The sequence below is a fragment of the Bacillus sp. CHD6a genome, from assembly GCF_001293645.1.
Taxonomy (GTDB): Bacteria; Bacillota; Bacilli; order Bacillales; family Bacillaceae_I; genus Sutcliffiella_A.
In genome coordinates this window covers 1-57671 of record NZ_LBMD01000010.1, presented here as the reverse complement: position 1 = coordinate 57671, position 57671 = coordinate 1, and the positions used below count along the sequence as shown (strand labels likewise).

Below are 57671 nucleotides of genomic sequence, written 5' to 3'. Positions count from 1 at the left end.
CGGTCAAATCGATCAAATTCTCTCCTTGGAACTTGCTTTACAGCAAAACCGAGTCAAGGAGGGAGACATTGTAGTGTTGGTGAGTGCGGGGATTGGCTATGCTTGGGGTGCAACGACTATTCAATGGGGAAAATCAAATAGGGAGGTAAAAAAATGATCGTTCAAAAACAAGTAAAACTGCCAAACGGGGAGACATATGGATATAGAGAACGAGTTGGTAGTGGTGAGACTATTCTGCTCATACATGGTAATATGACTTCTTCTAAGCATTGGGATTTACTAATGGAGAACATAGATGCTTCTTTTCATCTTGTAGCGGTTGATATGAGGGGGTTCGGTGAATCATCGTATCATGAAAAAATCTATTTTATTAAAGACCTAGCAGCTGACATGAAACTATTTGTAGACGAATTAAATCTGAACAACTTTACCATAGTTGGGTGGTCCACAGGCGGAGCGGTGGCCATGCAATTTGTAGCTGACAACCCTAACTTCGCAAAAAAGCTCATTCTACTTGCTTCTGCATCAACAAGAGGTTATCCAATGTTTGAAACGGATGTAAACGGTCAACCAGAGCTATCAAAAAGACTAACAAGTTATGAACAGGTTATGCAAGACAAGACCAGGACTATTACCATTTCCCATGCATATGAAAACCGAAACAAAGAGGTATTGAGAATGATATGGGATTATGCGATCTATCATGACAATCAACCGGATGCAAATCGGTATGAGGAGTATCTGGAAGATATGCTAACACAGCGCAATTATCCGGAAATTCTTCATGCGCTTAATATCTTCAATATTAGTAATCACCATAATGGACTGAAAGAAGGCACAGGGGAAGTGGAGAAAATCAACATACCAACTCTTGTGTTAGCTGGTGAAAAGGATCTTGTTATATCCGAACAGATGTCCAAAGAAGTGGTGGAGGACCTTGGAGATGTGGCGACCTTTCTTTCTCTTAAAGGGTGTGGTCATTCCGCACAAGTAGATGATTTACCACAATTATTGCAAGCGATTACAGCATTCGTAGCGAAACAGGAGGAACAATTCAAATGAGATTAGAAGGTAAAGTTGCCATCATAACCGGTGCAGCCAATGGTTTAGGGTTGGAGGCTGCACGTGTATTTTTAAAAGAGGGGGCAAAGGTTGCTCTCGTGGATTATGATGCAACACTAGGCGAACAAAGAACGGCAGAGCTTCAATCAGAAGGAGAAGCGGCATTCTACCAAGTGGATGTTTCTAATCAGGCCAAAGTAGTGGAAATGGTCTCCATGGTTAAAGAGAGATTTGGTAAGATTGATATTCTCATTAACAATGCTGGTATAACAAAAGATAATATGCTTCTAAAAATGAGTGGAGAAGACTTCCAAAAAGTAATGGATGTTAATGTTACTGGGGTCTTTAACTGTACGCAAGCAGTGGTGCCTCATATGCTGGAAAATGGTAAAGGGAAAATCATCAATACGTCATCTGTGAGCGGGGTTTATGGAAATGTTGGTCAGACTAATTATGCAGCTTCTAAAGCAGCCGTTGTTGGAATGACAAAATCATGGGCAAAGGAATTTGGCCGAAAGAATATTAATGTAAATGCTGTGGCACCTGGGTTTGTGGATACTAATATGGTAGCAACCGTCCCAGAGAAAGTAATTCAAAGTTTGTTGCAGGTAATTCCCCTCCAACGACTTGGCAAGCCGAGTGATATCGCAAGCGCCTATCTTTACCTTGCTTCAGACGAATCAGATTATGTGAATGGAACGGTTCTGCATGTAGATGGCGGTATTATGATGTAATAAATAAACAGTTTACTTTTAAACTAGGTGCTAATTAGCACCTAGTTTTTTTGTATACCATTCTGAAGTTTTGACGAAAAATAAAACAAAACACACCAAAGCATATTCATCCTTGCCAAGACTAATACCCACACCTTATGATGAATTCAGGATAAATAGTCAAATTTGAATAATTGAGTATAGGAGGACATTCAGGTGTTTAATGCGCTTATTAAAAAGCCAAAAGTAACTCTAATATTTTTACTATTATTGGTGGTCATTGGTTCCTTGACCTATTTTCAAATACCAAAACGAGAGATTCCCGAAATCTCATTAAATGTAGGAACCATCACCACCGTGTATCCAGGTGCTGCTCCAAACGTAGTAGAACGCGATATTACCACCCCGCTTGAAAAAGAACTATTAGATATTGACGGAATGGACAGTGTCTCATCTGTTTCAGGACTAGGCATCTCTAATATTGTGATGGAACTTACTGATGATGCGGACAGGGATAAAGTATTCTCCCAGGTTCAGCAAAAAGTTTCGGATGTAAGCCGTGAGTTTCCAGAAGACGCTTTTGAGCCGTCAATTAACACGGATATTCAAATGGGAGCCATTGCTTCGTACCACATCTTACATGAAGACCGTTCCCTGTTATTAGAGCAAAAGGACATCATTGAAGGTTGGGTCCCTCAACTGGAGGATATTGATGGTGTTCGAAAAATTACAATAAAAGGGTTAGAAGAATCGAGCTACACCCTTAACTTGAATTCAGAAACCATGCAAGAAGAGAGGGTACTACTTCCTGATGTAATAACGGCTATTCAAAATGAATTGCAAATCACCCCTCTTGGTAGTCAGCAGGAAGATAACCAGATTTCCCAGCTGACATTTGAACATATTGAAAACATTGAAGAAGTAGAAAATGTATTTCTGAAAAAGGATGAAGAAGGAAATGCGCTTTATGTCGGGGATGTTGCAAATTTAACGCAAATACCGACAGAACAAAAAGATTTAATAACGTATGATGGCTCACCTGCTATTTCATTGACGATCATGCAAGAAAAAGGAGTAGACATTCCATCGTTGAATGCCACTGTGGATGAAGAAATGGAACGTCTCGCTAAAGACCTTCCAGAAGAAGTGGAGATGGAACTTTATTATACGCAAAATGAGATTGTGTCTAAAATTTTCAAAGACTTGGGAATTTCCTTCCTGATCTCTATTTTAGCAGTAGTATTAATTACGTTTTTTGGATTAAATACAGTTTCAGCAATACTGGTGGCAATCTCTATTCCAATATCGATTGCGCTTGGATTAATCCCTTTACCATATGCAAATGTTGATCTAAACCAGATTTCCATTATCGGAATCATCATTGCCTTAGGAATACTGGTGGACGATGCCATCGTAGTAAATGATAACATCCAAAGACGTTACCAACTTGGTGATGGCCCGTTAAAAGGCGCAATTACCGGAACGAAAGAAGTTAGGGTATCCATCATTACCTCCACCTTGGCCATCGTCTTTACTTTCTTGCCATTGACTTTCCTAGGTGGGCCAAACGGTGCTTTTATTTCTGCACTTCCGACCGTTCTTATTGCTACAATCATCGGTTCCACGATTGTCGCTTTGACCATTGTGCCGATTTTCATGGCATGGCGTCAAAAGAAAAAGACAGGCAAACAAGGAAAAGATGGTTTGCTAGGGTCTCAATTTGATAAGGCGGGGAACTGGTACAGTACAAAAATTTTAACAAAGGTAGTGAAAAAACCTCTCCTCACAGGCCTTGCTGTTCTTATATTCTGTACTGCAAGTTACGCACTGGTTCCATTTATTCCGGTCGTATTCTTCCCTAGTGCTGATCGTGAAGAGGTGACCGTGTCCGTCACATATCCAGCTGGGACACCACTGGAAGAGACAGAATCAAGGCTTCAACAAATGGAAGAGAGCATCAAAACAGATAGTGCTGTTTACGAAACGACCATCTTTGCTGGAAGCGGTGAACCTGGGATATTTGGCAGCACACTATCCAATTCAGGTGAGAACACTGGGCAGATTGTCTTAAGAGTCGACCGGGAGCAGCAGTCTGCTGCAGACACGATTGCCAAATGGCAGCCTGAATTACGAGATGAAAATCCAGACGCCGTCGTAATGCTTTCTACCATTGAAGCAGGTCCGCCTGTAGGAGCTCCTATCGCATTGACGGTTGTTGGGGAAGACATAGAAAATCTCATGGATTCCGTTAACGGGATGAAAGAAGAGATTAAAAGCTTAGAAGGTAGCGGAGCGGTTATTGATGACGTAGGATCGGCACAACCTACTATTAATTATGTTCCAAACAGAGAAGCTATGGAAGAGCATGGAATTACCGCTCAAGAAATAAGTAATCAGATCAGGCTTGTGACAGAAGGAATCCCGGTTGGGTCTTATGAAGCAGGTCTAGAGAGAGAAACACTTACCATTGTTCAAGACCTTGTAGAAGATGGAGAAATGATAAACCTTGAAGCATTGGAGCTTCCGAGTAAAACAGAAACGTCGGAATTTGGGGCACCGGTTCTCATCCCGCTATCGGAGCTTGTGTCTGTTGAAGAAACAGAAGTATTGCCATTAATTCCTCATAAGGATGGGGACAGAACCATAACGGTACGTGTATATCCTGGAGAGGATGACAAACAGAAGTTAGAGGCAGAAGTGAAAGAAATCGCAGCATCCTATGAATCAGATAGTATTTCCGTTTCGGTTGGAGGAGAATCTTCTGCAAGAAGTGACTTCTTTATTGAAGTAGGAAAACTGTTCTTGATCGTCATTTTCTTGATATATATTTTAATGGTTGTTCAGTTCAATTCATTAAGATTGCCTTTGTTAATCATGAGTTCCGTTTACTTGGCTATTTCTGGGGCGATGATAGGCTTGTTCATCACTCAAACCGGCCTCGGTTTCATGGCGATGATGGGGATTGTATCGCTTGCGGGAATCGTGGTAAGGAATGCTACAGTATTCATTGAATTCATGGAATACCGTTTGCAAGAGGGGGCAACCCTGAGTGAAGCGGTGATCGATTCAGGTAAAGCAAGGTTGCGACCGGTGGTTCTGACAGCCTTTACGTCTATTGCCGCTTTACTTCCAATCGCGTTTAGTGGAGATGTATTATTTACGCCACTTGCCATTTCCATTATTTCAGGAATTTTCTTCTCCACATTCTTTACGTTGTTGTTTGTACCGGCATTTTATATTGTCATCAAACGAAAGAAAGTGAAAGAAGCTTAAGTAATGTGAAAAGGGTATCCATCATAATATGGATGCCCTTTTTTTGTTGTAACCCTTCTGTAACTCTCATCTCCTATAGTATGAGTATCTTGTATTGTGTAGGGGAGAGATGGAAGTGGAAATGAATGGTTCTTGGTTACAGAAGCGTTCACAACATTCTCCATATAAAATCGCAGTGATAGACGGCGAAACGGGAGAAAAATGGAATTATAAGCAAATGTACGATCGATCAAGAGATATGGCGGGGAGATTGTTATCTGCTGGTGTTGGAGCAGGAGATCGAGTGGCTCTGTTGTCACCCAATCATATAGTGTACTTTGATTTGCTTTTTGCTTGTAGAGAGATAGGGGCAATTTTTGTACCAATTAATTGGAGACTGGCGGAAAATGAATGGAACTATATAGTAAGAGATTGCAAAGCTAATTGTGTGATCGTGCATGATGATTATTTAGAGGAATCAAAACAGTTGGAATGTCAGGTGTTTTCACTTGATGAATTGGCGACAAAAGAAATGCAAAAGATTGGTTCACCCCCCACACGATTCCATGACGCGGCGGCCATTATCTATACAGGGGGCACAACCGGCCATCCAAAAGGAGTAATTCTTACTAATGAAAACATTACATGGAATGCCATCAATACTATTGTAAGCTGGGGACTTCATGGTGAAGATACCACCCTGACTTGCCTGCCTATGTTTCATACAGGGGGGCTTAATGCCTTGTCGACTCCACTGCTTATGGCAGGTGGGACCGTTGTCCTGATGAGGAGTTTTGATTCGGAAAAAGCCATCAAACTACTAAATTTGTATAAGTGTACCATTACCTTAATGGTCCCAACCATGTATAGCATGCTGATTGAGCATCCTCATTTTCATGGAACAGACTTTCCAACCATGAAAACATTTCTTTCGGGTGGTGCCCCTTGTCCATTAGAAATTTACGAAGCATTCTACCAGAAGGGGAAGTTGTTTAAAGAAGGATACGGACTAACAGAAGCAGGACCAAACAATTTCTACATTGATCCTTACGAGGCATACGGAAAAAAGGGATCAGTCGGCAAAGCAATGCTATTTAATGAAGTGAAATTGATGGTAAATGATAGCTTAGAAGCGACAGAGGAAGAGGTCGGAGAAATATATATTCGAGGTTCCCATGTCTTCTCTGAATATTGGGAGAAAGAAGAAGAAACCAAGAAAGTCAAACGTGATGGCTGGCTGAGAACAGGTGACTTGGGTCGAAGAGATGAGGAAGGTTATTTCTATATAGTTGGTAGGACGAAAGATATGATCATTTCAGGCGGCGAAAATGTTTATCCATTGGAAGTGGAGCAAATACTCTGTCAGCATGAAGCGGTCAAGGAGGCTTGTGTTATTGGTGTACCACACCCAGTTTGGGGAGAGGCGGTAATTGCCATTGTATCTAGTAAAAGGCAAACTTCTGAGAGAGAGTTGCTGACCTTCTGCAAATCCAGAATCGGAGTTTATAAAATACCGAAGAAAATAGTCTTTGTTCCGGAAATACCTAAAACCGCCGTAGGGAAATTGGATAAAAAGAATCTACAAAATTCTTTTAGGAATCTATATGCTCATAATCAAAATAAAGAAGAACATGTATAGTCGTAAATTAACAAAAAGATACACCTAGCATTTATTGCATACTAGGTGTATCTTTTTATTGTAGGGATATACTTTAAATGAAACATTATAGTTCATCAATCGTACAAGTAGTATCTACTATATTCAGTTAAAAAGGTGATTGCATATAATATGGAATTTTATCTTGATATTTTACTATACGCACCATATGTAACAGCCGCGGTACTTTGCCTGTTGACGTTCTGCTTTTTTGTGGATTCCAAGTATGTGGTTTATCAACACAGTGGTTATACGACATCCTTGGACCTTGAAACGAATAAATTGCAGTCTATTATTGGTAAGCGGAGAAGGCTTATTACATTCATATATAGAAAACGGCCGACAAAAGAAGCAACCTTAGATGAAGAAGATTCCTCTTTCTACTATACAAACATGAGTGAATAATTTTGTGAAAAGTAGGAGGAATTTATATGAGAAAGTTTTGGACAGTAAGTTTAGTTATATTTTTATTGGCATTTTTAACAGGTTGTAACATGAGTGAGCCCATCACGGCAGATAGTTCTGGAGTTTGGAATCATTATTATGTCTATCCGTTATCCCTAGCGCTGACAACCGTGGCAGAATGGACTAGTGGAAGCTATGGTATATCTATCATCATCGTTACAATTGCGATTCGTACACTTATCTTGCCATTGGCATTGAAGCAGCAGAAAAACATGCTTGCCATGCAAAAACTTAAGCCAGAAATGGAAGCATTGCAAAAAAAATATAAAGACAAAAAGAATGCAGACGATCAAAAGGAAATGCAAAAAGAATTAATGACGCTGTACCAGACGCACAAAGTGAACCCTGCCGCTGGTTGTTTTCCAATGTTGATTCAGATGCCTGTGATTATGGCTTTCTATTATGCAATTGGAAGAACGACAGAAATAGCCGAGCACTCTTTCTTTTGGGTAAGTCTCGGTCAGCCGGATCCATTTTATATTCTACCGGTTGTGGCAGCTATTACGACATTCATTCAAACAAGAGTCACGCTTACGAATGATGTACAGCCACAGATGAAAATGGTCATGAATATAATCCCCGTGTTTATATTAATTGCCGGATTGACGTTGCCTTCTGCATTAGCACTTTACTGGGTGATAGGAAATATCTTCGGTATTGGGCAAGGTCTCTATTTGAAAAAACGAATGAAAACATTGAAGCAGATGGAAGAAGCAACAGTCGTTCCTAGCACATAATAGGACAAAACCTCCAACCTCCTATTAGGGAAGTTGGAGGTTTTTTTGCATGAAAAATCTATAATACAGTTGATTTCCGTTCCAGGCGCTTCGCTTGCCTGCGGGCGGTCCGTGAGCCTCCTCAGGCTTCGCCTTCCTGGGTCTCACCTGTCCCTTCCATCCGCGGGCGAAACGGTAGGTTGAGACACCGTAACGAAGTGAGGGAGGCTCGAGCACCGTCCCGCGGAAAGCGAAGCCATTTGCAGAAAGGAACAGCGGAGTAATACGATGCAAATAAAAAGGACCGATTAGGTATTGCTCTGTTTTTCTTACGTATCTCTTCTGATTCTCAAAATTAAAATAGCATTCAGTAAAAACCATATTCCTAAAAAGCCCAAGACAGATAAAAACGAAAAGTTGTGGCTTATGATAGGGCTGACCGCCGTGCCAATTAACAATGTGAAAGAATACAAAGAGATGGCACTTCCTCTATGATTTCTGCCTAATACCCCAATATACGTAATGATTGCTGGTAGAAAAAAGGAGATGGCAGCTACATAAATGACAGAAAAAGCCCCAATCACAAATAGATTTTTATAAAAAAACATCATAATGAATAACGAAATAGAAACGCTTAACGAACAATAAATAAGTAATCGCTTAGTGCGCATGGTCCTCATTACTAAATCAGAAAACAGGCAAGAAACAGTACCAATAAGTCCAATAGAGCGGACCAACAAAAAAGATTGATTTGGAAAAACTGTAGTGAAGTATTGGAATAGGCTGTCGTAGAAAGTCACAAAGGAGAGCAGCAAAGAAAAAACAATCATATATAAAATTCTTAAATCACGGTCAGCCAAGAGAGTGGAAAAATGTTTCCAAGGTTTGTCCTTTGTAAGGATCAATGAATTGGATGGGCTTAATAAGAGGCGGGCAAACAAGAACAGCACAAAGTAAAAAAGGGAAAAGAAAATAAATACGCCTTCCCATTGAAAAGAAGCAGCTATTGTTTCGCTTATCATAGGTCCGAAGATGCCGGATAACAAAAAGCCTGCATTAATTAGAGAGATCGTAAAGTTACGAAGAGATGGTAAAAAATGGTCAAAGCAATAGGCAAAAGCAACTGGTGCAAAGCAACCGAGGGTAAATCCTTGAAAAGAGCGGGCGACATACAAGTGAGATATATCCGTAGATTGCGCAACGAGTATGGTAGCGATAGCCGAAAACAGAAAGCCATAGCTAATAATTGTTTTTCTTCCAAATTGATCGGATAATGGACCGAACATCAATAGTCCTATCGCATAGAAAATGCTGAAAAAACTGCTGGCTACGATTACGTTTTGTTTGGGAACATTCCACTCTAAGCTAATTGAATTGTAAAGTGGAATTAACGTATAAAGGCTACAGACCACAAAAAATCCCATGACAATGAATAAGGTTGCTGAAAAATAATGGTTTTTTCTTTGTTCCATTTCCGTTCACCTGCCCATGTTACCTTATGCGATGGGTGTTTGACCGGTTCCGCTCTTGAAAGTAACTCGTTGGCAATAATAATAGTTTTTCAGTACAATAGAATAAGAAGAACATAAGTACGTATTATTTTTTTGAAATGGGAAAATGGGGGATAGCTTGTGTCTATACGATTTTTAATAGGAAGAACAGGCAGCGGGAAAACAACCTGGTGCAATGATCAAATTCTTCAACTGCTTAAAGAAGATCCACAAGGTCCGCCTCTTGTTTACCTTGTGCCGGAACAGATGACTTTTCAATCAGAATATCGAATCGTGCAGTCACCTGATGTTAAGGGAATGATCCGGGCGCAAGTATTCAGTTTTACACGTCTTGCATGGAGAATTTTACAGGAAGTGGGGGGTATCAGCCGTTTTCATATTGATCAGACAGGTATCCATATGTTGCTTCGGAAGGTAATTGAAGAACATAAAAGTAAGTTCCATGTTTTTGGAAAGTCTGCCGAGCAATTCGGATTCATCGAACAAATGGAAAGCATGATTACAGAATTTAAACGTTACTGCGTCACACCAGAACTTTTACATGAGGAAATTGTACGAATTGGAGAAGATGTCTCCATTTCTGAGCATGAAAAAATGCTAGCTAAAAAACTCACAGACATACTTGTTGTCTATCGTCAGCTAGAAGAAACGCTAGATGGAAAATATCTAGATGGAGAAGATTACTTACAGCTCTTAGCTGAAAAGATTCCGGGTTCCACCTATATCCAAAAAGCAGATGTTTTCATAGATGGCTTTCATAGTTTTACCCCACAGGAATTAGAAGTTCTGAAGAAACTAATGAAACATGCAAACTCGGTCACGATTTCTTTGACAGCAGATAAACCATATGACGAAGAAGCACCGTATGATCTTCATCTTTTCAGGGAAACCGGAAAGACCTATCAAAAGCTTAAAGATATCGCATTGGAAGAAGGTTGCGAACTAGAAGAGCCCGTGCTGTTACAAGGCACAGCCCGCTTTCAACATGCTGATTCCTTGCGTCATATGGAACAGTATTTCGATGTTCGTCCAACTGTCGTCTATCCAAATATGGCTGACGTATCTATTTTACAAGCAGTCAATCGCAGAGCAGAAATAGAAGGCATTGCGAGAGAGATTGTCTCGCTTGTCAGAGATAAAGGTAATCGTTATAAAGATATAGCGGTTATTGTCAGAAATGCCGAATCTTACATTGATTTGGTCAATACCGTTTTTAAGGATTATGACATCCCGTTTTTCGTCGACCAAAAGCGAACAATGCTACATCATCCGTTGGTGGAATTACTGCGTTCTAGTCTTGAAGTAATTTCAAGAAACTGGCGTTATGAGTCTGTTTTTCGTTGTGTAAAGACAGATTTCTTTTACTCGCAGGATCAAGATATTAATGAGATGCGCGAAAAGACGGATAAACTGGAAAACTATTGCCTGTCCTATGGGATACAAGGGAATAGGTGGACTATGACTGAGCCGTGGAAATATCGACGCTTTTTTAGTGTGGATACAGAAGGTCCATACGTACAAACAGATGAAGAGATTGCCTATGAAAAGGAAATCAATGAATTAAGAGAGATGATCGTAGAGCCGCTTCATATGCTGGAAAAGCGCTGGAAAAAAGCGAATTCCATTGATGGTTATTGCAAGGCGCTCTATGAATATATGGAAGATTTGAAGATTCCGCAAAAGCTGGAAGCAAGAATGAAAAAGGCTGAGGAAGAAGGCAATCTATCTGCTGCAAAAGAAAATGAGCAAGTGTGGAAGGCAATAATTCAAATGCTTGATCAGATGGTCGAACTAATAGGAGACCATCCCATATCGTTAACCATGTTTATGAAAATGGTAGAAAGCGGTTTGGAAAGCCTGCGATTTAGCCTAGTGCCACCAGCCATTGACCAGGTTATCGTTGCAAACTTTGATCTTTCGCGTCTGACAGATATAAAGCACAGTTTTGTCATAGGTGTAAATGATGGAGTGATCCCTGCCAAGATCAAGGATGAGGGCTTTATATCAGAAGAAGAAAGAGAACTTCTGTCCAACTACGGAATGGAGCTCGCACCGACAAGTTTAGAGCGGCTGCTTGATGAACATTTTCTTGTTTATACGTCATTCTTAAGCCCTTCCCATCACTTATATATAAGCTATGCACTGGCAGACGAAGAGGGGAAAACGTTGTTGCCTTCCTCCTATATTAAGCGAATAAAGGAAATGTTTCCTTTCTTAGGGGAGAAGTTGTTGCTCAATGAACCTGCAGAGCTGTCAAACGAGGAACAGCTAAGGTATATTCATACCCCTTCAACCACGCTATCCAACTTGGCAGTCCAGCTTCAAGCGTGGATGAAGAAATATCCCGTCGAACCCATCTGGTGGGATGTCTACAATACCCTATTAGAGAATGAGGAATGGCAGGATAAAACGGAACATGTCCTGCGAAGTTTATTTTACAAAAATGAAGCCAAAAAACTAAAGCAAAAGGTTAGTCGTGAGTTATACGGAAATTTCATGGAAGCCAGTGTATCGAGAATGGAGAAATTCAGTGCGTGTGCTTTTTCCCATTTCGCTTCACATGGTTTAAAGCTGAAGGAAAGAAAAATCTACCGGTTGGAAGCACCGGATATCGGGCAGCTCTTTCATGCAGCACTTAAGCATATTTCAGATAAATTAAGACAAAGCGGAAACGATTGGAAGAATCTAACGAAACAGGAGTGTGAGGTGCTGGCAAAAGAAGCTGTTCATATTCTCGCACCAAAGCTGCAAGGAGAAATCCTACTAAGCTCTAATCGTTTTCACTACATTAAACGCAAGCTCGAAACCATCATCACCAGAGCATCACAAATTCTAAGTGATCATTCTAGAGCAAGCAAATTTACACCGGTTGGCTTGGAACTTGGTTTTGGCAAACAGGAAGAGTTGCCGCCGATTCAAATCAACTTGCCAAATGGTGTGACAATGGAACTTGTAGGCCGTATAGATCGCGTAGATAAAGCAGAAGGAAGCAACGGCTTATTGCTTCGTATCATTGATTATAAATCAAGCAATAAAGCACTTGACCTGACAGAAGTTTATTATGGCTTGGCATTACAGATGCTGACCTATTTAGATATTGTCATCTCTCATTCAAAAGGCTGGCTAGGAAATGAAGCTACTCCTGCAGGTGTTTTGTATTTCCATGTTCATAATCCAATGATAAAAACGAACGGAATGAAACCGGAGGACATCATAGAAGAAGAGATTTTTAAAAGCTTCAAAATGAAAGGCCTGCTTTTAGGTGATGAGGAATCTGTTAAGCTGATGGATCAGACGCTAGAGACCGGGCACTCCAAAATAGTGTCTGCTGCCCTAAAAAAGAATGGTGGGTTTCAAGCGAACTCTTCGATTGCAAGTGAAGAAGAATTCACTCAGCTGAGAACGTATGTTAGAAAAACGTTTGAAGAGATTGGGATGAAAATATCTGAAGGCGAGACAGGCATAGCTCCTTACAAATTAAAAAATCAAACGCCATGTACATTTTGTTCTTATAAATCGTTTTGTCAATTTGATACTTCGCTTGATGAAAACGAATATCGAGTGCTGTCAACGATACCTAAAAATGAGGTTATTTCCTCGATGAAAACGAAGTTAGAAGGGGGAGAGGAATCATGAGCATGGAACTTCTTCCGAAACCAATAGATGCCCAGTGGACAGATGATCAGTGGAAAGCCATAGTCGCTTCTGGGAGAGATATTCTCGTAGCAGCAGCTGCTGGGTCAGGTAAAACCGCTGTTCTTGTTGAACGGATGATTCACAAGATTGTGGAGGAACATGTAGACGTGGACAGGCTGCTTGTCGTAACGTTTACCAATGCATCAGCTGCGGAAATGCGCCACAGAATTGGCGAAGCATTGGAAAAACAGTTAGAGAAAAAGCCGGCATCACTACATTTACGGCGACAGTTAAGTTTATTGAACCGGGCATCCATTTCTACGATTCACTCCTTTTGTCTTGAGGTAGTAAGGAAATACTATTACTTGATTGACATCGATCCAAGTTTCCGTATTGCCGATACAACGGAGATTCAGTTAATGCAAGAAGAGGTTCTAGAAGGCGTCTTTGAAGAAGAGTACGGAAAAGAGGACAACAACTTATTTTTTGAATTGGTTGACCGCTACACGAATGATCGTTCTGATGGGGCATTGCAAAACCTTGTTCTGGATCTGCATGAGTTTTCAAGGGCCAATCCAAACCCTGACAAATGGTTGGATGAGATTGTGTCGTTTTATGAATCTACCAGCAAGTATTCTATAGATGACTTGCCTTTCATTCAGACATTGAAACGTGAAATGAAGCTGCAGTTTCTAGGGGCGGAAAGCTTGTTGGAAAAGGCGATGATAATTACGCTTGAGCCGGGTGGGCCTGCTCCCCGTGCTGAGAATATCGAGCAAGATTTGACTCAACTTCGCAGACTTCAAGCTGCCCTAGATACGTCATGGGAAGACTTGTATGCAGTTATGCAAGAACTTGATTTCTCCAGGGCTAAAACCTGCCGCGGAGATGAATACGATAAAGAGCTAATAGAAAGATGGACCAAGGTCCGCAATGATGCAAAAGCACTGGTACAAGGAATCAAAGATGAATTGTTCTCCAGACGTCCCGATTCATTTCTGAAAGATCTTGAGGAGTTAGCACCTGTGATGGGTACACTTGTTGATTTAGTTAAGAGATATGGGAAGGAATTTAGTCTCTTAAAACAAGACAAAGGATTGGTGGATTTTTCCGACTTAGAACATCTTTGTTTGAACGTGCTCACCACCTTTAACGAAGGAAAGTTAGTGCGTTCTGAAGCCGCTCTTCGCTATCAGTCTACTTTTAAAGAAGTAATGGTGGATGAATATCAGGATACAAATATGGTCCAAGAAGCGATTCTGAAGCTAGTTACCAAGGAAAATGAAGAAGCTGGAAATATGTTTATGGTAGGAGACGTGAAGCAATCCATTTACAGATTCCGACTAGCTGAACCTTTCCTTTTTTTAAGCAAATACAAACGATTTGATACAGAAGGAAGAGAGTCTGGGCTCCGCATTGATTTGAATAAAAATTTCCGTTCTCGACCAGAAGTCCTTGATGCTACCAACTTTATCTTTAAACAAATCATGGGAGAAACTGTTGGGGAAATCGACTATGACGACGATGCGGAATTAAAATTTGGGGCAGCCTATTATCCAGATGCATCAGACAGAGAGGCAGAACTATTGTTAATCAATCGAAGCGGTTCAGTTACTGGGGATGAGGAAGAACTTTCCGAATTCGAGTCTGAAGATAACGCCGCTGGATTTGATAAAGTGGAACTAGAAACAGCTCAAGTGGAAGCGAAGATGATTGCTCAGAAAATAAAGCATCTTATTCAGTCCGGATATGAAATATATGATAAAGACAGAAAAGCAATGCGCCCTGTCACTTACCGGGATTTTGTAATTCTAATGCGCTCAATGCCATGGGCTCCTCAATTTATGGAGGAATTTAAGCAGGAAGGTTTGCCGTTATATGCAAACTTGAGCACGGGATATTTCGAAGCAACAGAAGTTGCCATTCTTTTATCGTTATTGAAGATCATTGATAACCCTTATCAAGATGTTCCGTTGGCTTCTGTGTTAAGGTCACCGATTGTCGGGCTTGATTCTAACGATTTAGCCACCATTCGAATTCAACAAAAAAGAGGCTCCTATTACGAAGCGTTAATGGCATTTATGGACAAGGCCCCTGATACGGTGGAGGAACATGAATTAGCTAAAAGAATAAGGGTTTTCTATCAGATGCTTCAATCATGGCGTACAGCTGCTCGTGAAGGAGCATTGTCCGAGTTAATATGGCAGATTTATCAGGACACTCACTTCTTTGATTTTGTTGGAGGAATGCCAGGCGGTAAGCAACGCCAGGCAAACTTGCGAGCATTGTATGACCGTGCCAGACAATATGAATCCACCTCTTTCCGCGGCTTGTTCCGTTTCTTGCGTTTTATTGAAAGGATGCAAGAACGGGGAGAAGACCTTGGCGCTGCAAGAGCGCTCGGGGAGCAAGAGGATGTTGTCAGGCTGATGACCATCCACTCCAGCAAAGGACTTGAGTTTCCAATTGTATTTGTTGCAGGAATGTCCAGACAGTTCAATATGATGGATCTTAACAACAGTTATTTGCTAGATAAAGAGCTTGGGTTTGGTTCTAAGTATGTAAATGCCAAACTGCGAATCACCTATCCAACGATTTTGCAGTTGGCTTTAAAACGAAAAGCCAAGGCCCAACTGATTGCAGAAGAAATGCGTGTATTATATGTAGCTCTCACCAGGGCAAAGGAAAAATTATACTTGGTCGGAACGGTAAAAGACTTTGAAAAATCTCAATTGCAGTGGGGGGAACACGTCTCACATGAAAAATGGCTGTTACCGGACTATGTAAGAGCAGGTGCGAAATCGTATATCGACTGGGTTGGCCCTGCCCTTGTGCGACATAAGGATGCTCAAGTATTGAGAGAACATGATGCGAGCGTCGTTAACCAAGAGGACATTTCCAATCATCCAACTTCATGGAAGATATCCGTTACTAATGTAGAACAGTTGATACAGGAGATAAAAGCTGTAAAAGAAGAAGAAAACCTTCTTCTAAATTCCGTGAAACAAGGAAAGCAGGTTGACATAGAAAGTCCTTATAAAGCGAAAGTGATCGAACAGCTAAATTGGGTCTATCCATATAAAGAAGCAAGTATGCATCGATCGAAGCAGTCTGTTTCAGAGATAAAAAGAATGAGAGAACAGCAGGATCCATATGCAGACAACACGCTTGTTCAAACCGACAGAAAGTACTTCCTTGATCGGCCGGCTTTCTTGCAAAAGAAAAAACTGTCTCCTTCAGAAATTGGGACAGCAATGCACGCAGTGATGCAAAACATTAACCTTGCGGCAGAGACGATGGATCGGGATTATGTACAGGCTCAGGTCATGGAAATGGTTCAAAAAGAGCTAATAACTTCCGAACAGGCAAACGTCATTAATTTTGACGCAATCGTTTCTTTCTTTTCTACACCTGTCGGGAAGCGGATGGTAGAAGCGCAACAAGTTCACCGGGAGGTCCCATTCAGTTATGCATTGCAAGAAAAGGAGTTTTTTGAACAAAAAGAACTAAAAGAAGAGACCATTCTGGTGCAGGGTGTCATTGATTGCCTTTTAGAAGATGAGGAAGGGCTCGTTTTGATCGACTATAAAACCGATACCATCACAGGTAGATATGATAACGGATTTAAAGAAGCAGAACCAGTACTGCGCAATCGTTATAAAGACCAAGTAGCCCTGTACGGGAAAGCCGTGGAAGAAATTTGGAAAAAAGAATTAAAAGAGAAATATTTATATTTCTTTGATGGAAATCGATTAGTGAAAATGGATTAATATAAAGAGTGGCTCAGGTAGCATGTTGTTGCTTGAGCCACTTTCATGGAAGGAAGAATAAAGATGCGCATACTTCATACTGCCGACTGGCACTTGGGAAAAACGTTAGAAGGAAGAAGTCGTTTGCCAGAGCAGGCACAATTTTTGGAAGAGCTTCAGCAAATTGTAGAAGAAGAGAAAGTAGATGTGGTACTAATGGCAGGAGATGTGTATGACACCGTCAATCCACCGGCACAGGCGGAAGTACTTTTCTACGAGTCGCTCCAACAGTTATCCAACAGTGGTAAAAGGCCTGTTGTTGTCATTGCAGGGAACCATGATAATCCCGACCGTCTTTCTGCATCCAGACCACTTGCTAGCGCACAGCATATCTCCTTGCTAGGCTACCCCACAATGGACGTTCAGACAATCTATGTCCCCACAACAGAAGAAACATTGAAACTCGCTTCTTTGCCATACCCTTCAGAGTCGAGGTTAAACGAAGTGCTTTCCGAAGAATTTGAGGAAAAGGTAATCAGGGACAATTATGATGCAAGAATTCGTCAGTTCTTTGATAGGATGTGTGAACAGTTTACCGAGTCCTCTGTCAACATTGCCATGAGCCATCTTTTTGTTGCAGGCGGAAATTCCTCAGATTCGGAACGTCCCATTGAAGTAGGAGGAGCGTTTACGGTTGCCGCAGAAAGCTTGCCGCATCAAGCCCAATATGTTGCACTAGGCCATTTGCACCGCCCGCAAACCATTAAGCGTGCCAAAACGGCAGCCAGATACTCAGGCTCACCGCTAGCTTATAGCTTTTCAGAGGCTGGATACGCGAAAAGTGTCACGATTATAGATGCAAAGCCTGGTGAAGAAGTGGAAACGAAAGAAGTCTATCTTTCTAGCGGAAAACCGCTGGTGAAATGGAAGGCAACAGAAGGAGTTCAACAAGTGTATGAGTGGCTCGAAAATAAGAAGGATAGCCATGCATGGGTAGATCTTGAAATACATGTCACCAATGCATTATCCATGGAAGAAATTCACCGAATCCGAAAGCATCACGACGGAATCCTCCATATACGTCCCATTTTTCCAGAAATGATAGAAGAGAGAAAAGCGGTGAAGTTGGACAGTGTTCCTATGGAAGAACTGTTTGTTAGGTTTTATGAAAAACAATCAGGAGGAGCCAAGCCGGAGGAAGAATTAGTCCGGTTATTTCTTTCCTTATTGCAAGATGAAACGGTGAAGGAGGAACAATTATGAAACCAATCACATTGACGATCGCAGGGCTCCACAGCTTCCGTGAAAAACAAATAATTGACTTTGAATCGCTTTGTGAAGGTGGCGTATTTGGAATTTTTGGACCAACGGGAAGTGGAAAATCTTCCATACTGGACGGGATGACGCTTGCGCTGTACGGAAAAGTAGAACGTGCCTCCAATAATACCCAGGGAATTATGAATCATGCTGAAAATCAGTTAGAAGTTTCCTTTTTATTTGATTTAGAGAATGCAAAGGGGAAACAACGTTTTAAAGTGGAACGGACCTTTAAAAGGACAGATGACATCCGTATTAAGTCAGGGATATCAAGATTGACAGAAATAAAGGAAGGCGAGCATACCGTTATAGCGGATAAAGCTAGTGATGTGAATCAGGCCATTCAAGAGATACTCGGACTGACCATTGATGACTTCACCAGAGCCGTTGTGTTGCCACAAGGTAAATTTGCAGAATTTCTGTCGCTTAAAGGTGCAGACAGAAGACAAATGCTGCAACGCCTTTTCCAGCTAGAAAAATACGGCGACCAGCTTTCCCGAAAAATAAAGGAAGAACTGCAAGAGAAAACAAGACTATTGGGAGAAATACATGCCGAGCAGTTAGGGTTGGGCGAAGCTTCTGATGAGGCGGTAAAAGAAGCAGAAAAAGCGTTCAAGGAAGTAGAGACACTCGTTAAAACTTCAGAACAAGCACTTCAAGAGATGGAGCATGTTTTTGAGCAGAAAAAGAAGCTATGGGAAAGACAGCTTGAAAAGGCGCAGGTGGAAAAAAAGCTTCAATCATTCCTATTGCAAGAGGCTTCGATAAAGGAGTTGGAAACTTCCCATACATTGGCGGTACAGGCAGAGAGCTTAAAACCTTTATTGGAAGATCTGAAAGAAGTAGAAAAAGCCTTGTTACAGTGGAAACAAAGAAATAAACTCGACTATTCAGCCAATGAATCTGCTAAAGCAGCGTTCGATAAAGTGTTGAGAACATACGAAGAAGCTAGAGTTAAGAAAGAATCAGAATTACCATTGCTGCTCATAAAGAAAGAGAAATTAGAACGTGCGAGAACCTTGGAAGCGGGAGTGACTGCCAATCAGCCTATAATGGAAGAACTCAAACGTTCTTTGGATTCTAATAAAGAAGTATTGTCTAAACTACACAACCAGGAAGAAAAGGCTAAGGACCTGTATATCAAAGCAGTAAACAAGCAAAAGACCTTAAAAGATGAGCATGCCAACCTTTCATTTTCACCTGCACGCCTAGAACTACTGCAGAAAGCATTTGACAAGAAACAAGAGATACTGCTCCTGGAGAAAAAAAGGAAGGAAAACGGAGCAGAAGTAAATTCTTTACAAAACAGAATCTTTACCTTCCAGGCTGACAACCAAAAAGCACTAGCGAACCTAAATAAGGGAAAAGAAACCCTATTAGAAATTTTCCAAAGTACAGAGAAGCACTATGACCAAGCATCCAAAATGGCACAACAGCTTGATTGGCTTGAACGACAGCTAGAACAGTTTTTAGAGGCGGAACAAAAGCTTGCGGATGATGCAAAAATCCATCAATTGGCCATGGAGTTGGCCAAATCTCTTGAAGACGGAGACGCATGCCCCGTTTGTGGTTCTACAGATCATCCCGGTCTAGCTTCTCATCAAGCTCATAGAGAAGTTGCAAGCAGCAAAGAGGAAAATGCTATTGAAAAACTTCCTTCTGCAATTTTATTCCAAAAACAGGAAAACCTAAAGGTCAAGCTTAAATTAGAGCAAATAGCTTCCGAACTTCATCGAGACCTTAAAGGGGAAAAAGGCTTGCCTTCTCCAAAGGAATCGTTTGAAACTGGGGACCAGTGGGACAAGGAATGGAACGAGTCAAAGGACACAGCAGGTCTGCTTGCTGAAAAATACCATAGAATTTCGACGGAGCAAAAGGCGTTAATACAGGACCTCATCCAATTGCAAGAAAAGAAAGAGAAGGTGGACAATTACCTCCAAACGTGGACTGGGACTTTTAAGGAAACAGAAAAGCTTGCTTCTAGCTATATGGAACAGCGTGATGAATGGAAGAAGCGTCAAGAGGAAACACAAAAGGATTTGTTAGAAAAGAAAAGCGAGTGGGAGAGAGAGTTCAAAGAAGAAACTTTCGAAGAAATTGAAATCACCTACCAAGCTGCCAAAGAAAATGAAAAGCACCGAATGGACCTGCAGGAAAGAATAAATACAAGTGTGGATTTTATTGAATCAAAAGAGAAAGAATTAAAAGTAACAGAAGAAAAGAAGCGAGAGATTGAAAAAAACATTTACCAAGAGGAACTACAGTTAGAGCAGGTTTTTAATCGTTTGAAAGATGCGCAAGAAGAAATACAGTCCATCGCAGGAGAGAATAAGATACAGGATGAGCTGAAGCGCGTTGAGTATGAAGTGGAAAATCTAAATAAGAAGGAAAGAGAAAACTACCAACAATGGATTGAATCCCAGCAGCATGCACAAGAAAGAGAAAAAGCTGCTTCACATAGTGACCAGATGGTACGGGAATCGGAATCCCGTCTTGCTCTTGTTCAAGAAAGGTGGAAACAGGAGCTTGATAAGTCCATGTTCACAGCTATTGATGAAGTAGAGAAATCAATTGGGCATATACAAGCAAAAGGGGTATGGAAAGAGCAGATAGAACAGTACTGGGAGGAAAGAAAAGCCATTGAAAAGGATCTTTCCCGATTAGATGCATTGATAGGCACAGAACGATTTGAAGTAGAGGAATGGGGGAAACTTCAAGAACAACTACAGTTTGCTCGCAAGGAATTACGTGAGGAAATAGAAAGAAAGAGTGCGTTTCAACAAAATCTTCTTTCTCTAAAAGAGCGTAATGAACGGTTTAGAATTCTCGAGAAAAAGAAGATAGACCTAACGGAAGAGACTCAAGCATATCAAAAGCTACAGAGTGTTTTTAAAGGAAACAGTTTTGTTGAATATTTGGCGGAAGAGCAGTTGCTGCAAATTAGCAGGGATGCATCTGAGAGGTTGGGACAGCTTACCCGCCAGCGATATGCTCTGGAAATGGATTCAAACGGAGGATTCATTATTCGTGACGATGCAAATGGTGGCGTACGGAGACCTGTCTCCACTCTATCTGGTGGTGAAACATTCCTTACATCCTTGGCACTTGCGTTGTCCCTTTCCGCACAAATTCAGTTAAGAGGAGAGTATCCACTGCAGTTCTTCTTCCTTGATGAAGGCTTTGGGACGCTTGATTCAGAACTTTTGGATGGGGTAGTTACAGCATTAGAAAAACTTCAGTCGGACCATCTTGCAGTTGGGGTTATCTCCCATGTACAAGAGCTGAGGGCACGTTTACCTAGAAGGTTGGTGGTTACCCCCGCAAAGTCTTCTGGAAACGGCTCTGTTGTGACGTTAGAAAATTTATGATGGCTGAATTGGTTGGAGGTAGGATGAACGGGCGTCTGGAAATTGAAATTATTGGATGGAGGAGTAGGCTGTCATGGGTAAAAAGAAAAAATGGGACATAGGTACTTGTGAGCTTTGTGAGCGAGAAGAGGTCGAGATAACGGTCCATCATCTCACCCCTAAGGAAATGGGAGGTACTTTCCTGCCAACGGCTAATCTTTGTATCCCTTGTCATAAACAGATACATGCCCTATATACGAACGAAGAGCTTGCAATTCGAATGAATACCGTTCTTCTTCTAAAAGATGACCCAAAGATAGCATCCTTCATCAAATGGATCCAAAAACAACCATCATCCAAAATACCACTAACCAAAAAATCAAACGAACGAAAACAAAAACGCTAAAAACCAAAATCCGTGCCACTTGCGTTGGCACGGATTTTGTGGTATTTCGAGGTAGAAGGGGAAAGTCCTAGAGGGGTCTGACCCCTTTTTCCCTTTTTCTTTTTTTCTCTTTTTCCCTTTAGTTATTCGCCACAATATCTTGGTCATTGAAGTCAGGGTCGATGGTGTTGGTGGCGGATAGACCGTTGTTGGTGATTATGAAGTTACCGGTGTTAAATCCACCGGATCCCCCTGCAGTCTTGGAGGCTGATTTAGGGGAGATGTAGAAGGAATCTCCAAAGTTGATGACGCCTCCACCTACGCTGTTAATGGCAACCGGACCTACGATAGCTGGCATGTAGAACATCCTTTTTGTTTATAGGTGAGCGCACTCTTCTAGTTTTCTCCCTGAAACAATGAACCCACCCATGTTTTTATGATACTTATACTATATGATGGGAGACCCAAAAGGTGAGGATACAGACACTTATTCATCCTCACTTTTGATAGAAGTGTCTGGCAATCCCATGTTTTTGTGTACTTCTGGTCCTAAAAGCTGTCTAGTTTGCTTAACCCTTGACTCCCCACAAATCGTGTTGGATGAACCAATTTGTAAGACAGAAGAGGATGAAACCCCTTTTATCTTAATGGAATTGACGCAAATATTTGGATTCACATTATTCACTGACATGTTCACCCGCTCGGTTATAACAGGAGTTGGAGATTTCATGGAAAATATCGGATACTCAGAGAAGTTTCCCTCACTACCATAAAACCGAGGAAATTCTCTTTTCACAGCAAGAGCTCTTGATTTGGCATTTATATAATACGAATCCCCAATGTGGAAATAGGAGCTGAAAGACAAAGAATGCAAGTTTATATCGTTGACTCTAGAAATTCGCATGGCTTATTCCGTTGTAAGTGGTACAAACGGTCCGATTATTAATGCTTCAGGGGGCGTGTCAAAATAAGAGGTCAGGCAAATATTCTGTGTATCCCCCACTAGGAAAATAGAAGAGGAAGACACTCCAAGAATATCGATTTTATCTACTTGCAAATTATGATTGGAAACTTGGAAATTCATTTATAAACACCACGCATTTATTTTTTTTGAGGAAGCGTTTGGATAAAGGCTGCAAAAGCTTTATCCATATCTGCTTGAAGCTGTTGGATGGCTATTTCCTTAATTTTTTCATCATTGTAACCCTTTTGAACAGATTCTGCGGTTATCGCATTTAATGTGTGATTTACGCGTGAAGCTAGTTGATTGTTTACATCTTGGATCATGAAATCATGATAGTGTTTTTCAAGCGTTCTGCCTTGCTGTTTAGCTATCTGGTCAATTTTAGTTTTTCCGTTTTTCTGAAGATAATCCCGTAGGTCTGCCTCAATCCCTTTGGCTAAATTCTGATTTCGCTGTGGAACAGGCACTTCCAAATTGTTTTGAGTTACGACAAAATCTTCAATTTCCCCAGGTGACCCAGGTGTCAACCCAATATTCAGTGTGCCTTCTAATGTTTCCACCTTAAGCTGATCAAATTTATACTCAATCCGTTCAATATTCATACTTGGCTTTTCTTTTAATTGGGTGATTTCCTGTTGCATAAGTTTCAGCAGTTCCTCAAGGGTGGAGATCTGCTTCGTTTGGTTTTCCACTACTTGTTGTAATTGCTGGATTTGTTGCTGCGATTGATAAAAATACTGATAATTATTATACATCCGACCACCCCTTTCATTGGTTGCTGTTCAAGTCCTATTAGAAGCACCTCTAATACTTTATGCAAACATTGAAAATGGGTGAATGCCCAGTATATTATTTATCCTGACCCTGTTAAAGGTACAGGAAGTTCTAATGCACTCGGAGGTATGTCGCTTTGCTGCTGCTGCGCTATTTCAGCACTGCTTACTGGTGCTGGTCCGGTGAAGTTACCTGTATTGTACAAGTTGGATAAAGACTTAATAACTCCTGCGCTACCAATTTGAAAAACGGAGGAGTTTGATATACCTCCTATTTTTAAATGATGGATGACAATACTTTGATTGATATAAAAATTGGATGCCATACGTATCCCCTCCTGTATGAGAACGGAGTACTTTTCGGTTGCCAAGCTCCGCAAGCACTCCACTAATTCGTTTACATATTCAAAGCCACCGGCTGATCATTTACATCTTGGTCATAGGTGTTGGTCTGACTGTTTGTGTTGCTTATAGATATATTGTCTCCGGTGTTGAAGCTTCCGGCTCCTGCGAATGTTTTGGCGGAACTGACTGGAGACATTTGAAAAACATCCCCGATATGAAAGACCCCGGAGTTACCGATGCTGTTTACATTTACAGCTCCGACGATTGCTGGCATAACGTTAACTCCTTTACTGTGCGCTTATGGTATATCCTATGACATTAGCCCTGTATGGTGAGTGGACATCGAAAAAGGAAAAGAGGATTTGGTGATAGGAATATAAAGGAAAAAGAGCTATAATATTCTTTATGAAAGAACGAAAAGGGAGGAATCTGGATGCAAGCGGCACCCATACAAGAAAAAGAGAGAATAGTAGCATTAGATATTATAAGGGGAATTGCAATATTAGGTATTTTTTTAGTGAACATGCCATCTTTTTTTGCACCAATGCTTTATGTTAACATCAAAACATATTGGACTGATGCTCGGGACATGTTAGTAATAAATGGAGTGGATATCATTGCTCAAGCAAGTTTTTATACCCTCTTTTCATTTCTTTTTGGGTATGGCTTTATTATTTTCACAACGAGAGTAGCAGAGAAAAATCTTTCCGTACCTAAATATTTCTCAAGAAGATTAGTTGTTTTGTTGGTGATAGGAATCATTCATGCCTTTTTAATTTGGCATGGGGATATTCTCATTACCTACGCATTATGTGGTTTTCTCTTATTGTTTATGAGGAAAATGTCCTCTAAAGCGATGGTTTGGACGGGGCTGCTTCTTATAGTAATTCCGACAGCACTGTTGTCCTTATTAATGTTTGTCGTGACTTTAACGATGGGGGATACAGATCTATATTCTACATTTGAGGCAAATGCTGCCCAATCTTTACAAGTTTATGCGAATGGATCATTTATGGAGATTACGAAACAGCGTATTTCGGATTGGTCTTTCGTTAATATCGCGAACTTTTTCTTTATTGTGCTTTCTGTTTTGCCAATGTTTCTTTTTGGAGCGGCTGCAGCAAAATCCAAGTGGCTTGAAAACCTAGAGGAAAACCTCTCATGGATGAAGAAGCTTTGGATTGCAACTTTTGTATTGGTATTAATATTCAAATTACTTCCATATTACACGGTTCAAAACTACACAACGGAATACTTACAGGACGGTTTAGGTGGGCCTGCCAGTGCAGTTTTCTACTTTTTATCTGTCGTTTTGGCAACTAGAACAGGTTTGGGTTCCAAATTATTGTCCCCTTTTCAGTACGTCGGAAAAATGAGTTTAACAAACTACTTATTCCAATCTGTTGTTTGTTCGCTGATCTTCTATAGTTATGGACTAGGATTATATGGATCGGTTACTCCGTTTTATGGCCTATGGCTTGTAATAGGTATTTATATCTTCCAAATTATTATTAGCAGAATATGGGTAGCTAACTTCCATTATGGTCCGATGGAATGGTTATGGAGAGCGGGCACTTACGGTAGCAAGCCGAAATTGAAAAAGATGTGAGCATTTGCTTCACATCTTTTTCATTGTGCAAAAGAGTATTTATTTTGTTTTTCTAGTAACTGTAATTGTTGTTGAGACTGTTTGTTTAATAGGACATCGAGTTCTTGACTGCATTTCACCGTTTGAGGTGCAGTAAATCCGTATTCTATTGCGTAATGAATCATTTGCTGTCGTTTTAATTCAATTTTTAAGGCTAACATTTGCTTCTACTCCATTATAATAAGATTAAGTAACGCAAGCGGTTGTCCTTATTATGGCACGGCTTTTTCAAGAAAAAAAGCACTTCGATAAAACAAGTCATAATATAACAAATTACAACATAAACATGGTGTTTATTTCTAAAAAAAGCTGTCCATAAGATCTCAATTTATCTTAGGACAGCTTTTTTATATGAATGAAAAATTAAGATAGTACTTGCTTCACTTTTTCTATAGCCCAATCTAAGTCTTCTTTAGAGATAACTAGTGGGGGTGCAAAACGGATTACAGTCTCATGCGTTTCCTTGCAAAGTAATCCTTCTTCTTTTAGCTTTTCACAGTAAGGACGAGCTGCTTCCGTTAATTCTACCCCTATAAAGAGGCCACGGCCGCGAACTTCTTTAATTATAGGATTTTTTATGGTGCGTAACTCTTCCATCATATAGTTACCTAAGTCATTAGAACGCTCTACCAATTTTTCTTCTTCTAATACTTCTAAAGCTGCCATGGAAACGGCACATGCTAACGGATTTCCTCCAAAAGTGGAGCCGTGCGATCCCGGATTGAACACGCCAAGGATATCTTTGTTTGCTGCCACGCAGGAAATAGGGAATACTCCTCCGCCAAGCGCCTTACCTAATATGTACATATCAGGCTCAACATTCTCCCAGTCACAAGCGAATAGTTTCCCAGAGCGGCCTAGGCCAGCTTGAATCTCATCTGCCACATATAAAACATTATTAGCCTTACAAACCTCATAAGCCTCTGTGAGGAACCCTTCGGCTGGTATATTAATGCCGGCTTCACCTTGGATTGGTTCAAAGATGAATGCAGCAGTATTAGGAGTGATGGCACTTTTAAGTGCTTCGATGCTGCCATAAGGAATCACTTTGATACCAGGGAGCATTGGACCGAAACCTTGTTGATATTCTTCACTTGAGGACATGGAAACGGCTGTCATGGTACGTCCATGGAAATTATCTTCACATACGATAATTTCTGCTTGGTTAGCAGGCACACCTTTTACATCATAAGCCCAGCGGCGAACAGCTTTTACGGCAGTTTCTACTGCTTCTGCTCCTGTATTCATAGGTAACACCATGTTTTTCTTCGTTACCTCTGCCATTTTTTCGTACCAAGGACCGAGTTGGTCGTTATGGAAAGCGCGGGATGTTAAGGTAATTTTATCTGCTTGATCTTTTAACGCTTGAATGATTTTGGGGTGACGGTGCCCTTGGTTGACGGCGGAATAGGCACTTAACATGTCCATGTATTTATTGCCTTCCGGGTCTTCTACCCATACTCCTTGTGCCTTAGAAATCACAATTGGAAGTGGGTGATAATTATTGGCACCAAATTTTTCTGTCATACTAATGATATCGTGTGTTTTTGTTGTCATAAATGAAGTACCTCCATTATTGAATGTAATGGTTTACAAGGGTATTATATCATTGTTAATATTCAAAATCTTATATTAAGGTAATTTACTTAGTTTTTTTCTGTCTCTATGGTATGATACTAGTAGTTTTGAGTGAAATAAAGGAGGTTAGTAGATATGACACATGCACATATTTCTACATGGGCAATTGCACTTATTCTGTTTGTCGTAGTACTTTTTTTAACAAAAGCAGGGAAAGAAAAAGGTGCTAAAATTACAGCGATGGTTCTTAGAGTGTTCTACATCTTGATCGTTGTGACAGGTTTGCAGCTTGGATGGACATTGCTTACAAATGGGCAGTATTTACTGAAAATGGTTCTTGGAATTGTTGTCATCGGTTTGATGGAAATGATCGCAGTCCGCACCAGAAAAGGTAAATCAACCGTTGTGGTTTGGGTTCTTTTTGTGGTCGTCTTGGCATACATTCTCCACTTAGGCTTCAGCCTACCAATGGGTGTATAATTTACAAATATAAAAGCTTGAATTCCATTTAAATGAGGAATTCAAGCTTTTTTTAAAGGTATAGTGTTCTGTTGATTTATTGCTAAGGGTGGTAAACTTACTTGGAAAGTTGTGTAAGGTAAACTTAGAGGTGTTCTTTAAGCAGGAGGGAAACACAAAACGGTAGAAGAGAGTTTGTTTCTCCGACCAAACTGGCAGCGGAAAATACAAAACGGTAGGAGAGAGGTGGTCTCTCCGCCCGAACCGGCAGCGGAAAATCCAAAACGGTAGGAGAGAGGTGGTCTCACCGCCTGAACCGGTAGCGGAAAACCCAAAACGGTAGGAGAGAAGCCGTCTCTGCACCCAAACCGGCAGCGGAAAACCCAAAACGGTAGGAGAGAGGCGTTCTCTCCGCCCGAACCGGCAGCGGAAGACCCAAAACGGTAGGAGAGAGGTGGTCTCTCCGCCCGAACCGGCAGCGGAAGACCCAAAACGGTAGGAGAGAAGCGGTCTCCACCCAAATCTTTTGCTAAAAACCAAAAACGGAAGGAGAGAGGCGTTCTCTCCGCCCGAACCGGCAGCGGAAGACCCAAAACGGTAGAAGAGAGGTGGTCTCACCGCCCGAATCGGCAGCGGAAAACCCAAAACGGTAGGAGAGAAGCCGTCTCTGCACCCAAACCGGCAGCGAAAAACCCAAAACGGTAGGAGAGAGGTGGTCTCTGCACCCAAACCGGCAACGGAAAACCAAAAACGGTAGGAGAGAGGTGGTCTCTCCGCCCGAACGGGCAACGTAAAATCCAAAACGGTAGAAGAGAAGCGGTCTCTCCACCCGAACCGGCAGCAAAAAACCCAAAACGGTAGAAGAGAGACCGTCTCTCCACCCAAACCGGCAGTGGAAAACTCAAAACGGTAGAAGAGAAGCCGTCTCTGCACCCAAACCGGCACCGGAAAATCCAAAACGGTAGAAGAGAAGCCGTCTCTCCACCCAAACCGGCACCGGAAAATCCAAAACGGTAGAAGAGAAGCCGTCTCTCCACCCAAATCGGCAGCGAAACCCCAAAAACGGTAGAAGAGAAGCCGTCTCTGCACCCAAACCGGCACCGGAAAACCCAAAACGGTAGAACAGAAACCGTCTCACCACCCAAACCCGCAGCAAAAAACCCAAAACGGTAGAAGAGAAACCGTCTCTGCACCCAAACCGGCAGCGGAAAACCCAAAACGGTAGAAGAGAAACCGTCTCACCACCCAAACCTTCAGCGAAAAACCCAAAACGGTAATAGAGAAGCAACCTCTCTACTAAAAAACCAGTCCACCAAAGCCCTAATCGGTAACAAAACTAAATTCCCCACCACCTATCACTGAATACAAAGTAGAATCAGTTTCCTCGACAGTTCATCCGCCACTTTATTCAGCTTTTCTGCGTTCCATATTAGTGAACATGTATCTTTTGCCTGTTTGCAGGGTGTATTCAAATCGGTCGGTTACTGAATTTCCTCTAGAAAAATGATGTTGAACGGAACAAATAAATGTTTCATTATCGTATACGAGAAAATTTACTCCTGATGGCTCTTTTATATGATCCATGAACTGCATGGTGTTATAGCAATAGATACAATCATAGATAGAGATATTGGAGTTGTTCAACAGAGTGGTGAACTTTGTAAACGCATCCTCGGACAGTTCTTCTAGCCATTCCATATAGGGCTGAGGAAGTCTTTTACGCACTCGGACGGCATCTCCATTGTTTAATTCATACAAATGTTTGGTATGTAATACTACTTGACCGGATTCTAATAACACTCCCGGAACCCATTCGTTTGAAAAGAGTAGTTCTATGCCTTCTTCTGAGATCTCTTCTAAAAGAAATGCTTCATCGTCCTCGGCTTCAAAAAAAATCCATTGTTCATTTATATTTTCAATCGTACCGCATGTATAGGAGCGTTTCTGTTCGTAAATAATGTTTTTTCTTTTTTGAAGATTCACAGTCGTTTCCTCCAGTAGTCAACAAGTTTTGTAGGGGCAAACCTTTGTGTCTGCCATTCTTCCCTAGTTGGTGTGCCTTTAAACTAAACGCATTATTATTACTTTACCCACTTTTCAGAGGAATATTGAGAGGAGGACTGACAAGGAAAAAAAGTGAAAGTGTTTCTGGAATTCATGGTATAAGCACTCTCGGCATAGTATAGAACACCCGTAGTTTGCTTAAAGCAAAAGGAGTGGATGGAAAATATGTGCGGTATTACTGGATGGATAGATTGGAAGAAAGATATCAAAGATCAGAAAGATATAGTAAAAAAAATGGCGGAAACTTTATCTTTACGTGGACCAGATGACACAAATATTTGGATGGACCGTCATGTGGGTTTTGGACATAAACGCTTAGCTGTTGTTGACCTTGAAGGCGGTAAGCAGCCGATGACAAGGAATAAAGCAGAGTATAATTACACCATTTGCTATAACGGTGAACTTTATAACACAGAAGATATTAGAAAAGAATTGGTGAAGAGAGGGTATGGATTTAGAGGGCATTCTGACACGGAAGTTTTACTGACGGCCTATATGGAATGGAAAGAAGAATGTGTCCATCATTTAAATGGAATCTTTGCATTTGCCATTTGGGATGAAAAAGAAGAAAAACTGTTCATTGCTCGGGATAGACTTGGGGTGAAACCATTATTTTTTCATCAAGGGGAGGGGACGTTGCTTTTTGGATCTGAATTGAAAGCACTGTTGGCTCATCCGGAAGTCTCGAGTGAAGTTGGGTATGATGGGTTGGCAGAAATCTTCGGACTTGGGCCTTCTCGTTCTCCTGGCCATGGACTTTTTCATCAAATTAAGGAGCTCCGCCCAGCACATTTAATGATTATGAGTAAAAGGGAAGGGCTGAAAATCAAGCGGTATTGGAATGTGGAAAGCAGGGCGCATACAGATAGTTTCGAGGAAACCGTAGAAAAAGTGCGCTATTTGTTCACAGATGCTGTAACAAGACAACTAGTGTCAGATGTGCCGGTTTGTACATTTTTATCTGGAGGCTTGGATTCTAGTGCCATAACAGCAATTGCTGCAAATGCTTTTAAGAATGAAGGCAAGCCGCCATTAAATACTTATTCCATTGATTATGAAGAAAATGATAAATACTTTAAAGCAAATGAATTTCAACCAAATTCCGATGAGAAATGGATTAGGAAAATGACGGAAACCTTTGGTACCGTTCATCACCGGTCCATCATCTCACAAACTAATCTCGCAGCGTATTTAAAAGAAGCAGTGTTAGTAAGAGATCAACCAGGTATGGCGGATATAGACTCTTCTTTATTATGGTTCTGCAGGGAAATTAAACAAAATTATGTCGTGAGTCTTTCTGGAGAATGTGCAGATGAAATCTTTGGGGGGTACCCATGGTTTCACAGACCAGAAGATCTAGCATCAAGTAACTTCCCATGGATGCGTTCCACTCAAGCCAGAATGGAGCTGCTTAGACCGGAATGGAGAAGGAAACTGAAACTAGATGAATATATTAGTTCTAAGTTTGAAGAAACGGTTGCGGAAACGCCTAGACTGGAAGGCGAGAGTCTCTTAGAAGCGCGTAGACGTGAGTTGTTCTATTTAAATATGATTTGGTTTATGACAACACTACTTGACCGCAAAGATAGAATGAGCATGGGTGCAAGCCTGGAAGTTCGTGTTCCTTTTGCTGATCACAGGTTGGTGGAGTACGTCTGGAATATCCCTTGGGAAATGAAGATGCACAATAACAGGGAAAAGGGAATCTTAAGGAAGGCTTTGGAAGGTGTACTACCTGATGAAGTGCTTTACAGGAAGAAAAGTCCCTACCCTAAAACCCACCATCCCGTATATACGAAAATGGTTAAAGGTTGGCTAGAAGAAATATTGGAAGATTCGAATAGTCCATTGCTTGAGTTCATGGATAAAAAGAAACTAAAAGAAATCGTTTCATCAGAAGGTAAAGCATTTCAGGTACCGTGGTTTGGACAGCTGATGACTGGACCTCAACTGTTAGCTCACCTCGCACAAATTCATGTATGGTTTACTCACTACGGTGTAACAATAAAGGAATAAATTGCTAAGTATGATTAAATATGTTTTGATTAGAGTAGAAACTCTTTAATGTATTAAAGAAATAAAAGCTCCTAGATAGGAGTTTTTATTTCAACGTCAGTGTGTACAAGCCCGTTATTCTTTTGCCATTGATGAAAAATCATCATCCAAATACCGTTGCAGCCCGTTTATACATAGAAAGAGTATTATTGATTGTAAGGGAAAAAAATATTATGTATAATGTTTGTATAATATTTGTTTAATTGCGGAGCGGTTTGTTAGGAATGAGGAGGCGTACTTGAAATGAGCAAAAAAATAATAGTGGTTGGTGCAGGACCTGGTGGCTTGGCAGCTGCCATGATGCTCTCTGCAAATGGCTATGAAGTAACCGTTATGGAAAAACAACCTTATGTTGGAGGAAGAAACTCTGCGATAACATTAGGGGATTTCACTTTCGATATGGGGCCAACCTTTTTAAGTATGCCTCAAATTGCAGAGGAAATTTTCGAAGAATCCAGACGGAACATGCATGATTACATGGATATGAAAGAATTGAAAGAAATGTATGAACTTGTTTTTCCGGATAAATCCTTTATGGTGACACGTGATAAGGAGAAAATGATAGAAACCATCGAACGATATTTCCCTGGGGATGGAGAAGGATATGAACGATTTATGTCCGAAACCGAAAAACGTATGGACGCTCTTACACCAATTCTTCAAGGGAAAATGGATCGTTTCTATGATTATTTTCAATGGAAAGTCATCAAAGCGTTGCCACAGCTCAGCCTTGGCAGCAGTTTGTACGATCAATTAAGTAAATATTTTCAACAAGAACAACTCAAACTTGCGTTCACTTTTCAATCCAAGTATTTAGGAATGTCCCCTTGGGAATGTCCGGGTGCCTTTTCCATTCTCTCTTGGATGGAACATGCATATGGAATCTATCATCCAATCGGTGGAGTCAATCAGCTCTCTGAAAGCATGGCTAAGGTTGTCCAAGAATATGGTGGGAAAATTAACCTTGGTACAGGTGTTAAAAAACTTTGGCTAGAAGGTCGAAAAGTGAAAGGTGTCATTTTAGACAATGGTTCAAAAGTAGCAGCAGATGAAGTAGTGATTAACGGTGATTTTGCCCATGTAATGACAAATTTAGTGGATGAAAACGTATTAAAAAAATACAGTAAACGGAAACTTGAGAAGAAAAAGTATTCCTGCTCAACCTTTATGATTTATCTTGGGCTCGACACCGTTTATGACCTCCCGCACCACAGCATTATTTTTGCTGAAGACTATAAAAAGAATGTAGAGGAGATCACCAGAACAAAGAAGTTATCTAGTGACCCTTCCATCTATGTCCAAAATGCTTCTGTGACGGACCCTACACTTGCTCCGGCAGGAAAGTCTGCCCTTTATATCCTTGCACCTGTTCCTAACAATTTCAGTGAGATAGATTGGCAGGAAAATAGAGAGAAGTTTCGAGAGTTAGTATTTGAGACACTGGAGAAAAAGAGCGGATTTAAAGGACTCAAAAATCACATAGAAGTTGAAAAAATTATTACACCTGCTGATTGGGAAAAAGAAGTGCTTGTTTACAAAGGGGCTACTTTTAACCTTGGGCATCAGCTAACACAAATGATGGTATTGCGCCCGCATAATAAATTTGAAGAACTTGAAAACTGTTGGCTTGTTGGGGGCGGTACACATCCTGGAAGCGGATTACCAACCATTCTTGAATCTGCAAGAATTACAACACGACTACTAAGGGAAAAGCATGAAACACATTCTCAAAAAAGCTTTCATGCGCAAAGATTGGAGAAGGCTCAATGAGTAAGCATATAGCAATTGCTGGCGCAGGTATCGGAGGAATGATTACAGCCCTTTTACTAAAAAAGCAGGGTTTTGACGTTAGTATTTTTGAAAAAGAAAAACAGGCAGGAGGTCGGCTTGCCTTTGTCGAAAGGGAAGGGTACAGGATAGACCAAGGCCCAACTATTGTCCTCTTACCCGATATGCTAAAGCAAATACTGGCAGAGGCGGGAGTGTCCAAAGATGCTTGGGAACTAATAAGCCTTGACGCCCTTTACAGCATCCATTTTAAAGATGGGAAGAAATACACAAAATTTAAAGACATAAACACCCAACTATCCGAGCTGTCAAAGCAGTTTCCTGGCGAAGAAGAAGGCTTTAAGCAATACATGATAGATATGAAGAAGAGTTTTGAAGTTGGGAAGACCTCGTTTCTCGAGAAATCGTTTACGAGAAAAAGAGATTTTTGGACGGGGAAAAATCTTAAGACCTTGCTTAGGTTAAAAGCTTATCAATCAACTAAAAAATTTGCAGGATCTTATTTCAGCGACGAACGTCTCCGTGAAGCCTATTCCCTCCAAACATTATATATCGGAGGGAATCCACAAACAGCTCCTGCCATGTATAGTTTAATTCCTTATAGTGAACATGAACATGGCATCCACTATGTAAAAGGAGGCTATGCGTCTCTAGTTGATGTGCTAGTGGAAACGTTGAAAGCAAGCGGAATCCCGCTGCATCTTTCCAGTAAAGTGGAACATATTCAAAAAGAGCAAGGACGGGTTACGGCCATTACAGTTAATGGAGAGATTATTTCGGTTGATGGACTCGTTTGGAATGGTGATTTTCCTTCCTCAGCAGAACAGTTCGACGTTAAAAAAGACTATGAACCTTCCTCAGGGTGTGTATTATTTTATTTTGGAGTGGATGGAATCTATCAAGATTCGGATGTTCACCAATTTTACATGGGTGGAAACTTCAAACAGCATATGAAAGAAGTGTTTCAAGAGAAGAAAGTACCTACAGATCCTTCTTTCTATACATTCAATCCAAGCGTGATCGATTCCACATTGGCCCCAGTTGGAAAAAGTGTTTTGTACGTCCTTATACCGGTTCCATCTGGCAGCCATATAGATTGGAGTAACGAAACGGCATTTAAAAACAAGATGATAAAGAATATTGAAAACCGAGCATTTCCGGGATTGACTAAAAGAATGGAATGGATGGAAGTAAGAACGCCTAATGATGCCGAACGCTTTGGATTGTTTCAAGGTGGCAGCTTCGGTATCGCTCCGAATTTATTTCAGTCTGGTGTATTCAGACCACAAGCTAAACCAAATCTTGACCTGGAAAATGTATATGCAACCGGTGCATCTATCCATCCAGGCGGTGGTATACCAATTGTTATGCAAAGCGCTAAGCTTGCAGCAAACCAGATTATCCATGATTTTGCCCATCATTCATCTGCAAAGGATGTGAATCTTAATGAACGACTTAATGAAAGCATATCATCATTGTGAAGCAATAATAAAAGAACATTCTAAAACATTCTATAAAGCATTTATGCTCCTGCCTAAAGAAAAGAAACAGGCGGTATGGGCAGTATATGCGTTTTGTCGACAGGTTGACGATATCGTGGATGAAGGGGAAAATCCGAAAGAAGAGCTTTTTGAATTTAAAGGAATGTTTGCTGCTTTTCTAAATGGAGAACGACCTTCTGAAGATCCAATGTGGATAGCTCTTCAGGATGTATTTAATAGATACGAGATGGACGTACAATCCTTTCATGATATGATAGTTGGTCAAGAAATGGATTTATATAAAAAAATGTATTTTACAGAAGAAGAAGTCCTTCATTATTCCTATCATGTCGCAAGTACGGTTGGCTTGATGTTGCTTCCGATTCTGGCTCCTAAGAAAAAAGGTGAACTGCGGGAAGATGCCATTGCACTCGGGCAGGCGATGCAAATTACTAATATTCTTAGGGATATTGGGGAAGATCTTGAACGTGAAAGAATTTATATTCCAATCGAAAAGTTGGAGAGAGCGGGCTATTCCCTGGATGACTTAAATAAGCATATTGTGAATAACAAGTTCATATCTGTGTGGGAAGAGATGGCAAATAAAGCAGAAAGTCTATATGAACAGGCGATGAGCTCCATTCATCTGTATCCCATGCATTCGAGAACCCCTGTTAAAGGATCGGCCTATTTGTATCGGGCGATACTAGGTTCAATACGAAAAAAAGGGTATTCAGTGTTTAAGACGAAGCATTATGTTTCCACTGAGGAAAAGCAGCAAATCATTTCCCAAATGTAAAAACCACAGTCCAATGGGCTGTGGTTTTAATTTGTGAAAAAGTATGTATCACTTTGATTTCCGTTCCAGGCGCTTCGCTTGCCTGTGGGGTTTCACCTGTCCCCTTCCTCCCGCTGGCATCTGCTCGCCTTCCACTCCAATCAAAAAAGATTTTCCATTCAAAGAAAGTATTATGAAAGTCTTATCTAGCAAGATGAATTAACACCTTTGTTTTTGTAATCCATAGCTGTTGATTGGAGCAAATGGCGAAGACTCCTGAGGGAGATAGCGCTAGGTGGAGACCCCGCAGGCGTAGCCGAAGGAGGCTCACGTCAGCCCCTAGGAAAGCGAAGTCATTTGCGGAAATCAACAGCGGTGTTATTACAGAACCTATATTTTAGAAAAGACAAGAACACTCATGGTAGGTTATTCTTTCATTTTGTTTGCTTTACTAATAACATTAGCAACGTTTAAACCAGAGAGTGTGACCATTGGTGAGCCTCCGCCGGGATGGGTGGAGCCACCGACAAAATAGAGGTTGCTGATGTCGGCTGATTTGTTCCTTGGACGGAAGAATGCATCTGTTTTACGGTTTGATGCCATCCCATATAAAGCTCCTCTAAAAGCGCCAAATGTAGTTTGGATATCCTTTGGAGTAATTACCTTTTCAGCAAGCAGATTTTCTTTTAATGATAAACCGCGATCAGCTAATCTATAATAGATGACGTCCTTATAATAGTGTGCATTCTCGTTTTGAAGAGTTGTTGCCGGTGCATTGACTAAAATGAACAGATTATCTCCATTCGGACTTCTTTCCTTTTCCGTAAAAGAAGAATTACTCAAGTAGATGGTAGGTTCAGTTGCATACGCTTTATCCTGAAATAAACGGTTAAACTCTTGTTTGTACTCTTTTGAAAAGTACACAGTATGATGTAGAAGTTCGGAATGTCTCTTATTCATTTCGGCAAGGATTACATAGGCAGAGATGGAAGGTTCGTATTTGGCCGCCTTTTTATCTGTAAAATGGGGCCTGTCCACTTCTCGAACAAGTTCAGGGTATACTTGAAGAAGATCTGCATTCATCACGACCGTATCAGCCGGATACTTTTCTCCGTCTTCTGTTGAAACAGACACAGCCTGTTTGTTTTTCACTTCAATACCAGTTACCTTACAATTAGTCCTGATTAGAACTCCAAGTTTTCTAGCGAGCTTCTCAAATCCTTCTGCAATTTTTGTGTTACCTCCTTTTGTGTAATACACCCCATCCACTAGCTCTAAATAGGCGATAAGGCCAAATGTAGCAGGGGATACATAAGGGGAGGAACCAATATACGTGGCATATCGATCCAGTGCTTGGATGACAAAAGGATTCGTAAAGTAATTTCGGTGAAACCGATGCAAGGACTGAAACGGACGAACTTTGCTAAAGGAATATCCTAAGCTTGGAGAAAGGTAATCAGCAGCTGAAGTAAATGTTCTTCTGAAAAACTGGCTTTCTCCCATCTTATACAAACGAGTGACTTCCTTTAAAAAAGCCGGATAATTCTTGGCACCAACAGGATCAAGCGTTGCGAGTTGGTCTATCATGTGCTCTGAATCAGAACTGAAGTCAAAAACATCCCCATCTGGAGAAAAATTACGAGTATGTGATGAAAGTTTGATAAAGTTAAAATATGAATCAGGATTTTCACCAGCTTGAGAAATGACTTCTTGGAATACACCTGGCATCGTAATCGTGTTTGGTCCAAAATCAAAAGATGCCTCTCCCAACTGAAAAGGCATCAGTTTTCCACCTAGGTGGGTATTCTTTTCCAATAATGTTACATGAAATCCCTTGGTAGCAAGGCTGATTGCAGCAGATAAACCACCAAGCCCTCCGCCTATGACAACGACATTTTTCATTTATAGGCACGCCCCTTCCAAATATAATGTTGTTTTTTCCAAGATTTCCACATGGAAGCGTGCAGAATCACTAAGAATGCCAAAGCGCTTAATGGCATGAAAAGAAACAAGTATGGTAGCTGGCCAGTTTTCAGATCAATATATAGTTTTTGCATCCATACGAGTAGCAGAGGCACCAAAAACAAAACTCCATATAGGGGAGATAAAAACGCTAAGAAAAGAGGTGAAATATAAAACATACTATAAAACAGCGTTAAGCCCATTGCCATTAATGGTGATTTTCCAATCCCGATATAAATATTTTTGATAAAACCATTCCAAACTTCTTGATTCGTTTCATACATATGACAGGTAACGTATGGGGTGGCATTTATTAGTTTTACTTGGAACCCGTGTTCTTTCATCACCCTGGCGAGATGAACATCTTCCACGATACTAGATTTTACGGAGAAATGCCCTTCCACAAAATCATAGGCACTTCTTTCAAAGAACATGAACGCTCCGTGAGCTGCACTTGCAGGCTTAAAGGAACTGTAATTTGCCAGCCAAAGGGGGAGGTGCAGCCAGATGACGAAATGTTGCATGGGTACCACTAGTTTACTTAACCAGCTTGTGACCGGAAACTGCGGAAAACCTGTTACCAAGCCGACTTTCTCATTTTGGAAAAAAGGAAGCATGTTTTCTAAAGTGTTCTTTTTCAGTCGTGCATCTGCATCCAAAAATAACAGATAATCACCATTAGCCGCATGAGAAAGTTGATAGCAAGCATGCACTTTTCCTGCCCAGCCCTTTTTTAAGGGGGCGCCTTGAAGAATAGTAAAACGACTATCTTTCTTAGTGGAGTTCAAAGCCATCGAATAAGTGGCGTCAGAAGAATGATCATCCAACAAGATAAATTCTAAATTAGTAAAGGTTAATTGTTTTAGGTTTTCTATTAAATGGAGAACGTTGCGCTCCTCATCACGCATGGGAACTAAAATGGATACAAGCGGTGGGATGGCAGATTTCATTGGCTTTGAATAGGTGGGATAAAACAATCCATTAAGGATAATCCAGAGGAAAGACAATAATAACCCGCCAGATAGCAAAATGGTTAATAATTCCACAACTGTTTTCCTCCTTCAAATTCCGTTATTATAGTAAAGATTGAAAATGGCTTGTTCTTTGTTCTATGACATCCTGCTTCACTTTATCAAGCAGAAGGGTATAGTGGTTCTCTAATGAACGGTTTTTCTCTTTTGAAGAACCACCCTGCAGTTGAGAGTAGAAGATAGGTTCATCTAGTTTAATATAAACTTCAGGTTTACGTTCCCCAGTAAACGTATAGTAAAGAGATACAGGGACTATCGGAATATCTGTATTCTTTGTGATGTGCATGGTTCCTGGCAAGAAACCGAGTGGACGGATCTCAAGGTGTCGCTCATCTCCTTGGGGAAACAGCCACAATGTTTTTTTATCATTTAATCTTTCTTTTGCATACTTCATCGAGCGTACAATGTCCTTAGGATTGTCTCTGTTGACGGAAAATGCACCAATCTTACGAAAGAAGGGGAACTCTCTAATTCCTTTTTCATGCATCATCACATAGCTCTCTTGTTTAATGATAACTTGATTCAAATGAAAAACTACCAGTGCGTCCCACCATGTACTGTGATTGACGATGAACAAGGCAGGGGAAGGGGGGAGCTTTACATGTTCCCCTTTAGCAAAATAAACTCCTTTAAAATGAAAACGCAGAAAACGCTTATTAAACTGATGAAAAAAATAATCAAACACTTTGCTTTTTTTTGCTGGAATCATGTAGGAGCTCCTTTGATTTCAGGGTAGCTAAATATAATAATAGAGTTGGAATTATTGTTACAGTCAAAGCCAGATAAAGCTTTGCAGTTATGGCGATCATACAGAACATCGCAATCATTAAACCGTACAATACATACATATTCTTTTCCCAGTATCGATTTTCCTGTGAAGAAATATTTTTCGAAAGAAATAGGATGACCAAGTGGAAGAGAAAGGAAAGTCCGAACCAACTGTAAAAGTTAAACATAGGAATGTTGTAATAAAAGCTTGTTTCTTCCCAAATCCAATATTCTTTTGCGATATAGGCGACAGGATCAATAATTAAATCCAATACCACCGTTGCAAAAGAAGCAATTATAGCTTTTACAAACATTGAGGCAGTTGGAAATACCCTATTTGCCATTACATGCGAAGTCGAAATGACCAAAACCCAAGCAAATCCAATGGTAATGGGGACATCAAATAACTTTGGCCCAAAATAGGAATTATAGTAATAGTCGCCAAACAAAACTCCATATTTCACTCCAAAATGCTCAGCAGCCATGGCTACAAAAAAGACGAGTAATGTAAAGAAAATCCCGATCACACGGTAATTTTTAATAAAATAAATGGCCCCAAGAGTTCCGGCAGTTACTAGAAAGACCACATTCGCCCATTCCAACCAAGGAGGCAAAAGGTCAAAAGTCAATAACACGACCCCACATATGTACCAAACGATAAAGAAGCGTACAATCATCTTTTCCCACATGCTAATCTTCAAAAATATCACCTCTAGGAGAAATTATAGCATTATAGTTTAATGAATGTATATGTTTTGTATACAGTAAAAAGCGATTCAATGGGCTTAGCCACGAATCGCTTTTTTTTGTTATTTATCATAGTAGACGAAGGGCAATCAGTTTAAACTCCCTTAGCTTTAGGTTTTTGCGTTGAACCGCCTAAATTGTTCAGGCGATGAACTAAACCTGTGCCAAATTCCGGTGCCGAACTGTTATCAGAAAAGACCGACTCTCGAAGTTCATAAGCAGAAGAACCATGCTCTGCAAAATCAAGCCCGGAGATCTCTTCTTCCTTCGTAACACGAATGCTTGAAAAACGGGTAACAATAAACAAGAATAATCCGACTGAACCGATTGTCCAAGCCGTAACAGCCAGTACGCCAATCGCTTGAATACCCAACTGTGAAATTCCACCGCCATAAAATAATCCCGTTGAAGTAGAGAATAAACCGACTGCAAGTGTACCCCAAACTCCACAAACTCCATGAACTGCAATAGCGCCGACTGGATCATCTATCTTTGCTTTACGATCAATAAAGGTAACGGATTCAACTAAAAGTACCCCGGCAACCAGTCCTATGATAATCGCTCCAATTGGAGATACATCTCCCGTTCCTGCTGTAATTCCAACTAATCCAGCTAAAGCGCCATTTAGCGTTAAAGAAGCATCAATGCGCTGATATCGGAATTGTGTGTAGAACGCAGATGCCAAAACACCTGCAGATGCTGATAATAAAGTGGTTGTAATGACATGTGGAATAAGCGACGGATCTGCAGCTAAGGTGCTGCCTCCGTTAAATCCAAACCACCCAAACCATAAAATGAAAACACCCAGTGCCCCAAGAGGAATGTTATGACCAGAGATGACATTTACTTTGCCATTAGAATATTTTCCAAGACGTGCACCTAAGAATTTCACCGCTACAATTGCCCCTAGAGCACCAGTGAGATGGACAACAGTAGAACCAGCAAAATCAGTAAAACCTAGTTCGGACAACCATCCGCCACCCCATACCCAATGCCCAACAATCGGATAAATAATGGCTGTCATAGCTACTGTCAATAAAATATAACTTGATAGCTTCATCCTTTCTGCAACTGCCCCGGAAATAATAGTGGCACATGTTGCTGCAAACATTGCTTGGAATACGAAGAATCCTATTTGATCTTCATGTCCAGTAAGAAAAAATCCGTCAAGTCCGGTGAATCCAGCAATGGAACTACCAAACATAAGTGCGTAACCTATTGCGAGATAGAGAACAGATGCAATGGAAATTGTGAGGAAGTTTTTCATTAAGATATTCAAAGCATTTTTAGAACGCGTAAAGCCGGATTCGACCATCGCAAACCCTGCGTGCATAAAAAATACTAAAAGAGCAGCAACCATAATCCAAACCATATCAAGAGAGACGCTTAACCCTTCAACCGTAGGTGCTTGAGCATGGGCTGTGGATCCGAACAATAATCCGCCTGTTAAAAGTAATCCAATTTTTTTCTTCATGTTTATCATCCTTTCTTTTTGTGTTTATATAATGGCTAGCTTTCCGCTTTCTCCTGTGCGAATTCGAATGGCATCTTCAATCGGATAGATAAAAATCTTCCCATCACCAACCGTATTGCTTGAGCATGTTTCCTGAATTATTTGTACAATTTCATCCACAAATTCCGATTCCACTACCATTTCCACCTTTACCTTAGGCAGTAGTTTAATTTCGAAAGTATTTCCCCTAAAAAGGCCTTGCTGTCCTTTTTGCTGGCCACAACCTGCTACTTCAGAAACAGTTAAGCCGTTTATTCCCACTTCTTCTAATTTTTCACGAAGAGCACGAAATGTTTCCGGTCTAATAATGGCTTCCACTTTTTTCATTTTTATCGCCCCTTTAATTAAATGTTATATTTCCTAACATCAGTAGTTATGTTTTATATCATATTCTATAATTATGAAGAGTGCAATAGGAATTATCAAAAAATTCAGTCGAAAGCGCTTACTAGTTTGTAAGGAATTCTTACATAAGCAAAAAAGCCCTTCCGTGTGGAGGGCTTTTATTGAGGTGAAATAGCCTATTAACTCTGTTGATTTCTTTCAACTAAGGTTAATGAATAACCATTTACGTTTCTTTAAAGTAATTTCTAGCTGTGGATTGGAGCAAATGGCGGAGACTTCAACGGGGGAGAAACGGTTGGTTGAGACCCCTGAAGCGTTGTGAGGAGGCTCAAGCACCGTCCCGCGGAAAGCGAAGCCATTTGCGGAAAGGAACAGCAGAGTTAACCAATTACCCATAAACTCTAATAAAGAAAACTCTATGATGCTTTTTCATGTACAAATGATTTGTTTACCCAAATACGGGAACGCCAGCGGTACAGCATAATAATTCCACGTAACCACTCATCTAAAATCATCGCAATCCACACACCGACTAAACCAAGACCAAAATGAATTCCTAACACATAGGAAACAGTAACACTAACACCCCACATCGACAAAATTCCAATATAAACAGGGAACCTGACATCACCAGCTGCACGCAAAGCATTTATTACAACCAAATTGAATGAACGCCCTGGCTCCAAGATCACGGTAAATAAAATCAGCGTACCACCAAGAGCGATAATATCCGGGTTATCTGTAAAGAACCCCAAAAGTGTATCAGAAAAAAATGCAATGGGAATGGCAGTCAAGATGGAAATCAAAATGGCTAGACGCAAGCTTTTTAAACAGCGCTTATACGCCTCCTCGACTTTTCCCGCCCCAATCTGATGACCAATCATTATTTGAGTACCTTGACTAATAGCAACACTGAATAAGAATATAAACATCATTAAACTTTGCGCGTACACCTTAGTCGTTAATGCTTCTGTACCTATCATGACAATAAAATAGGTGATGACAATTTGAGAAGTATTATAGGATAGATGTTCTCCAGCTGACGGGATACCAATCTTTAATAAATTTTTCAAATGACTTACAGGGAGGCGGAACATTTTCTTAAATGGCAGTGGTTCTTTTATTCTCTTAAAAAGAAGAAGAGTAATGACGATTAACCCCAATCCCCGGCTGGTTACAGTAGATAATGCTACTCCATCCACACCTAGGACAGGAATGCCAAACGGCCCGAAGATAAATAAGTAGTTTCCGATAACATTGATAATATTCATCCCGATGGTCACATACATGGCATCTCTAGTAAACCCGTAACTTCTGATTGTAGCTCCCATTGTAATGACCAGAGCCTGAACAAATGAGAAGATTCCCACCAATTTCAAATAAGAATCAGCCTCTGTTAATAGTTCAGGAGGAAGGTCCATCAATAATAAAAGCTTGGAAGAAAAAAGGAATACTAAAATACTGATCGCTACACTGAAAATAAGGTTTGCTCCGATCGAGACAACCGTAACTTCTGCTGCGAGTTCTCTATTTTTTGATCCTAGGTACTGTGCGACCAGAATTGTCGTACCAGTCGCAATGAAACCAAACATCACAATTAACATAAACAAAATTTGATTGGCAACACCGACAGCTGCCACAGAATCATCTGAATACTGACTTAACATTAAAATATCTGCATTTCCCATTAACATGTGTAGAAGAACTTCAATAAAAATAGGCCATGTTAAAGCAAAAAGGGTGAGTTTCTTTGTATTTGTATCTTTCATAATGGTTACTCCTTTTGATGATTCCGACATAAAACCATTCCTAGTTTAAACGGATTTTATTATAATAGAAAGAGATGATTTCGATACTTATTGGAATTTTACGACTTGAGGTGTAAGGAATGTCAATGATTGCAATGTCCATCCCCCCTTTTCCCACTTTTATTAGGGGAGGAGAATATACGTTTAATAAAGGGGAACGACATTTCTCCAGAGTGTTTACCGTTTTCGACCTTTTGTATGTTAAAAAAGGTACCTTGTTTATGCAAGAAGGGGACAATAGGTTTGTTGTAAAAGAAGGACAATATGTCATTTTGGTTCCGGGAGAAAGACATGAAGGATATGCGGATTGCTCAGAACAAACAGACTATTTCTGGTTGCATTTTGTTATCCCGAGAAATGATTATCAGATGGTAGAGGATAAGGAACTGGATTGGTCCTTTGTGTACAGAAAAGAACCAACATTTACTGAAGTAGGCTATTATCAGTTTCATATCCCGCAGTGGGGTGAAGTGAAAAGAAGGGAGATTGTCGAACAACAGTTGGAAACGCTTCTTACTACAAGAGACGGGGATGCCCATGTTCCAGATGATTATCTGAAGCAACAAATTCAATTCTCTGAGTTCATCGTTCAGTTGCAAAAGGAGGCATTCTCCATTCCCAGTGCGACCGAAAAGGTGTGTGAGAGTGCTATGAAATACATTCAGGAAAACTATAAAAGTCCTATAAATATGAGTGTTTTAAAAGAAGAGTTGAATTTTCATTCGGATTATTTGACTCGTTGCATGCAGAAAACGATTGGAATTAGTCCGATGCAATATTTAACGCATTACCGGATGCATCATGCGAAAAAGCTTTTGGCGGAAACGGAATATAAGGTATCTGCCATTTCCCGTGATGTGGGAATTGACGATGTCACATATTTTTCTAAATTGTTTAAAAAGGTGGAGGGAACGACGCCGATGGAATACCGGCGATTGGTTCATCGGAAGTGAAATTTGAAGTGGGTTGTTTTAGATTAGTTGTTTGGAAAGAATCGTGCGATAAGCCGGAACGCTGGAAGGACCACTGTGAAAAGTCTAATAGAAGGGTTCTAAAAGCCCAAATGCTGGAAGAAGCCCCGTCAAATGTCTAATAGAATTATTTAAGCCAGTAAATCCGCTAATATAGAAAAAGATGCCCGCTAATTTCCTTAGCGGGCATCTCCAATTTTACTCTGTTAATCAATAACCCAAAATCTGAAACCCATAAGCAGGAAGTTTTACTTGCAGTGCACTAGCGTCAATTGCAAACGCAAATTCCTCTCCGTTCCAAAGGTCACGCAATACCTTTCCTTTCACACCATCAGGTAATGTCACAATCAAATCTTTTTCGCTATTATTGATCACGAATAGTATTCTTTCCCCAGAGACATCAGAAACTTTCTCATACATGACGTGATTTGTCTCATTATTTGCTTCTATAAAACGGAAATCCCCGTGGTTTCCGAATACAGGTAATTCTTTGCGGAGCGCAATTAATTTTTTCACAAATTCAAACATATCGTGATCCTGTTTTTCTTCTTCCCATACCATGCATTTACGGCAACCTGGGTCTTGCTCGCCTGTCATGCTGAATTCATCTCCGTAATAGATGCAAGGAGTGCCTATAAAGGATAATTGGAACAAGAATAATAGCTTTAATTTATCTTTATTTTCCTCGCATATTGTTAAAATACGCGGAGTGTCATGACTGCCTAACAAGTTGAATGCAACTTCATTTACATTAATAGGGTAGGAGTGCATCACCTTAGATATAGAATTTGTAAACTCCACCGCATTGGTTTTATTTTTTGCAAGGTAATCAAGGGTAGCGGTGGTGAATGGATAGTTCATCACAGCATCAAATTGGTCACCCTGTAACCAAGGCATAGAGTCATGCCAAATCTCACCGAGAATATAGACATCTTCTTTTTCAGTTTTCACAGCTTTACGGAAGTCTCTCCAGAACTGGTGGTCCACTTCGTTTGCTACGTCGAGTCTCCAACCGTCGATGTCAAACTCTTTTACCCAATAGCGGCCCACTTCCAATAAGTATTCCTTTACTTCTGGATGTTCCGTATTAAGTTTAGGCATATCTGAAACAAAAGCAAATGCGTCGTAATTCGGCTTAGGTTTTGTTACTACAGGGAAGTTCCATATATGGAACCAATCCTTATACTTTGATTTTTCTCCATTTTTCAAGACATCTTGAAATGGTTCCCAAAAGTAGCCACTATGGTTGAACACAGCATCAAGCATTACTTTGATACCGTTTTCATGACAAATTTGAACAAGTTCCTTGAACGTTTCTTTGGTCCCAAACTGTGGATCAATTTCCATATAATCAATTGTGTCGTATTTATGGTTGGATTTTGCTTTAAATATTGGAGTGAAGTAAATACCTGTGATTCCTAACTCGACTAGATGGTCGATGTGTTCGATAACCCCCTCGAAGTCACCTCCGAAAAAGTTGGAGGTAGAAGGCTCTGTGCTTCCCCATGGAAGAGCACCTTTTGGATCGTTTTCTTTATTGCCATTTCCAAAACGTTCAGGGAATATTTGATACCAAACTGTGTCCTTTACCCATTTAGGAGCTTGAAAGACATCAATTTTGTTTACAAAAGGAAAACAGAAGTATAGTCCGCAGTCTTTAGGTTCTTCTTCGTAAAAACCCTTCTCATTATAAACAAGGCTTTCATCCCCTGATTTCAGAGCAAAGCCATAACGAAGTCTTCTAAATTCCGGAACAACTTCAGCGAGCCAATAATCATACAACTCATCTGATCCCGTTTTCTTCATAGGTTCTTTAACAGATATCCATTCGCCGTCTTCCCAAACATATGGATCTCCGTGAATCAATTCCACTGATTCCACATCATTTTTCTTTGTTTGCAGACGGATGTGAAGCGTTGTTTCATTATAGGCGTATGCAAAATTGTTCTTTGGACGATGGAAAATAGCTTCTTTTAGCATATAGCATTCAACCTCTCCTTTATGCAATCGCTTGCATTTATTGCGAAAAAAAATGGTTGAAATGTTTTCATTGCCATTTTATTCAACATAAGGGTATGTCAAAAAAGATGGAATGTCAATGAAAAGAGAAAGCTCAAAGGAGTACGAAAGGCAAGGTTAAAAAACACACAATGAAAAAGCAAGGGAAAAAACTCTATAAATGCATATATACCAATGGTTTATGAGTTTAATATTGTTTAAGTAGTATCCTAATCTATCAACATATTAAAGTTTTTTTAAAAAAACAGGTTGTCAATTGGGTGAATACATGTATAATAAAAAGTGAAAGTTGTGCAATCGTTTTCATGAAAAATGTAAGCGTTATATGTTTTCGCTTACATTAATGCAATCGTTTGTGCATCTTAGTAGAAAGATTATTCAAAATGACGGAGGGGTCAAAATGAAAAAGTTTTTTGCAATGCTTATGATTGCTGTCCTTACACTAGGCGTACTTGCAGCTTGTGGTCCACAACGTGACACAGGTAACAACGCTGGTTCAGCAGAAGGCGAAGGCACTACAACTGAGGGTAAAGACAAGCCTGAAAAGTTAACAGTTTGGGTTAACGATGATGAGAAACAAAGAGCAGCATTAGATGAAATTTTTGCAGCTTATAAAGAAGAAACTGGTATTGAAGTAGAAACTACAGCTATTTCTATGTTAGATCAAGTAGAAGCACTTGCTCTTGACGGTCCAGCTGGTAACGGTCCAGACGTATTCTTTGGTCCACATGATCGTCTTGGTGACATCGTTCTTCGTGGTCTAGCAGATCCAATCGACTTAGGAGAAGATGCTTCTCTTTACAGTGAAACTGCAATAAATGCTGTAACAGTTGATGGTGAAACTTATGGAGTACCTCAAGTAATTGAAACTTACGGTATGTTCTACAATAAAGATCTTGTTTCTGCAGAAGAAATCGCAACAATGGAAGGCCTAATGACAGTTGCGAAAGAGCAAACTGACGCTGGTCAAGATAAATATGGATTCTTAATGGAAGCAACTAACTTCTATTTCATCTATCCTTTCTTTGCTGGTAATGGCGGTTATGTTTTCAACAACGATGGATCTGGTTTCGACGCTAAAGACATCGGACTTGCTAACGAAGGCGCTGTAGAAGGTGGAGAACTTGTTCAATCTTGGTTCAACAACGGATACATTCCTAAAGAAATCAACGGCGACATCATGAGTGGTTTGTTCACAGAAGGTAAAGTTGCTACTGTTCTTACAGGTCCATGGAACATCGCTACTTACAAAGAAGCTTTAGGAGACAAATTAGGTACAGCTACACTGCCTAAGCTTGAAAATGGTGACGTTCCAAAATCTTTCGTTGGTGTAAAAGCTTGGATGTTAAGTTCTTACTCTGAAAACCAAGAGTGGGCAATCGACTTAATGAAGTTCATTACTAACTATGACAATGCAATGAAATACTATGAACTTGCTGGTGAAATGCCTGCACTTCAAGAAGCTTTAGATAGCGACGTGATTGCTAACGATGAAATCATCGGTGCATTCGCTGAGCAAACTCAATACGGTGAGCCAATGCCAAACATTCCACAAATGCAACAAGTTTGGGATCCAATGGGTAGCGCTCTTCAATTCATCGCTAACGGCGACGATGTTGGTGAAGTATTAGAAGAAGCAGTAAAAACAATCGAAGATAATATTGCAGCTAGTGGAGCTGAATAATTACTAACGATTAAACCTGGTGGGTAGACTAAATTGCAATGCTAGTCTACCCACTATATTTCTTTAAGAGGAGGATCTGCTATGTCCGGCACAGCAACTGAAAAAATGCGCTCACATAATCCAACTTTAGCGATGGTCCTTTCCATAATTTTTGCAGGGTTAGGTCAACTATATAACCGCAGATATGCGAAAGGGATTACATTCATCATCATTGAAGCTGCATTTTTAATTACTTTTTTCGAGTTTCTTAATATTGGTTATTGGGGACTATTCACGCTTGGAGAAATTCCTCGAGTAGACCACTCCATCTTTTTACTAATCCAAGGACTAATTTCTGTTATTATCACTGTGTTTGCAGTGGCCTTATACTACCTGAATGTAGTGGATGCGAGAAATAATGCAATCGACTTAAAGTTGGGAAAAGAAAAGCCAACTGTAAAAGAAGCATTTAAGAGCTTCTATGACAATGGATTCCCTTATTTTATGGTTATCCCAGGACTGATCCTGTTATTATTCATCGTTGTTCTTCCTTTAATGTTCATGGTTTCGCTGGCATTCACGGACTACAACTTATATAATACGCCTCCGAGAGCTTTGTTAAGCTGGGTAGGTTTTGAGAACTTTACAAATCTGGTATCGATTCCACTTTGGAAATCCACATTTGTTAGTGTATTTGCCTGGACGATTGTTTGGACAGTTTGTGCAACTACCGGCCAAATTGCTTTAGGACTATTTTTAGCATTGCTTGTAAATGACCCCCGTATTAAATATAAACGCTTTATCCGTACGATTTTGATTTTACCGTGGGCTGTGCCTGCATTTGTTACAATCTTGATCTTCGCTGCGATGTTTAACGACCGTTTTGGTGCCATTAACCGTGACATCTTAGGTACAATTGGAGTTGCGCTTCCATGGTTGACGGATCCGTTCTATACTAAAATCGCAATCATCATGATTCAAACTTGGTTAGGGTTCCCATTCGTATTCGCATTGTTCACAGGTGTACTTCAAAGTATATCTAAAGACTGGTACGAAGCGGCAGATGTTGATGGAGGAACACGATTCCAGAAATTCCGATTCATCACTATGCCACATCTTTTATTCGCAACTGCACCACTTTTAATTATGCAATATGCAGGAAACTTCAATAACTTTAACATCATCTATCTGTTTAATCAGGGTGGTCCTGCTGTGCGTGGTCAAAATGCCGGAGGATCGGATATCTTGATTTCATGGGTATATAAACTGACATTCGATACGAGTAACTACAACATGGCAGCAGCAATATCGATCATACTCGGACTAATTGTAGCCGGTTTTGCCTTCTTCCAATTCCGTCGTACTCGTTCGTTTAAAGAGGAGGGTAATATTTAATGAACCTAAAAACGAAATCCAAGATCGAAGTATCATTGATCTACTTATTCCTAGGCTTCATGTTCATCATTATTGCCTACCCGCTTTTATGGACTATCGGATTATCCTTAAATCCTGGAACAAGTCTTTATTCGGCATCTATGATTCCGGAAAACTGGTCACTTGAGCACTATGTTTGGTTATTTACAGATCCACAGAGTGACTACTTGATCTGGTATAAAAATAGTATTCTGGTTGCAGTAGCCAATTCATTTTTCTCTGTATTAGTAACTGCGTTTGTCGCGTATGCCTTTTCTAGGTACCGTTTTAAAGGAAGAACGTATGGATTATACGCATTCTTACTATTGCAAATGTTCCCGGCATTAATGGCGATGGTAGCTATCTATATTCTATTAAATATGGTTGGTATGTTGGATACTCTTGTAGGTTTGACAATCGTTTATATTGGTGGACAAATTCCATTTAATGCGTGGCTTGTAAAAGGATATTTTGACACAATTCCAAAAGAGTTGGATGAAGCGGCTAGAATGGACGGAGCAGGACATTTTGGAGTATTCTTCAAAATCATGCTACCTCTTGCGAAGCCGATCTTAGCAGTAGTAGCACTATTTAACTTCATGGCACCATTTACAGACTTTATTTTGCCACGAATTGTTTTAAGAAGTCCTGAAAACTTTACGTTAGCACTAGGATTATTTAACTTTATCAATGACCAATTTGCTAACAACTTTACCCGCTTTGCGGCAGGTTCTATCTTAATTGCCATTCCAATAGCATTGTTATTCTTGTTCCTACAACGCTATTTAATCGCAGGACTAACTGCAGGTGGAACAAAAGGATAAGAATAGTATATAATCGTTTATGGAAAGCAAGGGTTTATCTAACCGGAAGCTGTACTACTAAAACGATTTAAGGGAGGGAAGCGGAATTGATGAAAAGAGTGAAGGGGCTCATTCTCGTTCCGTTTCTTCTTTTTTCTGCATGGTTTGTTCCATCCGTTCAACCTGTTAACGCTGAAAAAGAAGAACACGCATGGCAAGATGAGATTATATATTTTATCATGATTGACCGATTTAATAATGGTGACACCTCTAATGACTTTGAGGTGAACCGTGATGATCCAAAAGCATACCACGGAGGAGATTTCCGCGGAATTACAGAAAAACTGGATTATATAAAGGATATGGGATTTACAGCCTTATGGCTGACCCCTATCGTTCAAAATGAAGCAAAAGGGTACCATGGCTATTGGACGGAAGACTTCTATAATACTGAAGAGCATTTCGGTACCATGGAAGAATTTAAGGAACTAGTGAAAGAAGCACATAAAAGAGACATGAAAGTTATTGTGGACCTTGTTGTCAACCACACTGGTTATCAGCATGCCTGGCTAAACGAAGAAGACAAGCAGGATTGGTTCCACCCAAATGAACCTATCCGAAACTGGGATGACCAAGAACAAGTGGAAAATGGCTGGATTTACGGTCTTCCAGATTTAAATCAAGAAAATCCCGAAACGAAAGAGTACCTGATCGATATGGCTAAATGGTGGATTGAAGAAACAGACATTGATGGGTACAGATTGGATACTGTCAAACATGTCCCGAAAGATTTCTGGAAAGAGTTCAGTAAGGAAGTAAAATCGGTGAAAGAAGACTTTTTCTTAATTGGGGAAGTATGGCATGATGATCCGAACTATGTGGCAGGATATCAAGAAACAGGGATTGATTCGTTTGTGGATTTTCCAACATATAATGAAATCACCCGTGTATTTTCTGGGCCTGATCAATCGTTGACTCGTTTGGATTCACTGTTTAAAAGCAAGGAAAATTTATACGAGAACCCTTATGTTCTTGGAACCTTTTTGGACAATCATGATGTAGAGCGCTTCACAAGAGCTGCTATCAAAAAGAAACAACACCCTCCAACACGCTTGAAGCTTGCATTGGCCTATATGTACACAACACCAGGTATACCTATTATGTATTATGGGACCGAAATTGCGCTTGATGGGGGAGAAGATCCAGATAATCGCAGAGATATGAACTTTAGAGTAGAAGAGGAACTGATAAATTATATTACAAAGCTTGCAGAACTTCGTAAAACCATGCCAAGCCTAACACACGGTACGTATGAAATGGTATATGACGATAATGCCATGTCCGTTATTAAACGGGAGTACGAAGGGGAAATGACCTTTATTGCTATCAATAACTCTAGTGAAACACAAGCAGCCCAACTCGATGCTGAAGTGGTAGGCCAAGACCTCGAACTTCGTGGTACATTGGGAGACGAATTGGTTCGTCTTGCTGACGGAAAATACACAATCGGACTAGATAGAGAAACAGCAGAAATCTATACCGTTAAAGAAGATTCTGGTATTAATGTTGGGTTTGTAAGTGCGATGGCATTGATTTATGGTGGGTTTATTGCTTTTATAGCAGCTGCTGTAATGAGAAGAAAGAAAAAGAATAAGAAATAAATGTGCCTATCTCCTCCATTAGAGGGGAAGGTATTGATCATATTGTATGCGTTTCCAATTAATCAAGGGGGAGGGATAGGTGCATGGCAGTTACTATAAAAGATGTCGCAAAAATTGCCAATGTGGCACCTTCCACAGTTTCTCGTGTTATCGCGAACAATCCACGCATTAGTGAAAAAACAAAAAAACGCGTGAGAGAAGCAATGGAAGAGCTTGGATACCATCCAAACTTTATCGCCAGAAGCCTGGCTAATCAGTCCACACAAGTAATCGGACTTGTGATGCCTGCATCGGCAGATAAAACATTTCAAAATCCATTTTTTCCGGAAGTGCTAAGGGGAATTAGCACTGCGGCCCATGAAAAACAATATGCCCTGCACATGTCAACAGGTGTAACAGGCAACGAGATACTAGAAGGTGTTATGCAGATGGTTCAAGGACGCCGTGTTGATGGAATCATCCTTCTATATTCGGCAGTCGAAGATAAAATAATTAAATATCTGCAAAAAGAGTGTTTCCCATTTGTCGTTATCGGCAAACCATTTGAACAGGTAGAAGAAATTACGCATGTGGATAATGACAATTACCGTGCTGCAAAAGAAGCAACAGAGCACCTTATTAGTCTCGGACATGATAGAGTGGCATTCGTTGGTGGGAGTATTCAACTGGTGGTAACCATTGACCGCTTGTTAGGATATGAAAAAGCAATAAGAGACGCAGAAATTCCATACAAAGACGACTATATCATTCATGAAGAGTTCCTTAAAGAAGGAGGTCAAGAAGCGATTTCCGAGCTTCTTTCTCTTGATGAGCCACCTACAGCACTGGTTGTCTCGGACGATTTAATGTCACTAGGTATCCTTAATACCTTGCATGACATGGGAATTTCGGTACCAGATCAGATGTCCATTGTAAGCTTTAATAATGTGTTGCTGGCAGAAGTGGCAAGGCCGCCATTAACTTCTGTTGACATCAACATTTTTCAACTGGGATTCCAAGCCGCGAAAACATTGATTCAAAAAGTGAAAGACCCTTCCGAGCCAACAAAGCGGATCATTATCCCTCATTCAATGGTGAAGCGCCAGACTTGTAAGGAAATATGACGGGGGTTCGGGTAAAATGAATAAATTTTGGTGATTTAATGAGGCCTTCCTCCGACGATGGGGTTGGCTTTTTTTGATTTCTACTAGAAAGAGGTTGTTTTTGGTCTTTTTTTTGAGTTTTTTTGAGGATAAAAAACGGTTCGGACAAATTGATTGGTTGTTCGGACTATTGAAGACCACTAAAGAGGTATGTTCGGACAAGAATTGACGGAGTTCGGTCAAGTTTCAACTGAGGTTTGGACATTCTAATTTTAGCTTTGGACAAATATTCAAAAACTTCGGTCAACAATGGAGAATCTTTGGACAACTTTCAGAAATCTTCGGTCAAAAATGAGAAAACATCGGACATTTATCCAAACCACACCCCGTCCGCAATAATACAAAAGCCTAAAAAACGCCCTTCTATAAGTCGAAGAGCGCTGAGTATGAGCACTAAAATTTACCCGTTTACAATCTTGCCGCCATTCACGTGTAACATCTGTCCTGTCATATAAGAAGCATCGACACTTGCCAAAAACACATAGCTTGGTGCGACCTCTTCTGGCTGTCCGGGGCGTTTCATCGGTGTATTCGCACCAAAACTCGCAACCTTCCCGCTTGAAAAAGTTGATGGAATCAGTGGTGTCCAAATGGGACCTGGAGCTACTCCGTTTACTCGTATCCCTTTTCCAACCAACTGAAGAGCCAGTGAGCGAGTAAATGCTACAATGGCACCTTTCGTTGCGGAATAATCCACAAGCTGTTCATTTCCCGCGTATGCAGTGACAGATGCCGTATTAATAATACAACTTCCACTTGCCAGGAAAGGAAGAGCAGCCTTGGTTAAATAGAAAAAAGAAAAGATGTTGGTTCTGAATGTTTTCTCCAACTGTGCTGCTGTAATGTCTTCAATACTTTCTTGTGGATGCTGTTCAGCGGCATTGTTAACGAGGATGTCTATTTTGCTAAAGTTAGCCATCGTCTCATCTACAATTTGCTTGCAGAATGCTTCATCCCCTATATCTCCTGAAATCAGGTGACACTTCCTGCCTTCCGCCTCCACTTGCCTTTGCGTTTCTTTTGCATCTTCATGTTCATTTAAATAGACAACTACAACATCCGCACTTTCTTTTGCGTAATAAATAGCAACAGCTTTGCCAATTCCACTGTCCCCACCGGTGATGATTGCGACCTTATCCTTTAACTTTTCACTGCCTTTATAAGTGGAGTCCTCTGATTTAGGTTTGGGTGTCATCTCCGCCTCAATTCCCGGCTGCTTGTTTTGATGTTGAGCGGGAAGCGTTTGAATTTGTTGTTTTGTCATAATTAGCACCTCCAATAATCTTTCCTATTATGAGAAAAGCGCCTATAATTTATCCAATGAGATAAGAAGGGAGAGATATGATGATTATTAGAGAAGCTAGATTGGAAGATGCAGAAGGTCTCTTAAAGCACGCTAAAAAAGTATATGGAGAAGGGCGTAACCTATTAACGGCACCAGAGGAATTCAAAGTCACCCTAGAGCAGGAAGAACAGTGGTTACAAGATAATAGCCAAAAAGGACACTTTACACTTATAGCAGAACAAGATTCAACAATTGTAGGCATGCTAAATGCTACAAAAGGTTCTAGAAAAAGAGTAAAGCATATTTGTATGTTTGGCATCAGTATTCAAGAAGAATTCTGCAATAATGGACTAGGAAGCAAAATGATACATAAACTGTTGGATTGGGCAAAAAAAGATAAAGATATTGAAAAAGTGTGCCTAGAAGTATTCGCCCACAACGAGCGTGCGATACATGTATACGAAAAGCTTGGATTTAAAGTGGAAGGAAGAAAAGAGAGGCATGTAAAATTTGAGGACGGAACGTATTCAGACGAACTGATTATGGGACAATTTGTCTAAGGGAATAAAATTACCCCCGTCATTTTTTGAACGGGGGTATATGTATGGTCACAGCTTAACGATAGTTTACAAACTGTAGGTCAATATCCAAGTCAGCCTCACGAAGAGCTGCAATCACCTGTTGGAGATCATCCCGATTCTTTCCAGTAACGCGCACTTGGTCATCCTGGATTTGAGTTTTCACTTTCAAACCAGAGTTCTTGATGATTGTGTTGATTTTTTTCGTATTGTCCTTATCAATGCCTTGGACAAGCTTACCACGTTGACGAACTGCCCCTTTAGAAGCATCTTCTATTTTGCCGTATTGAATATTTTTCGTTGGAACATTACGCTTGATCATCTTGCTGACCATTACATCTTTTAATTGATCTAGTTTAAATTCGCTGTCCGATAAAAGAACAATTTCTTCTTTTTCTAGCTTGATATCACTGACAGAGCCTTTAAAGTCAAATCGATTTTGAATTTCTTTTAACGCAATATTAATGGCGTTTGTCACTTCAGATAAATCTACTTTTGAAACAATGTCAAAAGAACTCTCTTTTGCCATGGAAATCCCTCCATCATAGGTTTTAAAAATTTTACCAAAAGGTAATTGTAAGAAAAATATCGCTTTCTGTTCCTAATTATAGTAGAATAAAGCGATTTGGACAACTTAATCAAAGTCATGTACACTTTACATATCAAAATTAAACGTTCGTTTACTAGGCGAATGTTGATGATAATAATGGGCAAAAAGGAAGGTATTTAGAAATGATGCAAACTGGTACGGTACTAGAATTAACTGTTGATCGGGAGACGCCGCTTGGATACATGCTTACAGATGGAGAAGAAACGATCCTTCTTCATAAAAATGAAGCAACTAGAGAATTAGGGGAAGATGAGACGGTAGAGGTTTTTCTATACTCAGACCAAAAAAGCCGAATTACAGCTACCATGACCATCCCTAAAGGCCTCAATGGCCACGAATGGATGGAGGTAGTGGAGGTCCTTCCGGGACTAGGCGCATTCATTAACATCGGAATCGCAAAAGATGCTCTTATTCCAGCGGATGACTTACCGGTATATGAAGAAATATGGCCGCAAGTTGGAGCGCATTTGCTTTGCCGTGTAAAAACAGACCGCCGTGGCAAACTGATCGGAAAACTTGCCACACAAGACGTGATGTTAGATCGATCTATTAAAGCCCCATCTAATATCCTTAACCAAAATATTCAAGGGACCATCTATCGCCTTTTAAAAGTGGGAAGCTATATCATTTCCAACGAAGGCTATATTGGATTTATTCATAATTCAGAACGCAAAGAAGAGCCAAGATTAGGACAAGTGGTAGAAGGAAGAGTCATTGATGTAAAAGAAGACGGAACCATCAACGTATCACTTATGCCTCGTAAACAAGAAGCAATGGATGAAGATGCTCAGGTTATCATGGACTACTTGGAACTAAGGGGCGGAGCAATGCCGTATAGTGATAAAAGTGCTCCTGATGATATTAAGGAACAGTTCCTTATTAGTAAAGCCGCGTTTAAGCGTGCAATGGGCAAGCTCATGAAACAAGGATTGATCCGTCAGTCTGAGGGTTGGACGTATAAGAAGGAAGCAGAATAAAAGTGTGTTCGGCTACGCCGGAAGTGCAGCTCATTAGGTGACTAGTGGGCTGTTTTTGTTTTCTCGAGGCGTGAAGCGGGAGCTGGAGTTGGAAAACGGTAAGAGAGAAGGCATCTCTAAGCCCGCAAACGAGGTTGAAGTAGGAAAGCGGTAGGAGAAAGAGTGTCTCTACGCCCGAAAAGCGAGTTGAAGTTGTAAAACGGTAGGAGAGAGGGCGTCTCTACACCCGAAACAGGAGTTGAAGTTGGAAAACGGTAGGAGAGAGGGCGTCTCTACGCCCGAAAAGGGAGTTGAAGTTGGAAAACGGTAGGAGAGAGGCTTTCTCAAAGCCGGAACCGATAGTTGAATATGGAAAACGGTAGGAGAGGCGCGTTCTCAAAGCCGGAACTGATAGTTAAATATGGAAAACGGTAAGAGAGAGGTGTTCTCAAAGCCCGAAATGAGCGTTAAAGATGAAAAACGGTAAGAGAGGAGGCGTCTCAAAGCCGGAACCGATAGTTGAATATGGTAAACGGTAGGAGAGGGGCGTTCTCAAAGCCGGAACCGATAGTTAAATATGGAAAACGGTAAGAGAGAGGTGTTCTCAAAGCCCGAAATGAGCGTTAAAGATGAAAAACGGTAGGAGAGGCGCG

General features: G+C 40.5%; 47 protein-coding genes (1 of these 47 running past the window's edge). 26 read left to right on the top strand and 21 right to left on the bottom strand.

The features are described from left to right. The 7 genes from AAV98_RS09140 to yidC form a co-directional block, all read left to right on the top strand. A protein-coding gene (locus AAV98_RS09140) for a 3-oxoacyl-ACP synthase (protein WP_060665251.1) crosses the window boundary here: on the top strand, positions 1–157 show its final stretch. Its footprint begins 875 nt before the window's first position; 157 of the gene's 1032 nt are visible here — the last part of the coding sequence; its start codon lies beyond the left edge, outside the window; the stop codon is at positions 155–157. After that, entirely contained in the window at positions 154–1062 is a 909-nt protein-coding gene (gene phaZ, locus AAV98_RS09135; RefSeq protein ID WP_060665250.1) for an intracellular short-chain-length polyhydroxyalkanoate depolymerase, read from the top strand. The genes AAV98_RS09140 and phaZ overlap by 4 nt, the downstream gene beginning before the upstream one ends. After that, positions 1059–1796, top strand: a complete 738-nt coding sequence (fabG, locus tag AAV98_RS09130) for a 3-oxoacyl-ACP reductase FabG (RefSeq protein WP_060665249.1) — start codon at positions 1059–1061, stop codon at positions 1794–1796. Before phaZ ends, fabG begins: the two co-directional genes overlap by 4 nt. A gap of 195 nt (positions 1797–1991) precedes the next feature. Next, positions 1992–5048, top strand: a complete 3057-nt coding sequence (locus AAV98_RS09125) for an efflux RND transporter permease subunit (RefSeq protein WP_060665248.1) — start codon at positions 1992–1994, stop codon at positions 5046–5048. Positions 5049–5157: 109 nt separating this feature from the next. Then, a complete protein-coding gene (locus AAV98_RS09120; RefSeq protein WP_060665247.1) occupies positions 5158–6666 on the top strand; it encodes a class I adenylate-forming enzyme family protein in 1509 nt (502 codons plus the stop codon). Positions 6667–6816: 150 nt separating this feature from the next. Further along, complete coding sequence (locus AAV98_RS09115) at positions 6817–7089, top strand: hypothetical protein (RefSeq protein WP_060665246.1); 273 nt, start codon at positions 6817–6819, stop codon at positions 7087–7089. A 26-nt stretch (positions 7090–7115) separates the two neighbouring features. Continuing rightward, positions 7116–7886 (top strand): membrane protein insertase YidC, encoded by a 771-nt coding sequence (gene yidC, locus AAV98_RS09110; protein ID WP_060665245.1) that lies wholly within the window; start codon positions 7116–7118, stop codon positions 7884–7886. 308 nt (positions 7887–8194) lie between these two features. Here yidC and AAV98_RS09105 read toward each other — a convergent pair whose 3' ends face one another. Continuing rightward, positions 8195–9337 (bottom strand): MFS transporter, encoded by a 1143-nt coding sequence (locus AAV98_RS09105; RefSeq protein WP_060665244.1) that lies wholly within the window; start codon positions 9335–9337, stop codon positions 8195–8197. A gap of 159 nt (positions 9338–9496) precedes the next feature. On the opposite strand from AAV98_RS09105, the gene addB reads away from it, so the two are divergent. The 5 genes from addB (at position 9497) to AAV98_RS09080 (ending at position 21831) form a co-directional block, all read left to right on the top strand. After that, a complete protein-coding gene (gene addB, locus AAV98_RS09100) occupies positions 9497–13012 on the top strand; it encodes a helicase-exonuclease AddAB subunit AddB (RefSeq protein WP_060665243.1) in 3516 nt (1171 codons plus the stop codon). Then, entirely contained in the window at positions 13009–16782 is a 3774-nt protein-coding gene (gene addA / locus AAV98_RS09095) for a helicase-exonuclease AddAB subunit AddA (protein WP_060665242.1), read from the top strand. Before addB ends, addA begins: the two co-directional genes overlap by 4 nt. A gap of 63 nt (positions 16783–16845) precedes the next feature. Beyond that, on the top strand, positions 16846–18024 hold the full coding sequence (gene sbcD, locus AAV98_RS09090) for an exonuclease subunit SbcD (RefSeq protein WP_060665241.1): 1179 nt from the start codon (positions 16846–16848) through the stop codon (positions 18022–18024). After that, a complete protein-coding gene (locus AAV98_RS09085; RefSeq protein WP_060665240.1) occupies positions 18021–21446 on the top strand; it encodes an AAA family ATPase in 3426 nt (1141 codons plus the stop codon). The genes sbcD and AAV98_RS09085 overlap by 4 nt, the downstream gene beginning before the upstream one ends. A gap of 73 nt (positions 21447–21519) precedes the next feature. After that, entirely contained in the window at positions 21520–21831 is a 312-nt protein-coding gene (locus AAV98_RS09080; RefSeq protein ID WP_060665239.1) for an HNH endonuclease, read from the top strand. A gap of 118 nt (positions 21832–21949) precedes the next feature. On the opposite strand, the gene AAV98_RS09075 is transcribed toward AAV98_RS09080, so the two are convergent. From AAV98_RS09075 to AAV98_RS09050, 6 genes are all read right to left on the bottom strand, one after another. After that, positions 21950–22168, bottom strand: coding sequence for a spore germination protein (locus AAV98_RS09075; RefSeq protein WP_060665238.1), 219 nt, complete (start codon positions 22166–22168; stop codon positions 21950–21952). A 129-nt stretch (positions 22169–22297) separates the two neighbouring features. Then, positions 22298–22714, bottom strand: coding sequence for a spore germination protein GerPE (locus tag AAV98_RS09070; protein WP_082380842.1), 417 nt, complete (start codon positions 22712–22714; stop codon positions 22298–22300). A 3-nt stretch (positions 22715–22717) separates the two neighbouring features. Then, entirely contained in the window at positions 22718–22894 is a 177-nt protein-coding gene (locus AAV98_RS09065) for a hypothetical protein (RefSeq protein ID WP_060665236.1), read from the bottom strand. 17 nt (positions 22895–22911) lie between these two features. After that, on the bottom strand, positions 22912–23529 hold the full coding sequence (gerPC, locus tag AAV98_RS09060) for a spore germination protein GerPC (RefSeq protein ID WP_060665235.1): 618 nt from the start codon (positions 23527–23529) through the stop codon (positions 22912–22914). Positions 23530–23627: 98 nt separating this feature from the next. Continuing rightward, entirely contained in the window at positions 23628–23873 is a 246-nt protein-coding gene (locus AAV98_RS09055; RefSeq protein ID WP_060665234.1) for a spore germination protein GerPB, read from the bottom strand. A gap of 71 nt (positions 23874–23944) precedes the next feature. After that, on the bottom strand, positions 23945–24166 hold the full coding sequence (locus AAV98_RS09050) for a spore germination protein (protein ID WP_060665233.1): 222 nt from the start codon (positions 24164–24166) through the stop codon (positions 23945–23947). A 159-nt stretch (positions 24167–24325) separates the two neighbouring features. On the opposite strand from AAV98_RS09050, the gene AAV98_RS09045 reads away from it, so the two are divergent. Continuing rightward, positions 24326–25501, top strand: a complete 1176-nt coding sequence (locus tag AAV98_RS09045; protein ID WP_060665232.1) for a DUF418 domain-containing protein — start codon at positions 24326–24328, stop codon at positions 25499–25501. 20 nt (positions 25502–25521) lie between these two features. Here AAV98_RS09045 and AAV98_RS09040 read toward each other — a convergent pair whose 3' ends face one another. After that, on the bottom strand, positions 25522–25701 hold the full coding sequence (locus AAV98_RS09040; RefSeq protein ID WP_060665231.1) for an aspartyl-phosphate phosphatase Spo0E family protein: 180 nt from the start codon (positions 25699–25701) through the stop codon (positions 25522–25524). A gap of 202 nt (positions 25702–25903) precedes the next feature. After that, positions 25904–27097 carry an ornithine--oxo-acid transaminase gene (locus tag AAV98_RS09035; protein WP_060665230.1) on the bottom strand — a complete coding sequence of 398 codons (1194 nt, stop codon included), beginning with the start codon at positions 27095–27097 and terminating at the stop codon, positions 25904–25906. Between the two features lie 156 nt (positions 27098–27253). On the opposite strand from AAV98_RS09035, the gene AAV98_RS09030 reads away from it, so the two are divergent. Beyond that, the gene (locus AAV98_RS09030) at positions 27254–27598 is read left to right on the top strand and encodes a DUF1516 family protein (protein ID WP_060665229.1); all 345 of its coding nucleotides are present in this window, start codon (positions 27254–27256) and stop codon (positions 27596–27598) included. 880 nt (positions 27599–28478) lie between these two features. Here the strand turns inward: AAV98_RS09030 and AAV98_RS20255 are convergent. Together AAV98_RS20255 and AAV98_RS09025 are read right to left on the bottom strand one after the other, a co-directional pair. Next, positions 28479–28715, bottom strand: a complete 237-nt coding sequence (locus AAV98_RS20255; RefSeq protein ID WP_156317703.1) for a hypothetical protein — start codon at positions 28713–28715, stop codon at positions 28479–28481. A gap of 266 nt (positions 28716–28981) precedes the next feature. After that, the gene (locus AAV98_RS09025; protein ID WP_060665228.1) at positions 28982–29560 is read right to left on the bottom strand and encodes a DUF2777 domain-containing protein; all 579 of its coding nucleotides are present in this window, start codon (positions 29558–29560) and stop codon (positions 28982–28984) included. A 246-nt stretch (positions 29561–29806) separates the two neighbouring features. On the opposite strand from AAV98_RS09025, the gene asnB reads away from it, so the two are divergent. The 4 genes from asnB (at position 29807) to AAV98_RS09005 (ending at position 35764) form a co-directional block, all read left to right on the top strand. Beyond that, complete coding sequence (gene asnB, locus AAV98_RS09020) at positions 29807–31657, top strand: asparagine synthase (glutamine-hydrolyzing) (RefSeq protein WP_060665227.1); 1851 nt, start codon at positions 29807–29809, stop codon at positions 31655–31657. Between the two features lie 282 nt (positions 31658–31939). Then, positions 31940–33466 (top strand): phytoene desaturase family protein, encoded by a 1527-nt coding sequence (locus AAV98_RS09015; RefSeq protein ID WP_060665226.1) that lies wholly within the window; start codon positions 31940–31942, stop codon positions 33464–33466. After that, a complete protein-coding gene (locus tag AAV98_RS09010; protein ID WP_060665225.1) occupies positions 33463–34965 on the top strand; it encodes a phytoene desaturase family protein in 1503 nt (500 codons plus the stop codon). The genes AAV98_RS09015 and AAV98_RS09010 overlap by 4 nt, the downstream gene beginning before the upstream one ends. Continuing rightward, entirely contained in the window at positions 34931–35764 is an 834-nt protein-coding gene (locus AAV98_RS09005; RefSeq protein ID WP_060665224.1) for a phytoene/squalene synthase family protein, read from the top strand. Before AAV98_RS09010 ends, AAV98_RS09005 begins: the two co-directional genes overlap by 35 nt. Before the next feature lie 405 nt (positions 35765–36169). On the opposite strand, the gene AAV98_RS09000 is transcribed toward AAV98_RS09005, so the two are convergent. The 7 genes from AAV98_RS09000 to AAV98_RS08970 all read right to left on the bottom strand — a co-directional run bounded on the left by AAV98_RS09000 (position 36170) and on the right by AAV98_RS08970 (position 43878). Beyond that, positions 36170–37645 carry a phytoene desaturase family protein gene (locus tag AAV98_RS09000; protein ID WP_060665223.1) on the bottom strand — a complete coding sequence of 492 codons (1476 nt, stop codon included), beginning with the start codon at positions 37643–37645 and terminating at the stop codon, positions 36170–36172. Then, positions 37642–38751 carry a glycosyltransferase gene (locus AAV98_RS08995; RefSeq protein WP_060665222.1) on the bottom strand — a complete coding sequence of 370 codons (1110 nt, stop codon included), beginning with the start codon at positions 38749–38751 and terminating at the stop codon, positions 37642–37644. The genes AAV98_RS09000 and AAV98_RS08995 overlap by 4 nt, the downstream gene beginning before the upstream one ends. Positions 38752–38779: 28 nt before the next feature. Beyond that, on the bottom strand, positions 38780–39445 hold the full coding sequence (locus AAV98_RS08990; protein ID WP_060665221.1) for a lysophospholipid acyltransferase family protein: 666 nt from the start codon (positions 39443–39445) through the stop codon (positions 38780–38782). Then, the gene (locus tag AAV98_RS08985) at positions 39414–40205 is read right to left on the bottom strand and encodes a carotenoid biosynthesis protein (protein WP_060665220.1); all 792 of its coding nucleotides are present in this window, start codon (positions 40203–40205) and stop codon (positions 39414–39416) included. The genes AAV98_RS08990 and AAV98_RS08985 overlap by 32 nt, the downstream gene beginning before the upstream one ends. 140 nt (positions 40206–40345) lie before the next feature. Further along, on the bottom strand, positions 40346–41725 hold the full coding sequence (locus tag AAV98_RS08980; protein ID WP_060665219.1) for an ammonium transporter: 1380 nt from the start codon (positions 41723–41725) through the stop codon (positions 40346–40348). Between the two features lie 24 nt (positions 41726–41749). Beyond that, a complete protein-coding gene (locus AAV98_RS08975) occupies positions 41750–42091 on the bottom strand; it encodes a P-II family nitrogen regulator (protein WP_060665218.1) in 342 nt (113 codons plus the stop codon). A gap of 434 nt (positions 42092–42525) precedes the next feature. Further along, positions 42526–43878: an MATE family efflux transporter gene (locus AAV98_RS08970; protein WP_060665217.1), complete on the bottom strand. Its 1353-nt coding sequence runs from the start codon at positions 43876–43878 to the stop codon at positions 42526–42528. A gap of 119 nt (positions 43879–43997) precedes the next feature. On the opposite strand from AAV98_RS08970, the gene AAV98_RS08965 reads away from it, so the two are divergent. After that, complete coding sequence (locus tag AAV98_RS08965) at positions 43998–44870, top strand: AraC family transcriptional regulator (RefSeq protein ID WP_060665216.1); 873 nt, start codon at positions 43998–44000, stop codon at positions 44868–44870. A gap of 228 nt (positions 44871–45098) precedes the next feature. On the opposite strand, the gene AAV98_RS08960 is transcribed toward AAV98_RS08965, so the two are convergent. Continuing rightward, entirely contained in the window at positions 45099–46868 is a 1770-nt protein-coding gene (locus tag AAV98_RS08960) for an alpha-glycosidase (RefSeq protein ID WP_060665215.1), read from the bottom strand. A gap of 439 nt (positions 46869–47307) precedes the next feature. On the opposite strand from AAV98_RS08960, the gene AAV98_RS08955 reads away from it, so the two are divergent. The 5 genes from AAV98_RS08955 (at position 47308) to AAV98_RS08935 (ending at position 53550) form a co-directional block, all read left to right on the top strand. Continuing rightward, positions 47308–48591 carry a sugar ABC transporter substrate-binding protein gene (locus AAV98_RS08955; RefSeq protein WP_060665214.1) on the top strand — a complete coding sequence of 428 codons (1284 nt, stop codon included), beginning with the start codon at positions 47308–47310 and terminating at the stop codon, positions 48589–48591. A gap of 81 nt (positions 48592–48672) precedes the next feature. Continuing rightward, on the top strand, positions 48673–49965 hold the full coding sequence (locus AAV98_RS08950) for a sugar ABC transporter permease (RefSeq protein ID WP_197284275.1): 1293 nt from the start codon (positions 48673–48675) through the stop codon (positions 49963–49965). Then, positions 49965–50807 (top strand): sugar ABC transporter permease, encoded by an 843-nt coding sequence (locus AAV98_RS08945; RefSeq protein WP_060665213.1) that lies wholly within the window; start codon positions 49965–49967, stop codon positions 50805–50807. Before AAV98_RS08950 ends, AAV98_RS08945 begins: the two co-directional genes overlap by 1 nt. An 89-nt stretch (positions 50808–50896) precedes the next feature. Next, entirely contained in the window at positions 50897–52447 is a 1551-nt protein-coding gene (locus AAV98_RS08940; RefSeq protein ID WP_060665380.1) for an alpha-amylase family glycosyl hydrolase, read from the top strand. A gap of 83 nt (positions 52448–52530) precedes the next feature. Next, the gene (locus AAV98_RS08935) at positions 52531–53550 is read left to right on the top strand and encodes a LacI family DNA-binding transcriptional regulator (protein WP_060665212.1); all 1020 of its coding nucleotides are present in this window, start codon (positions 52531–52533) and stop codon (positions 53548–53550) included. 439 nt (positions 53551–53989) lie between these two features. Here AAV98_RS08935 and AAV98_RS08930 read toward each other — a convergent pair whose 3' ends face one another. Continuing rightward, on the bottom strand, positions 53990–54853 hold the full coding sequence (locus AAV98_RS08930) for an SDR family oxidoreductase (protein WP_442853679.1): 864 nt from the start codon (positions 54851–54853) through the stop codon (positions 53990–53992). Positions 54854–54930: 77 nt separating this feature from the next. Between AAV98_RS08930 and AAV98_RS08925 the strand changes: the two genes are divergently transcribed. After that, on the top strand, positions 54931–55434 hold the full coding sequence (locus AAV98_RS08925; protein WP_231687727.1) for a GNAT family N-acetyltransferase: 504 nt from the start codon (positions 54931–54933) through the stop codon (positions 55432–55434). Between the two features lie 55 nt (positions 55435–55489). Here the strand turns inward: AAV98_RS08925 and AAV98_RS08920 are convergent, their stop codons facing one another. Next, the gene (locus AAV98_RS08920) at positions 55490–55981 is read right to left on the bottom strand and encodes a YajQ family cyclic di-GMP-binding protein (RefSeq protein ID WP_010192059.1); all 492 of its coding nucleotides are present in this window, start codon (positions 55979–55981) and stop codon (positions 55490–55492) included. A gap of 206 nt (positions 55982–56187) precedes the next feature. Between AAV98_RS08920 and AAV98_RS08915 the strand changes: the two genes are divergently transcribed. Then, positions 56188–57039, top strand: a complete 852-nt coding sequence (locus AAV98_RS08915) for a CvfB family protein (protein WP_060665377.1) — start codon at positions 56188–56190, stop codon at positions 57037–57039. The last annotated feature ends 632 nt before the right edge of the window (positions 57040–57671 follow it).

Coding starts and splice junctions, on each gene's coding strand:
- AAV98_RS08940 (WP_060665380.1), top strand. CDS start 50,897: ATGAAAAGAGTGAAGGGGCTCATTCTCGTTCCGTTTCTTCTTTTTTCT.
- AAV98_RS08960 (WP_060665215.1), bottom strand. CDS start 46,868: ATGCTAAAAGAAGCTATTTTCCATCGTCCAAAGAACAATTTTGCATAC.
- AAV98_RS09030 (WP_060665229.1), top strand. CDS start 27,254: ATGACACATGCACATATTTCTACATGGGCAATTGCACTTATTCTGTTT.
- AAV98_RS08980 (WP_060665219.1), bottom strand. CDS start 41,725: ATGAAGAAAAAAATTGGATTACTTTTAACAGGCGGATTATTGTTCGGA.
- AAV98_RS08945 (WP_060665213.1), top strand. CDS start 49,965: ATGAACCTAAAAACGAAATCCAAGATCGAAGTATCATTGATCTACTTA.
- AAV98_RS09010 (WP_060665225.1), top strand. CDS start 33,463: ATGAGTAAGCATATAGCAATTGCTGGCGCAGGTATCGGAGGAATGATT.
- AAV98_RS08915 (WP_060665377.1), top strand. CDS start 56,188: ATGCAAACTGGTACGGTACTAGAATTAACTGTTGATCGGGAGACGCCG.
- AAV98_RS09070 (WP_082380842.1), bottom strand. CDS start 22,714: ATGCGAATTTCTAGAGTCAACGATATAAACTTGCATTCTTTGTCTTTC.
- phaZ (WP_060665250.1), top strand. CDS start 154: ATGATCGTTCAAAAACAAGTAAAACTGCCAAACGGGGAGACATATGGA.
- AAV98_RS08950 (WP_197284275.1), top strand. CDS start 48,673: ATGTCCGGCACAGCAACTGAAAAAATGCGCTCACATAATCCAACTTTA.
- AAV98_RS09085 (WP_060665240.1), top strand. CDS start 18,021: ATGAAACCAATCACATTGACGATCGCAGGGCTCCACAGCTTCCGTGAA.
- addA (WP_060665242.1), top strand. CDS start 13,009: ATGAGCATGGAACTTCTTCCGAAACCAATAGATGCCCAGTGGACAGAT.
- gerPC (WP_060665235.1), bottom strand. CDS start 23,529: ATGTATAATAATTATCAGTATTTTTATCAATCGCAGCAACAAATCCAG.
- AAV98_RS08965 (WP_060665216.1), top strand. CDS start 43,998: ATGTCAATGATTGCAATGTCCATCCCCCCTTTTCCCACTTTTATTAGG.
- AAV98_RS09035 (WP_060665230.1), bottom strand. CDS start 27,097: ATGACAACAAAAACACACGATATCATTAGTATGACAGAAAAATTTGGT.
- AAV98_RS08930 (WP_442853679.1), bottom strand. CDS start 54,853: ATGACAAAACAACAAATTCAAACGCTTCCCGCTCAACATCAAAACAAG.
- AAV98_RS08955 (WP_060665214.1), top strand. CDS start 47,308: ATGAAAAAGTTTTTTGCAATGCTTATGATTGCTGTCCTTACACTAGGC.
- AAV98_RS08920 (WP_010192059.1), bottom strand. CDS start 55,981: ATGGCAAAAGAGAGTTCTTTTGACATTGTTTCAAAAGTAGATTTATCT.
- AAV98_RS09050 (WP_060665233.1), bottom strand. CDS start 24,166: ATGCCAGCAATCGTCGGAGCTGTAAATGTAAACAGCATCGGTAACTCC.
- AAV98_RS08970 (WP_060665217.1), bottom strand. CDS start 43,878: ATGAAAGATACAAATACAAAGAAACTCACCCTTTTTGCTTTAACATGG.
- AAV98_RS09000 (WP_060665223.1), bottom strand. CDS start 37,645: ATGAAAAATGTCGTTGTCATAGGCGGAGGGCTTGGTGGTTTATCTGCT.
- AAV98_RS09105 (WP_060665244.1), bottom strand. CDS start 9,337: ATGGAACAAAGAAAAAACCATTATTTTTCAGCAACCTTATTCATTGTC.
- sbcD (WP_060665241.1), top strand. CDS start 16,846: ATGCGCATACTTCATACTGCCGACTGGCACTTGGGAAAAACGTTAGAA.
- AAV98_RS08975 (WP_060665218.1), bottom strand. CDS start 42,091: ATGAAAAAAGTGGAAGCCATTATTAGACCGGAAACATTTCGTGCTCTT.
- AAV98_RS09045 (WP_060665232.1), top strand. CDS start 24,326: ATGCAAGCGGCACCCATACAAGAAAAAGAGAGAATAGTAGCATTAGAT.
- AAV98_RS09120 (WP_060665247.1), top strand. CDS start 5,158: ATGGAAGTGGAAATGAATGGTTCTTGGTTACAGAAGCGTTCACAACAT.
- AAV98_RS09065 (WP_060665236.1), bottom strand. CDS start 22,894: ATGAATTTCCAAGTTTCCAATCATAATTTGCAAGTAGATAAAATCGAT.
- AAV98_RS09075 (WP_060665238.1), bottom strand. CDS start 22,168: ATGCCAGCTATCGTAGGTCCGGTTGCCATTAACAGCGTAGGTGGAGGC.
- AAV98_RS09040 (WP_060665231.1), bottom strand. CDS start 25,701: ATGTTAGCCTTAAAAATTGAATTAAAACGACAGCAAATGATTCATTAC.
- AAV98_RS08990 (WP_060665221.1), bottom strand. CDS start 39,445: ATGATTCCAGCAAAAAAAAGCAAAGTGTTTGATTATTTTTTTCATCAG.
- AAV98_RS09055 (WP_060665234.1), bottom strand. CDS start 23,873: ATGGCATCCAATTTTTATATCAATCAAAGTATTGTCATCCATCATTTA.
- AAV98_RS09080 (WP_060665239.1), top strand. CDS start 21,520: ATGGGTAAAAAGAAAAAATGGGACATAGGTACTTGTGAGCTTTGTGAG.
- AAV98_RS08935 (WP_060665212.1), top strand. CDS start 52,531: ATGGCAGTTACTATAAAAGATGTCGCAAAAATTGCCAATGTGGCACCT.
- AAV98_RS08925 (WP_231687727.1), top strand. CDS start 54,931: ATGATGATTATTAGAGAAGCTAGATTGGAAGATGCAGAAGGTCTCTTA.
- AAV98_RS09015 (WP_060665226.1), top strand. CDS start 31,940: ATGAGCAAAAAAATAATAGTGGTTGGTGCAGGACCTGGTGGCTTGGCA.
- yidC (WP_060665245.1), top strand. CDS start 7,116: ATGAGAAAGTTTTGGACAGTAAGTTTAGTTATATTTTTATTGGCATTT.
- AAV98_RS09115 (WP_060665246.1), top strand. CDS start 6,817: ATGGAATTTTATCTTGATATTTTACTATACGCACCATATGTAACAGCC.
- AAV98_RS09005 (WP_060665224.1), top strand. CDS start 34,931: ATGAACGACTTAATGAAAGCATATCATCATTGTGAAGCAATAATAAAA.
- asnB (WP_060665227.1), top strand. CDS start 29,807: ATGTGCGGTATTACTGGATGGATAGATTGGAAGAAAGATATCAAAGAT.
- fabG (WP_060665249.1), top strand. CDS start 1,059: ATGAGATTAGAAGGTAAAGTTGCCATCATAACCGGTGCAGCCAATGGT.